We start from the raw sequence: 52,208 nt of genomic DNA, 5'->3' as shown, positions 1-52,208 counted from the left end.
CCTCTTTCACATCCCGCGCCACGACATCTCCTCCAGCCATCATCGCGAACTGCGTTCAGAGGCGATGAACCTCTGGGTAAAAATCGCTCGGGCATAAATAACAGTGGTGCGAGCATTCCTACGACTGCCTCGCGTCCATTAAGTTTACGATGCCATCCTGACCCTTGAGCAGTTTGCGCATCAGCCGCAGAGCTGCCCGCTTGTTTCTCCGGCTTTGCAGCAGGGCATCGAGCACATAGCCGTTGGCATCGACAGCGGGCCACAGCCAGTATTTCTTTCCCCTGATCGTCACCACCATTTCATCGAGCTGCCACTTGTCGGCAAAGTGGCCTCGCGAACGCCGCCGCAACTGATGAGCGAATTTGAGGCCAAACTTCGCAGCCCATTCCGAAACGGTCTGAAACGAGACCTCAATGCCGCGCTCGGCCAGCAGATCTTCGACGTCTCGAAAGCTGAGCGGAAAACGATAGTAGAGCCACACCGCATGGGCGATGATGTCGGCGGGGAAGCGGTGGCGTCTGAAGTGAGCAGGCAGGACTTCGGTCATTGCCAACAAATACCAACCCGTTCACGACAGACTCGTTAACCCGACGCTGCCCTCTTGCCGGTTCTCTCGCTTTGCAAGGTCACTGGATCGAAGCCTGTTGCCTCACTCCCCTCCCCTCGTAAACGGGCCATCAGCACCTCGATCCGCACCGCAGTCACATGGCCAAACCGGCTCCGTCGGTGGAATGAACCCGCCAAATAGTAACACGTTGAATTTATGGTAAATGAAACATTATATGAAAGCAAATGAACCGATAAGGTTCATTACATGGATTACGTTCAGAGCGAGCGACCTCGCCTCAATTCGCCATCACCCGTGGCGAAGCCCTACCTAGAGAGCAACGAAAATAGCACCGTCCCTCCGCATGCGGAAGACCCGTCACGCGGTTTGATGCATCGAACCAACTTGAACCGTTCGCGTCCTGTCAGACGACTTCCGACCGACTGACGTGCTTTCCGGCAGGATCCGGCGGGCAGAATTGTCGCTGTCGGTCACCTGATTGCGAGGACCCGGCGGCGCCATCGCCTCGGATGCTCATGCAGCTGCCACGCCGTTAGGACCCACTCACCGGCTTTCTCGAGTAGCAATGCGCCGACGAGATGGACCTGGCTCTGTCCTTGGGGCGATGTCAACGACCCTGGTGCGCCGCATGATTTCGCCATTGCGGCGCTCGATCGGGCGTGCCGCAGGCAGCATGCCCAGGCGCTCCTTCCGGAGGGTCGTCCGCGCCGCCCCCCCTCCTCCGCATCCTCCACGACGAAGGTAGGCGCTTCCGTCCGATCTCGTCTGCGTTGCGCCCCCTTGTTCGCCACCGCCGACGTAGCGGGAGCAAAGGCGGTGTTGGTGCAGAGATGAGGCACCTGCCCGTGCTCCGAGATGCGCCAGCCCGTTCCTCCTGAAGTGGGCCCGGTTCTCCGTCTGGTGGCTATGGCGCAAGTGTGAGGCAGGCCTTGAAGGCGGCATGGGTAACGCACACCTCGAACTTCTCACCGCCCCGAAGCACCGTTTTCCATGCGCGGAACTGTCCGCCTGCCAGCGGAGCTGGTGCTGGCGCTTGCGTGATGATGGCGACAAGGATGCGACGCGGCCGCCGAGCTGAACCTCCACATGATTGGGCATCGACGCAGTGATGCGGCCATTCGCCCTCACCGCGTTCTCGCGGACCGACTGCTCACGACCGTCATGCCGACATCGATCGATTTACACAGGTGGCTTCCGGAGACACAGCTCGCAGCGATCGCTTTGGCGCGATCGGATTCGGATAGCGTTGAAATGCCCTGGATGGCAGCGTATCGGATAACAGCCGGCAGGGCCTTCAACGCGAAGCAGGACAAACCGGGATGCCCGCCCTTGTTGAAACAGGAGCATGGACCTCACACGACACGCCTGCGCTATGATGCAATCGGCTATTGGCATATGGCGGCCTGGGCAGTGGAAACGAAATCCAGACGGCACCCGCATCGCACCCGAACTGCAAAAGTTGCCGGCCGGCAACTTTTAGACATCAGCATCAATCGAACATGCATGCTAAGGGCCAACGGCATCCGAAGCGATCGACCGCATCAACGGGCACCTCTAGATAACGCATCATGCCGGGTTCTGACAGACGCCAAACCTGCATCACACAGCTATTTCTGCCAATCTATAACTCATAAAATCGCAAGCCGCGCGCGCCAATGAAGCGACCTGAGCATAGCTTCTGTCCAAGCACCGCTCCGCGAACCAACATTCACGTAGAAATCGTGCAACACGGAGCGTCGCCAGGTCTCGGTCGGATCGTCATTCAGGTTTTCCAAATTGCTTGATCGCTGATTCATAGGAGACCGTTTTGAAGCACGGAGGTGTCATGGCCGTTAAGCGGTACGATCTGAGCGATGGCAGTGGGCGAAGATTGCGCTTTTGTTGCCGGGCAAGATCGGCGATGCGGGGCATACAGGCTCAGATAATCGCCTGTTTATCAATGGTTGCCTTTGGATTTTACGGTGCGACCTGCCGGCGCGCTATGGCAAGTGGAAGACCGTGCATAAGCGCTTCAGCCGCTGGCGCCGCGGGAGCAGGTGCTCGAAACGCTGACGGATGATCGAGACAATCAGTATCTGAAGAACGAAAGCAAGATCGTTCGCGCCCATCAGCAGGTGGCGTCCGGGGGCCAAGGATCAGGCGCTGGGGCGTTCACGACGCGGACTGACCACCAAGATCCGCTTACGGGCCGATGCGCTCGGCCGACCGCTGCGCTTCATCGTGACCGCCGGCCATGTTGGCGACATGACACAGGCACCGGCTTTTCTAGAGGGCCAGCGCGGGGCCGCCGTTCTGGCCGACAAAGCCTATGACAGCAATGCCTTGCGGGAAACGATCGTCGAGATGGGAGCCGAGGCGGCGACACCATCAAACCGCTCGCGCAAGCTCATCATCCCGCACGATGACGTCGCCTACACACATCGCAACCGTATCGAGCGATGCTTCAACCGAATGAAACATTTCAGACGCTTCGGCACGCCATACGATCGCAGAACCGCTCACTTCGAAGGCTTCGCCTATCTCGTCGCTGCAATGATCTGGCTACTATGAATGTCAATTCCTCCTGGGGCTGCCCCTCCAAGGGCACCCGCCGAACAACTTCTATGGATGATCTCTATCCGTCACGGCACCCGAGACACAGTTCAGGATAACAGCCATGGAGGTTGTGAGAGGGCGAGGGGAGGGGGGCTTGCCTCCGCGCTCAACGCCGCCAAGCGCGTCAGCCAACAGCCCTGAGCCGATCGCTCCGGCCTCGGCAAGGGGGCCGCGGGTACATATGGTGCAGAGTCCGGCCACCGCCGGAACCGGCTGCGACGTCGCCGGCATGACCGTCCTGACCCGGATGGAACAATAAGGTGTGTTATCGCATCGAAGTCATGCCGATTCTGCCCTCCCTGAGGCCGAGCTTACCGTCGACCTGACGCCATCCAGACGGCGCCAACCGGTACCGATGCAATGGTCAACGCGATTGAGACCGATACCGGCCGTCACAGGAAGAAGCCGCCCCCGATGTCTTCATGCGCGAGCCTTATCGGCGTCTGGCTAAGATCCTTGCTCGAACCCGCAAGAACGGCACTGACGGCGCGACGCGGGAAGGCATGCCAATCGGCGTTAACTTCGCGTGTCAGGCCTTCTCCAACAACCCGGTCACAGCGGTCCAGCATGACGGCCGCAGCCCCACTACGCGCCGAACTGGCCGATGGGATTACCGGCCGTTCTCATGCGCGTATCCACGCGCGGACGGCCGCTTTCATCAGTTTCATGGACGACGACCTCATGAGTCCCCCAGATACGCAGGCCACCCACGCGAGGTAGACGTTCCTGAAGAAAATCTGGCGATGCTGCCGGGTGCGCTAAAAACAGCCCGACGACGGGCCGATAAGGAAGCCCTTGTCGCTGATCCACGCCGGGACGGCGATTTCATGACGTCGAACCTCAGCGTCCTCGGAGGCCTCACGGCCAAGGGCCACGTGGTGACGACGACGAGGTTCGAATTCTACCGGGCAACCTCAAATGAAGGTGGGCAAACGGTCTTCGGCATCCCACCGGAGGGCGACGTTGTCTGCATTACCGTGTGTACCACTGTGACGGACAGCCAATCACGCACACATACATTTCCGTTCCCGGCCACAAGCTTCCTGGCATGGAAAAACTCGACATCGACAATAGTTCGATCTTCCAGACAATACGGGAACGATATGGACTGACTGTCCGGCACGCGGGGCGCTGGTTGACCGCGGCGCTGCCGGATGCGAACTCCATCATCCGTATGGGCGTCTCGGCCGACACGCCACTTATTACTATCGAATCAATTGCTTACGGTCATGATGGCAGCGCCTTGGATTACTGCCGCGCGTTCCATAATTGCGCCGACGCTGCATCCATCTGCAATGGACTCGTAGTCATAGACCGCTCGGTACAAGACATTGGCATATCTGGTAGTAACCAGATTCAGAAGTAGGGAAGGGCCCCTGTTTTCCACGGCGTGACGAGCAACAGGACAAAAATTAGCATATAAAATCAATAAGATAGCGCAGGAGCAGAGCAATACCACCACCCCCCGGTTCGTACCGTATGGAATGCAGGGGGAGGAGTGCATGCATTACCGTAGCCAGCTCTACGTCTCGGGCCACGTGGTCGCCGTCACCGGCGGTGCGAACGGCATCGGCCTTGAAACACCGAAGGCCTTTGCTTCCTGCGGCGCTGACATCGCGCTACTGGACATCGGCAAGACGGCGCTGGCAACGGCAGCCACCGAGGACACGATCAGCGAAATCGCGATGGGCGATGCGAAGCACGTCGATCGCGTCGTCACGGCGGCCAAGGCGGCATCCCGATCCTACTCGATGACGATGCCGGCGGAGCGCCGGCGTCTGCTCCAACGCTGTCTGGAGTTCTACAACGAGACACACGACGAGATCGGTGCCTTGATGACCGAGGAGAAGGGCACGACCGCGAGCTTCTCGCAGACCGCCCAGGCCCGGGTTGCCGCGTTCATTTCGAAACCATCATCGATGTGCCGGAAACCCATTCTTTCTAATACCTGAGAGGCGAAGTCCTCTTTCTCGCGCGAGGCTGTCGGCGTCTGCGGCCTGATCACGCTGTGGAACTGGCGGATGAACCAACTGGTGGTGAAGGTGGCGCCGGCACTTGCCGCAGGGTGCAAGCTGGTGGTCGAGCCGAGCGAATATTCGCCCCTCAGCTCCATCCGTGGCGGCGAACTGGTGCACGAAGCGGGTTCCTATCAGGTCGTCTACAAAAATCTCAACGGTGAAGGCAGGATGGTGTGGGAGGGGATGTCCCGCCATCCGGATATCGATATGATCTCGATCACGGGCTCGCCCCATGCGGGGGTTGCAGTCGCAAAGGCCGCTGCCGACACGGTCAAACGCGTGCACCAGGAACTGGGCGGCATATCGGCCAACATCATCCTGCCGGATGCCGACTTCGAGGAAGGCCGTCGGTCGTGGCGTCCACGGTTACAATAGGAATTTGCGGTTGGGCCTGCAAGGCGCCGACCCGGACACTGGTGCCGCATAACAGAATGGACGAAGCCGCCCGCACAGCGCGATGCGATTCGCGTGCGCGCCCGCCGATGCCGACCTTCGAGCACGGCCCGGTAGTCAACCGCCGGCAATACGAGCGGATCCAGGCACTCATCGAAAGCGGGATTTCGCAACGTACGCCCGACCGTCCACTCTCATGTGACGCGAGACATGATGATCGCGCGCGCGGAAATCTATCAGTCCCGTCATCTCGATTCTCGGCTACACAAACGAGGACGATGCAGCAATCATCGCCCACGAAACGATCTATGGCCTCGCCGTCGTCCATCCAGACGAAGGACAATGCTGCGGCACGCAGAATCGCGCGCCAACTGCGCGGCGGAATGGTCTATATCAACGAAGCAGACAGGGACGGGGCATCACCCTTCGGCGGCTCCAAGCAATCCGGCAACAGCTGCGAACACCGTGAATTCGGACTTGCGGGCTCCCTGGAAATCAAAGGCCACGGGAGGGCAGGAGCCCGTCTACCTGGCCGGCAGGCTCCCATCGCAAGCACGGATTTCGAAACAACGGTCTTGGCCAAACATCTCGGCATGGGCCTTGCCGCGGCGAAACGCCTGAAGATGCATCGCATGACAATGCCGTCTCTCCCCGCGAGCTTTTCGCAAGAAGGGCGGGGGCTGCCGCCAAACATCGGGCCGTCGCCGACGCGACATTCGTGATTTGCCTCTCGCAGCGACGGGCCTGCACGCTCATCTCCGCCAGGATCCGTCAGGCAATCTGCTACAGTCCCCGGCGACCGCTGGAAGTGAAGCTGCGCGCAAGACTGCGCAATCATCGCCAACGAGCGACATAGTCCTACCTCCTGTTCACCGCCAAGCGAGAAGCGGCTCCGGTGCGCGGAGTTGGGCGGCTGCCCAACATCATCCCTCGACTTTTTCTGATCCCGTGCGCAGCAGCGCCATCACCATCGGGCCGAGGGAGAACTCTCCTCGCTTGGCCTTTCCGGTCAGGTCGCGCAAATAACCGCCTGCGGAATTGATATGACCTGCGCGCTCGTAGATACAGGCCACTACCGTCGCCGCGGCCGCTTGTCCCATGATCTCGCACGCCTCCTCATAGGCCGAAGGACTTATGCCCAGCATCGAGCGAATGGTGATGGCGGCCAGCATGAAGTCCCGCCAATTGCCGATAACGCCATTCGGACCGAACGGTTTGCTTTCGGGGCAGGCGCGCAACACCATTTCAAGCGGCAGTGGATTGATAGGTCCCGCCTTCCGTACGGGCCGTTTCGATTTCCCGTCCTGCTCTTTTCCAGAGCTGGGTTCAAGTTCATTGCTGGATTCGGTATTTGAATTCTGTATGTGGCAACCGAATACGTCATCATTGCCATCGCTTTTTTTGAAAAATTCCTGTTTTTCCAAGCGGTTGATGACCTCTTCCCTCAACAGCGCCAGTTCGTCTGCAAGATTTTCCAAATTTTCAGCAGTCGGCCTCCGCGGAATCCGCCCGACAATTTCGACGTAGCAGTTCTCGATGGTGTCCCAGTTGCCCGGCGCTCCCTCGTCGATCGCAGCACTGATAAGCTTGCGGACATCCCGGCGGCAAACCGTCAATCGGTCCTTCAGCAGGCGGAAGCGGCGGTGCTCGGCAGCAACCTGCTGTGCCATCGCTGCGAGCTCTTCGGAACGGGCCAGCAGCGGGGCCAGGCTGAAGCCGAAAGCTTCCTCGACGGCGCCATCATCGTTCTTGCGGGCATAGCGCTTGCCGTTCGGGCTATCCTTCCGGACAATCAGCCCGGCGTCCACGAGCGCTGCGAGATTCTTTCGCAGGGTGGTGCCGGCGATGCCATTGGCTCGCGCCGTCAGCTGTGCATTCGACGGGAAGACGACCAGGCCCGCATCGCTGCTCAATTCCTGTGCCGGATAGAACGATATCAGGGCGTTGAGGACAGCCAGCGCACGGTCCTGAAGCCCGAGCAGGCTTCGGGCATCGGCGGCATCGCGCAACACGCGCCACTTGTCGACCGTCTTTCCTTCGGGGACTTCCATCGCCTGCTTTTGACGTTGCACCAGGGCAAGCGTCATCGATCGCCGCCCGAAGGGCGTCGTCACATATCCACTCTCCATTTTCCTACCTTTCAAAAGGCAAAGAAAAGGCTTCGCCGAAAACGACGTGGACTCTTGACTGTGATTCCGGGAAATGCGAATCTCTTAGCGACCAAACTGAGAGAAGCCTTTCGGAACACCGTTTCGGAGGGCTTTTTCTTTGCGCTGCTGCTCCCTTTTGGGTTCTATCGGTTACTGCTTCGTCTTCTTGAACGCGGCGTACAGATCCGGCAGCGAGGAAAGGATGAACTCGCCGAAATCGGGAGCCACCTTCTCGTCGAGAACCAGTGTGAAACTGCGTTCATCCTGCTTGTAGCGTGCCGGCTTGCTCCCGTCGTCCGCCAACCAGACATGGGCTTTCGCCACCTTAGGCTTCTTCGGCCCAATCAGATCAAACAGCCGAATGAACCGGTCGTCGGACGACAGACCGGAAAGCCTGCCGCCGTCCAGCTCGCTGCGCACCAGTTCAACCGCGCCTTTGCGCTCCAGCCTTGCTGCGAATTCGATCCAGCGATCACGTCCCGCCTTGGGGGCGGGACCGATTGCACGGATAAACTCGGCCGGAACGCTGACGGCCGAGGAGATCAGGCGGGAAAGCCCGGTCTTGTCGACGCCGAGCGCGGCCATAATGAGCTGCCGGCTGTATCCATTCACTTCCAGCTCGGCGGCATAGAGAGCACGCTCGATGAATGAGAGATCGTGACGGGCGCTGTTTTCCTGCCCCTGTGCCAGGACCAGCTCTTCGTCGCTTAACGGCTTGACGGCCGCCTTGACCAGCATGCCTGCCGCCTTGACGGCGCGCAGGCGCCTGCGGCCGTAGGCGATCTGGTATCGGCCATCGATGTCCGGGTGCGGGCGCACCAGGATCGGAACCTGCTGGCCGTGCTCCTTGATCTGCCTCGCAAACTCTTCGAAATGCTCTGGCGCCTCCTCGAGACGATCGGTCACCTTCGGCGTATCGATCAGGTCGGGATCAAGCTCAACCAGCGACTGCGACTTGAGCATTTCGATCGAGCGCGAAACCGCCCCGATCGCGCCGCGCGGCGCATAGTGCGGGGCAGGGGAGGCCTCGCGCGCCTTTTCGCCGTCGACGGACTCCCCGTCCGGCAGACGCACGCCGACAAGATCCGACAGCAGATGCTTTCTAGCCATTGGTGGCTCCTTTCACCAAAGCGATCGCGTGTTCCGTTACGCAATCACGCGCCAAGTTGCCGGCTGGCAACGCTGCGATCCGGGATATTGCCACGACGGTCATTTGCGTCCCCAGGCCGTTTCGATCAGTTGGGCAATCTCGCCGTTGACCGAGTCAAGCGCCTCCATGGCGCGATCGTAGGTGTTGCGATGGAACTGGTCCCGACTGACTTCGTAGAGCGTCTGCTTGGTGATCCCCGCATCGGATACGGCCGTGCTTTTCAGCATGGGATGGTTCAGGACGTGCTCGCCGAACATGGTTCGCATGAATGAAACCATCTGGTTCTGGGGACCGTCGCCCGGCTCGTAACGGGTGATGAGGTATCGCATCCAGTCGTAGTCCATGCTGCCGCCGGCATCCGCCACCACACTGAGCAGTTCGGACGTCATCAGCAGGAACTGACACATCGACATTACGTCGAGCATCTGCGGATGGACAGTGACGAGGACCGCCGTGGCGGCGCAGAGCGCCGAAATCGTCAGGAAGCCGAGCTGTGGAGGGCAATCGATCACGACGACATCGTAGTCGTCTGCAACGCCGGCGATCGCGTCGTCCATCCGCGTGAAGAAGATGTTCTTGCGGTCGTTCGACGCCAGAACGCGCGCCGTATCGTGCTCGAACTCCATCAGTTCGAGGTTGCCGGGCACCAGGTCGAGGTTGGTGAAATAGGTCTTCTTGATGATGTCGCGGAGGTCGCGCCGTTCGCTGTCGTAGCGAACGGCGCCGTAGAGCGTCTCGTTCTCCCCGACGTCGAATTCCGGCTGGTATCCGTGCAGCGCGGACATACTGGCCTGCGGATCCAGATCGATCGCAAGCACGCGATAGCCATTGAGCGCAAGATATTGCGCCAGGTGCGCGGCCGTCGTCGTCTTGCCGCTTCCGCCCTTGAAATTCACTGCGGCGATGACCTGCAGATGTTCATTGCCGCTCCGGCGCGGCAGGTAGCGGCGGTCGTTCTTGCCGTTCGCCTCGAGATATTCGCGAAGCGCCTGGATCGTTTCGACGGAATAGGAGCGGCGCCCGTTCGATCCGATATCCGGCTGCGGTCCCTTGCCCTCTATCGAAAGGTGACGGAGATAGCCGTCGTTCACACCGATCAGCTTGGCCGCCTCGATCGAGGAGAACGGGCGCAATGACTTACGGGCTTCCGGCGGATAGAGTTTCAGGCGATGTTCGTGCAGGCGCGCCGAAAGATCGCGCGCATGCGCGCCAATCAGCTTATGGATCGCCTTCTGAAGCTGGCGGGGATTCTCCACGACTTCCTCTCGTACACACGGAAATTTTCGTAAACACAGCATTTCGCCGTGAGGATCGTCAAACGATTCCACGTAGCTTGGCAAGTGATTTAAGGTTAACGGAGGCTTACCGTTCGCCCGCGATGGAGCGAAAAGCACTGGAAAAGTGATTTTTCTTTAACGTTTCCGGCTACTTAAGTCATCGCGGCCGCGTTCTGCCGGAATGAAGGCGCCAGAAATTTTATCGGTGCACAACCCGAAAGAGCATGCGTCTCGGCGCTACGATTCGCCTGAAACTGACGGCCGCACAAGCCTCCGAAGAGAATCACCGCGTCAGAGAATCACCGCGTCATTGAACCCTGCGCGATGACGGCAGTGGCGCCCCGTCAAAGATACGGTGAGGCTTGGCGCCTGCTGTTCTCAATACTGCAAGGCGGTGAGCACGATCCAGATCGGAATGCCCACCGAGACGAGCGTGGCAGCCAGGATCGATACGGTTTTCCATATGAAGGTCCGCTTGGCGCGCTGTCCGTCCCACTCGTAAGTCATACCGAGATCCTCCGCGCGTCAACGAAACATCGCACGAGAGGAGAGTCGAGTGCATTTGTGCAACAGCATCAGGATCAGTCCCCGACGCGCCTATCAATCCGACACCCTTTCAGATATGACCATTTTCGTTGGAACCATCGGCCGCAAGACTCGTTTGCGTTCCATGAAGAGACTTCAGGCGCGCACCGGTCTGCAGGCGATGATGGCGGTCGTCATCATTGCGGCCATCATCGTGACGCTCGTCAATATTGCCAGCATGCCAGTCACCCAGCCCGACGGCACGCTGGACGCACAGGAAAGCGTCGTCGATCCGTCCTGACGCCTTCAGGCTGTGGGCGATCACTCCCCACTCCGCACGGGGTGAAAGTGCATTTCAGGGCAGGAACCAGCACGTATTTTTTGATAGAAGTGGTCCCGCTGATCCACGCTTCTATTCAAACAGCTTCCGCGCGGAAACCTTGATCTGGCCCAGCGCCCGCTCGATCTCCACCGCAAGACTATCCGCCATCTGCACGAATTCCACGCGGCGGGCGGCGCGAATGATCTCCGGCAATTGGTCGATCGACAGGAGGGCGCGCTCGACACAGGCCAGGTCCTCGCACATCCCGCGAAAGCTCTCGTTGCGCTCGATCAGCGTGTGGATCTGGGCGGCGTGCGTGGGAAACCGTCGAAGCGCCGATGCCAGTCCCTGGTCCTTGTCCGTATCGGGTCCCGATCCTGCCACCCTCGCACTCCTCCGATCGCTCGAGCCGAGATGCATTCTTCGACGCAGCATATCGTGCAGTGGTCACCCCGGGGCGTAAGATACCTGAGAATACAGGTGTATGCGGCAAGCGGAGCAGGGATGAAGCCGTACGCGGCAGTCCATCGGGCCTGCACGCTCAGCACGGCGTGACCGATTAAACGCCGCTAGTTTTCGTGCTGTCATCGTAATCGGCGCGCGCAGGGCTGAAGCGCCACCCGCTTCCGGTTCCGTCCATAGAGCCTACGCGATACTACGGGCATCGATGCAAAATGCGCGTTAGGGTGAAGATGCGCGCCAGGTCCATTCATGCAGGTTTCGGTGCGCCTTGCGGTGGTTCGTGGGTGCAGCGGAGGGCTGGACGTGTTCCTTGATTATTTTGCTCTCGGTGTCCTGATCTTCGTCGTCCTTACGCTCTTCTACGGGATCATTGCGATCCACGATATTCCCCATCTGATCGCCAAGGCACGCAATCATCCACACCAGGACGCGATCCACATCGCCGGCTGGGTCAGCCTGTTCACGCTCCACGCGATCTGGCCATTCCTTTTCATCTGGGCGACCCTTTACCGCGAGGACCGAGGCTGGGGCATTCGACCTGACGGCAAGCTGCAGACCGAAGCCGAGGCGAATGCGGAAGTCGCCGTTCTCCAGGCGCGTGTCGAGGAGCTTGAGGAACAGCTCAAACTGCAGACGAGGGAGCCCGCCTGATGGATCTGCTGCTCATCCTGACATATGCCGCCATCTGCATCGCCGTCTTCAAGATCTTCCGAATTCCGGTGAACCAGTGGTCGGTGTCCACGGCGGTGCTGGGCGGCATCTTCCTGATCGCCGGCCTTTTGCTGCTGATGAGCTACAACCACCCCTATTCCAGCGACGGGCGCATCTATTTCACCTCCGCGCCAGTGATACCGGCGGTTGGCGGCATCGTGGTAGACGTGCCGGTGCAATCGAACGTGCAACTGAAGAAAGGCGATGTGCTCTTCCGCATTGATCCGCGGCCGTATCAATTCACCGTCGACGAAAAGACGGCTGCACTTGCCGAAGCCGAGCAGGCGGTGCGACAGTTGAAGGCGGCCATGGATGCGGCGAACTCCGCCGTCGAAGGTGCGCTGGCGGATCGGGACCGGGCGCAACTGAGTTTCGAGCGCTATCAGGAGATCTACGAGACGTCGAGGGAGCGGACGGGTGAATCGGCGGTCTCGGAACTGGAAGTCGAGAACAGGCGCGGGCTCTATCTGGCACAGGTAGCCGCCGTCGGCATGGCGCAAGCCCAGGCCATGCAGGCGCGCCTCGCCTACGAATCCCAGATCAACGGCGTGAATCCGGCTGTGGCGCGGCTCACGGCGGAGCTTCGCAATGCGGAATTCGAACTAGACCAGACGACGGTCCGGGCGCCCAGCGACGGTTATGTCACGCAGGTCTTCCTTCGTCCCGGCATGATGGCGAACCCGTTGCCGCTGCGCCCCGTGATGGTCTTCATAAACAGCGACGACCGCATGCTCGCTGCCGCATTCATCCAGAACTCCCTGCAGCGCGTCAATGTTGGCGACGAGGCCGAGGTCTCCTTCAAGGCCGTGCCGGGCAGGATCTTCAAGGCGAGGGTCGGCGCCATCATTGACGTCATGGCGCAGGGACAGTTGCAGCCGACCGGAGCGCTCATCGATCCGCAGGCGCCCGAACGCCTGAAGCCGGGCCAGACGCTCGCCAAGATCGACGTCCTCGAAGATACCAGCGCCTTTCAGTTGCCGGGGGGCGTCGTGGCAGAAGTAGCCGTCTACACCCATCACTGGCACCACGTTTCGATCCTGCGCAAGGTATTGCTGCGGATGAGTGCCTGGATGAACTACGTATTCCTGGAGCACTGAGATGAGCGGGAGGGGGCGCAACGTATCGAGCTGTGACGCCGCCGGGGTCAGGGCAGGATCCGATCGCGACCCACGACATCTCCAGGGGAAAAAGGTGGCCAGATGAGTGCGGGCTTTTCCCTGCCGCTCTTCAGGGGGCTTACGGGCTATCGTCTCGACTGGCTGCGCAACGACATTTCGGCCGGACTTTCGGTTGCAGCGGTCGGTCTCCCAAGCGCGATAGCCTATCCCGCGATTGCCGGCCTTCCTCCGCAGACCGGAATCTATGCAAGCATCGTGGCGCCGATCGCCTATGCGATCTTCGGCGTCTCGCGCAGGCTCGTCGTGGGGCCCGATGCCGGTACGATGACGGTCCTTGCAGCGGCGATGGCGGCGATCATCGCCGGAATGCCGGCAGACACGCCCGTTGACCGCGTGGCGCTGGCGTCGATGCTCGCCCTCGGCGTCGGCGTCGCCTGCCTCGTGGCGAGCTTTTTGCGGCTTGGGGTATTGGCGACGTTTCTGTCGCGACCGATCCTGGTCGGCTTCTTCGCAGGCATTTCGATCTCGATCCTCATCGGTCAGCTCGGTCGCCTGACGGGGGTCAAGATCGAGGCGAACGGACTGATCGCACCCCTGGTCGAGCTCGCCGGAAAGGGGCCCTTGATCCATTGGCCGACCGTCTGGCTCGCGGTTGGCATGTTCGCAGTCCTGCAGGCCGCGCGGGCGCTGAAGTCGCCTATACCCGGCCCCGTCATCGTGGTCCTTCTCGCGGTCGTCCTGTCGGCTCTGTTCGATCTCCGCTCGCGCGGCATCGCCGTCGTTGGCGACATTCCCAGCAGCCTCCCGTCATTCTCGTTGCCCCTCGTTACAGAGGTGCCGGCGGACCGCTTCATCCTGGGCTCCGCCGCCATCTTTCTGGTCAGCTTCGGATCCGGAATCGTCGCGGCCCGCAGCTTCGGCGCTCGAACCAGAGAGACGGTCGACGCCAACAAGGAACTGCTCGGCCTCGGCAGCGCACAGGCGGCGGCCGGCTTCTTCGGTGCATTCCCGATCAGCTTTTCCGATTCACGCACGGCGATCAATCTCTCGGTCGGTGGTCATTCGCAGCTCGTGGGCCTCGTATCCGCCGGCGCACTGATCGCGACCTTGCTGTTCCTCAACGACGCCCTACAGATTCTTCCGGTCGCAGCGCTCGCCGTCATCCTCGTCTCCGCCGCCCTCAGCCTGATCGATGTGCATGAACTGCGCCAGATCTGGCACATCTCCCGGATGGAGTTCGTCTTCGCGCTGATTACGATGTCGGGCGCCATCAGCTTCGGCGTCCTGAACGGCGTCATCATCGCAATCGCGGCAACGCTCTTCTACCTGCTGCGCAACATGATGTATCCGCGCGACGCGTTCCTCGGCCGCATCCCCACTCATGACGGCTTCTACAAGCTGCACCGCTTCCCCGAGGCGAAGGGCGTGCCGGGCTTTGTCGTGTGGATGCTGCAGGGGAGCCTGCTGTTCTTCAACACGGATTACGTCCGCGCGCGGCTCAACGAGGTCGCCGAGACGCTGCCGGCCGGTACGCGCTGGTTCGTGCTCGACGCCGGCGCGATTGTTCAGATGGACAGTACGGCTGCGGCAATGCTGGAGGACGTCCGCAACGACCTGGAAGGCCGCGGCGTCACCCTGTGTTTTGCCGAACTTCATGCAGATGCAAAAGCGCTGCTGGAGCGGGCCGGCCTGATCGGACGGGTCGGCGAATCCTTCGTTTTCGAAGACCTGGACGACGCCCTTCAATCTTTCCGCGTGATGGAGATCGAAAACAGGAGACGTCGCGACACGTAGGCAACGGGTTCACTTTGAGGAGACGGAGATGAACAAAAAGCGTGAAGAGACTGCATCTTCCCATTCGGGCGCGAAGTCTGGGGCAAAGGTGCAGGACTACGACAAGCAGATGGACAAGCTGCACATCGAACTCGCCCATCTGCAGGCCTGGGTGAAGAAGTCCGGCACGCGCATCGTGATAATCTTCGAAGGACGAGACGCCGCGGGGAAGGGAGGCGTCATCAAGCGTATCACCGAACGCGTCAGCCCGCGCGTCTTTCGCGTCGCCGCCCTTCCGGCGCCGAGCGACCGCGAGAAGACGCAGATGTACATGCAGCGCTACATCGCCCACTTGCCGGCCGGCGGAGAAATCGTGATCTTTGACCGCAGCTGGTATAACCGCGCCGGCGTGGACCGCGTGATGGGCTTCTGCAGCGAGAAGAAAGCGCGACGGTTTCTCGAGCTGGTGCCGCGCTTCGAGGCCGCGATCGTCGAGAGCGGTACCATTCTCCTCAAATACTTCATGACCGTCAGCGAGGATGAACAGGAGCGGCGGTTCCGGCGCCGCATCGACGATCCCGTGCGCCAGTGGAAACTGAGCCCCATGGATATCGAATCCTACCGGAAGTGGTGGGACTACTCGCGTGCCTATGACGAAATGCTTCGAGCCACGGACACTGACTACGCGCCATGGTGGATCGTGCCGTCCGACGACAAGAAACGGGCGCGCATCAACTGCATTTCCCATATGCTCAACTCGATCCCGTATGAGAAGGTAAAGTTCGACACTCCGGACCTCGGCAAGCGCCAGAAGCGCCCGGATGACTACGAACCTGACAAGGTTCCCTTGAAGATCGTACCCGATGTCGCCTGAGACGCAGGCGCAGGATCCTTGGATTATCCGCCTGCATCGTTAGGCGGGAGGAGTTCCCTTGCGGGCTGCAGGCGTCACCCTGATCCAGGCGACGAGCAGATCGTAGAAGACACTGAGTACGATAGGGCCGAGGAATAGCCCTATCAGGCCATAGGAAAGCGTCCCGCCGATGACGCCCATCAGGATGACGAGCATCGGGGTCGAAAGGCCGCGCGAGACTAGGATGGGCTTCATCACGTTGTCGAGCACCGCCACCGGCACCAGAAGCAAGGTGAGAGCGATCGCATAAGTGAAATCGTTCGTAATCCAGGCCCATATGATGATCGGTAGCAGTACCGGTGCCGGCCCCAGTTGCACGATGCACAGGATCATGATGGCGAAAGTCAGTCCGCCGGAGGCCGGGACCTCAAAGAGATAGAGGACGACACCGGCGAGAAAGGACTGTAGCAGGGCCACCCCGATCACGCCGGTTGCGACATTGCGAATGGTCGCGCCCGCCAGAGCCATGAACCCGATGCCACGGTCCCCGCCGACGCGTTCGGCAAGGCGGCGGAGAGTAGCAGCCAGTTGCTCGCCATGTCCAAACATGAAGCCGGCGACGACCACCGACGCCATGAACCCGATAAGGTCGAGCCCGACCCCGGCCGCCTTGCCAATGACGTAGCCTCCCGCCTGCAGCAGCGTCGGCTCAAATCGCTGGAGCATGCCAGCCAGATTGCTGGACGCCAGATTCCATCCCTCATAGAGTTTCTCCCCGACCAACGGCCAGGCGCGGACGCTCTCCGATGGCACGGGGATTTTCAGAGATCCGCTCTTGAGCTGCTCCAGCAACCAGTAGGTCGCATCGATGAAATTCAACGCTATGGCCGCCAGTGGCCCGACGATGATGCCGAGGCTGATGAAGGTGAGCATGATTGCGGCAAACCGCTTGCTTCCGCCGAGCGCGACGCGCAGGCCTCGGTAGCAGGGAAAGAGTGCGACCGTCAGGATCGCCGCCCAGATCACGATGACCAGGAACGGCGCGACGAGCGTAAACGACCAGTAGGCAAAGAGGGCCAACACGCCGAACCGCACGAAATCGGTGATGCGCGGTTCGATCGCCGAGGGGTGGTCGTTCCGGGCTTCCGGGGCGGGGTAGGGACCGTCGTTCATGGGCCTTCCCTATGGCAGCGGGATCACATGCTCTCACGACTGTACCGGCCTGAACGTTGTCTCCCTGCCGCGAAACCGACCCCGGGAGCAGTGCGCAAAACAACCGCCAATCCGAAGCCGCAGCGCGCAAGTCCGGAGCAAGATGACGCGTCAGGCGGCGGGCGGCTCCCAGTTCAAATAGAAGCCGATATCACCAGGCACGCCGCCGGGGAAGTTGATCACCATAGCCTTCAGCCGGTATCCCTGCGGTTGCGCCACTTCCTTGAAGCGATCATAGAGTTCCTTGGCCTTGCCTTGAAGGGTCTGCGGCCAATCAGGGTCTGCGCTGTTGATGGCGCGGCCGCTGTCGCTGCAGAAATCGGATGGAAACGTGTAGATTAGAGCCTCCATCTTACCATCCTTCACCGCGCGCGCCACCACGTTGCGGATCAGGGTCTGCTCCTGGGCTCCGACATGCTTGTTGAAGAAATCATCGGTGAACTTCGCCAGTTCCTCCCGCTTGCGTTCTCTCAGCTTGTCTTCTTTTTCCATCTCGGCAATTTGCGCTTCGAGCATCTGCCTGCGCAGCTCGTCGGCGCTGAGGACGGTATTGCTCGGATTCGGCTTGTCGGTCATTGGGGTTCTCCACAGCCAGACACCGGGAAAAGCTACGCCTCCGCCTGCATCGATCGCAGTATCATACGGGAGACTATGGGTAATATACCGATCCGCACCGGTGTCCGCCAGCTAGCCGGTCGCTAGCCGATCAGATTCTACGGCGCAACTGACCTGCATGCGTCGGGCGAGGACCGGCCGCCAGGGGAACGCACCTTCCATATCACGTCCGAGTGATGCGTGCAGTTCTCGATCGACAGCGCCGCGGGTGTGCGATAGACGCGGCTCGGTCCCACGTGCGGCGGACCCACGAAAAGCCTCCCAAGGCGACCGCGACAGCCGGCCATGACGGGTTACGAGGCCCATCCGGCCGGCTGTCATGGCAGGAGACGTGGCCGTGTCGATGCGGTCGACGGCGGGAAGAACGGCAGCGGTAGACATGCCCGGCAGGCCGATACAGGTCCCTGCCGGCCTCAGTCGGCGACGATCAGTTCGACTGAAGCCGCAGCGAGCGCGTTCACCATGGCCGCTGACGGCCGAACATTCGTGACCAGCGTATCGATTGCGGAAAGCGGCGCCACCTCGAAGACGGCGCGACGATCGAATTTGCTGTGATCTGCCAGCACCGTGATCCGATCGGCCCGCTCAATCATGGCCTTGGCGATTTCCGCTTCCTGCACGTCAAAATCCATGATCGACGTTGCATCGATGGCGCCGATCGTCAGAACGACATGACGGGCACGAAACTTGGCGATCTGCTCCAGCGCCAACGCACCGAGGCTTTCGCCCGCATCCGCACCATAGGCGCCACCGATGAGAAAAACCTTATGGCTGGCGTTGTCCGCGACCGTGGCGGCAATGCGCGGAGAATTGGTAATGACGACCAGCCCCTGAAGCTTGGCGAGCGCCTGCGCCATCGCAATCGTGGTGCTGCCCGTATCGATGAAAAGAGAATCGTCGCGTGCAAAAAGGCGGCTCGCTGCCTTGCCGATCCTGTTCTTCGCTTCGGCGTTTTCCGCCATTCGATGGGCGAACGGACCTTCTTTCTCGATCGTCGTCCCAGACCGGGTGACCGACCGGGCGCCACCATGAAACTTCCGTAGCTTACCCATTGCGTCGAGCCGCGACAGATCACGGCGGATGGTTTCACGCGATACGCCGAGCCGCTCGGCAAACTCTTCGACCGCCATCTCGCCTGAATGCTCAAGGAGGCGTCCAATTTCCTCGTAGCGCTGTGATGGTTGCAAAGTGTCCCCCACGTCGAAGCCCGCCCTCGGTCGTTTGCGCCGTCTAGCACCGCGTTTGCGGCGGGCTTATGGCAAGAAGCCGGCCGTCATTCAAGCGCCGTGTCGACCGGGAAAAGTTGCTGCGGCACCTTCCCGCACGCGATTCCCCAAGCACACTCGCTTGTATCCCACAACACCCGTTCGGTCAATTTTTCGAGCGGAATATGACTGAAACAACAGCGTCCATCACCTGAACTTAGCCGAATGGGCAATAAATATCAAAAATTGGACTTTTCTTCTCCGCCGAACCGGCTAGAGTGCAAGGGTGCAGTGGAAAAAAAGACACGCATAGCTGACCAAATGCAGCCGTTGGGGAACGCAATGATTCAGATCCGGTTATCGTCTTTCTCGCCTTAGCGCCGTTTGCGCGCCAGGGGCGAACGGAGGGTGGACGCACTCCTTCCCGGGCGCCGCTCGCGCCGTACCGAACTTAATCGCTGGAATGACCGATCGGTCCGCCGATGTTTCATCGGAAGGCCGAACTCGTGGCTTTGCGCCCGCTTGTACCTTCTTGGAAAAATAGGGGTGCCGCGAAGATCATCGCGGTCCCGCTGCCAGAAAACGACCGGCATAAGGAGCGAATGCGTGAATTCGAAAGACGCAGGATTGAGGGTGGGGGGCTGCCGATGCATGGCCTGATCGCCAGTTATGTGCGGATGACGGACAGGATTTCCGACTATGTCGGCTATCTGGCCGCTTCGCTGATCTTCGTAATGGGCGGCGCGTTGATTTTCGACGCCATCACCCGAAACCTGATCAAGATGCCTGTGCACTGGGCGGTTGAACTTACCCAGTTCATTCTGGCGGCCTACTATTTCATGGGTGGCCCGATCACGATCAAGAACAATGCGCACGTCCGGATGGACCTCTGGTACTCGACGCTTTCGACACGCACCAAGGCCCGCATCGATCTCGCAACGATCGGCTGCATGCTCTTCTACCTCGTCGTGCTGCTTATCGGCAGCATCTCCAGCCTGATCTATGCGATCGAGACGAATGAGAAGCGGTTCTCCATCTGGAACCCGTCGGTCATTCCGATCAAGTCGCTGCTGGTGGTCTGCCTTATCCTGATGCTGATGCAGTCTGTTGCCGAAGTTTTCAAGCATATCGAGACGCTGCGCGAAAAGGAGCTCGCATGAGCTATGAAATGATCGCGCTCTTGATGTTCGCGTCAATGATGTTGCTGCTGGCAACCGGGCAGCGCGTGTTTGCTGCCATCGGTTTCGTCGCCTCGGCGGCTGCCCTTCTGCTTTATGGGCCTGGTGCCATCGAACTGCCGTTCAACCAGGTCTTCAAGCTCTTCAACTGGTACGCCATGCTGACGCTGCCCATGTTCATCTACATGGGCTATATCCTGGCCGAGGCAGGCATCGCCGAAGATCTCTACAAGATGCTCCACGTGTGGTTCGGCCGGTTCACCGGAGGTCTCGCCGTCGGCACGATCTTTCTTATGGTCATCATCTCGGCCATGAACGGCCTTTCGGTCGCCGGCATGGCGATCGGCGCCACCATCGCACTGCCGGAAATGATCCGCCGTGGTTACGACAAGGTGCTGATCTCGGGCGTGGTACAGGGCGGCTCGTCGCTCGGCATTCTCATTCCACCGTCGGTCGTGCTCGTGCTCTACGGCATGATTGCCCGCCAGCCGGTCTCCAAGCTCTGGTTCGCAGGCGTCATCCCCGGTCTTCTGATGGCGACACTCTTCATCATTTACATCGTCATCCGCGCACGGCTGAACCCGAAGCTCGCCCCGACCGTGAGCGACGAGGAACTGAACATGCCCTTCCGCGAAAAGCTTGCCTTGGCGCGCGCGGGCATCATTCCCTTCGCCATCTTCTTCTTCATGACCGGTCTGTTTGTCTTCGGCTACACCAGCCTCGTCGAAAGCTCGGCCGTCGGCGCGACGGCTGCGACAATCGCCGCGATCGCAAAAGGGCGCTTCGACTGGAAACTCATTCGCAACACTTCAATGCAGACGCTCAGTGTCTCGTGCATGTTCATGTGGCTCATCCTGGCAGCGCTCGCATTCGGCGCCGTGTTCGATGGGCTCGGAGCAGTGAAAGCGGTTGAGAATCTCTTTATCCGCCAATGGGATCTCTCGCCGTGGACCGTCATCATCATGATGCAGCTCAGCTTCATAGTCATGGGCATGTTCCTTGACGATACGGCCATGCTGGTCATCGTCGCCCCGCTCTATATCCCGCTGGTGAAGGTGCTCGACCTCGGCTTCGACAACCAGCTCATCTGGTACGGCGTTCTCTACACCATCACCTGCCAGATCGCCTACATCACCCCGCCGTTTGGCTACAACCTCTTCCTGATGCGCTCGCTGGCGCCGAAGGAAATCACGCTGATCGACATCTACCGCTCGATCTGGCCGTTCGCAACCATCATGGCGCTAACCATCGCACTGGTGATGATCTTCCCCGAGCTCGCGCTCTGGCTTCCCGAACACATGAATGTCAAGGGTTGATCCATCCGGGATCAGCCGCCCGTTTCAACCTCAGAGGAGAACAAGAATGACAAAAGAAAAGGCCGATCAAAGCCCGTCCGAAAAAATTCTTTCGACGCGCCGTCATTTCCTGACGAAATCGGGGCTCGGTGCCGGGGCGGTCGTGGCAGGCTCGACGCTTGCAGCACCTTATGTCAACGCCCAGAGTGGGCCGATCAAGTGGCGTCTGCAGACCTATTCCGGAGCGCCGCTTGGCGCGCATGTGATCAAGCCGCAGATCGAGGCCTTCAACAAGGCGGCGAACGGCGAGATGGAAATCGAGCTCTACTACGCCGATCAGCTCGTTCCGACCTCGGACCTTTTCCGCGCCCTGCAGAGCGGCACGATCGATGCGGTGCAGTCGGACGAGGCGACCATGGCTTCGCCCGTCGATATCGCCGTCTTCGGCGGCTACTTCCCCTTCGCAACCCGCTACAGCCTCGATGTACCGGCACTCTTCAAATACTACGGGCTGAAGGAGATCTGGGAGGAGGCCTATTCGGAAGTCGAGAACGTCACCTGGCTATCCACCGGCGCCTGGGATCCGCTGCACATCTTCACCGTCGACAAGCCGATCCGCAGCCTTGCCGACATGAATGGCCTGCGTGTGTTCGGCGTGCCGACCGCCGGCCGCTTCCTGTCGCGTTACGGCCTCGTCCCGGTAACCATCCCCTGGGACAACGTCGAAGTCGCCTTGCAGACGGGAGAGCTGGACGGTGTTGCCTGGTGCGGCTTTACCGAAGCCTATGAAGTGGGCTGGGCGGACGTCTGCAAGTACGCGCTGACGAACTCCGTCACCGGCGCCTGGTTCGGCAGCTATTTCGCCAACACTGCAAGCTGGCAGAAGGTGCCGCCGCACCTCCAGGAACTCTTCCGTATCACCATCGACCAGTCGCACTACTACCGCGACATCTGGTACTGGGGGGGCGAAGCGAAGCTGCGCGTCGAGGGAGAGAAGATGGAACTGACGGCGCTGCCGCCGGAAGAATGGGACCAGGTCGTCAAGGACAGCGAAGGCTTCTGGGACGAAGTGGCGTCCTCCAGCCCCCGCTCCGGCAAGGTCGTGGAAGCGTTCAAGAAATACGCCGCCGTCATGCAGAAGGCGGGTTACCCGTACCGCTAAGACCGGCGCAGTTCGGCCCGCCCCAACCGGCGGGCCGTTCGCGGACCTGGCAGCCGGAACGGAACCGACAACTGTTTCCGATGGCGCACCGCCCCCGCACAGAAAAACAATCGACCTCGTACGACCACGAATACGCGTCTGATAAAGAGGCGTGGCCACCACCGTTCGGGAAAATCCAGATCCCTAATGCTTGTCCTGTCGCAGATAGATCCGGCCGAGAAACGCGGGCTCGCCGGAACGTCGGCCACTGATCGAACCGATGACGAGCACGAGCAGGGTCAGCAGATAGGGCAGGGTCATCATCAGATAGACCGGAATGTCGGCGCCAACCGCCTGCAACCGGGGAACCAGTGCGTCGGCGCTGCCAAAGACGAGCGCTCCAACGAGGGCACGGGCCGGATTCCAGCGCGCGAAGATGACGAGCGCGACGGCCACCCATCCGCGCGAGGCAACCATGCCTTCCACCCATACGTGGCTTGTCGCCACCGAAAGGTAGGCTCCGGCGAGACCGCAAAGCAGGCCGGAGGCGAGCACCGCACCAAGTTGCACGATCTGCACATCGACGCCGGCGACATCGGCCGCGGCCGGATTCTCGCCGACGGCGCGCAGCCGCAGGCCGCTGCGACTGCGCATGAGCCACCACCACAGAAGGCCGACCATGACCGGCAGCGCCAGGGTGATCGGATCCTGAACCGCGACAATTCTTGCCACCGCAGTATCGCGCTCCAGGGCGAAGATATCGCCGAGATTGGGGATGCCGACGAAGGTCTTCTGGACATAGGATCGTCCGACGACGCCGGTAACCCCGAGGCCGATTGCAACGACCGCAAGGCCCGAGAGCGTCTGATCAGCGCGCAAGACGACCGTCGCCATACCGAAAAGGAATGCGAGCGCCATGGCCGAGGCGGCCCCCGCGACAAGTGCCGCCCAGGGATTGCCGCCGGAGAGAACGGCGATCGCCGCGCTCATCGCGCCGACCGCCATCAGCCCTTCCGCGCCGAGATTGAGGATGCCAGCACGTTCGCAGATGATCAGCCCGAGGCTCGCAAGCACCAGCGGCGTTGCATAATTCGGAATGATGGCGATCCAACCGATCAGAAAATCCATGGGATGCGAACCTTCCTGTCAGCTTGGCCGGTTGAGGGAATAGGTGCTGAAGAACTGCGCCATCAGGATCGAAATCAGCACGGTACCCTGCACCAGCACGATCATTCCTTCGGAAACGCCGTAGAACACCTTCAGCACGTTGCCGGCGGTAAAGACGGCCCCGAGCGCCAGCGCCACGACGACCACCCAGAACGGCTTGGCCCGGGCCAGATAGGCAATGACGATGGCGCTGAACAGGTAACCATTGCCGACGGCCTGGTTCAGCCGGTGCTCCGTGCCCGAGACGATGACCATGCCCGCCAGCCCGGACAACGCACCAGACAAAAGCACAAGCCCCGCAAGAGTGCGGCGCACCGGCAGGCCGGTAGCCAGCGCCGCCTGCCGGTTGAGACCCACCGCGTCGGCGTAGAAGCCGGCGCGCGTGCGCTCGAGCAGGAACCAGACAGCAAGGGCGATAAGGGCAGCAACGAACAATCCGGCATGGAGCTGTCCCCAGCCGAGCGCCGAGAAGCGGCTTGCCGGCGGAAATGCGGCGGTGACCGGAAAGCTGTTGGCCGGATCGCGCCATATGCCGAACAGCAGATGCTGCACAAGCAGAAACGCGACGCTTCCAAGCAGCAGCGAAGATATCACTTCGTTGACGCCCCATCTTTGTTTCAAAACGAGTGAGATGGCGATCCATCCCGAACCCGCCAGCGCCGCGAGCACGAAGGCAAGCGGCAGGCGCATGCTCTCCGGACCGATTTCATGCAGCGCGACCCATGTCGCCGCCACCGCGCCGAGCCAGAGCTGCCCCTCGACGCCGATGTTCCAGAAGCGGACCCGCGTTGCCACCGCCGAAGCCAGCCCTACGAGGATCAGCGGCAGCGCCGCCGTCACCGTTTGCGACAGACCGTCCGAGGTGAGGAAGGCGGCGACCAGGAATTCGTCGACGAGGGCGCTCGCGGGCACGCCCGCCTGTACCAGCAGCATCGCCGAAACCGCAAGACCGAATGCGAGGCCGCCCGTATAGGACAGCGCGCTCAGTAGTAATCCCGGCTGCTGCCGGCGTACGAGAAATGCTGCATCAAGCATGGCCGGCCAGAAGCGCTCCGATCCACTCCGGGGTGACGTCGTCCGCCGCGCGACAGCCGACGATCGTTCCCCTGTTCATAACGGCGACCCTATGCGAAAGCGAAAGAACTTCCTGCAGGTCTTCGCTGATCAAAAGGCAGGCTGCGCCGTTTTCGACTGCCTGCCGGATTGCCGTCCGGACGAAATGCGTGGCCTTCATATCGAGGCCGCGGGACGGCGAGTGGGCCACCAGAACCTTCATGCCCGGGTCAAGCTCCCGCGACAGCAACACCTTCTGCGCATTGCCCCCGGAAAGAAGGGCTGCGGAACGCTCCGGCGTCGCTCCACGGATATCGAAGGCATCGATCATCGTTTCCGCCCTCTTGCGCATCCTGTCGCGGCGCAGGTAGAGCGGCCCGCCAAAGGCTCCCTCGGAAACGCTGGTCAGCGCCATGTTATCGGCAATCGAAAGCTCCCGGATCATGCCGGTAGCAAAGCGGTCGGACGGGATGACCCGCAGACCTGCATGGCGGCGCTCCTGCGGCGTAGCAGTCAGGATATCCCGCCCACCGAGAATGATCTGGCCCGAGGCAGGCCGCTGAAGACCGCCGAGGCAGGCGACCAGCTCTTCCTGGCCGTTGCCGCCGACACCTGCGATACCCAGCACTTCCGCTTCGCGCAGGTCCAGATCCAGGGCGTGCAATCCCTGGCCGTGCGCCCGCGCCGGAAGCGACAGTGCCTTGATGCTCAGACGCACGGCGCCGTGCCGCGAAGCCGGCCTGCCGCCCGTTGCCAGCGTCTCGCCGACAATGAGCCTCGCCACTTCCTCTTCGGAAATTCCCTCGACCTGCGCGCCCGAAAGCACGGTCTTTCCATGTCGCATGATCGTGATGCGGTCGCAGAACGCAGCCACTTCGCGAAACTTGTGCGTGATCAGCACCACCGCGTTGCCCTGCCGCGCGAGCCGCCGTACGAAATCGAGCAGCGCCCTGGCTTCTTCATCCGTCAGCACTGCGGTCGGCTCGTCGAGAACCAGGATGCGCGCGCCGAGCAGCAGCACCTTGACGATTTCCGCCCGCTGCCTGTCGGCGATCGAAAGGTCGGCGATGACCCGGTGCGGATCGACGGGCAGGCCGATCTCGGCAGATTTTGCCATAACCAGTGCCGCCGCCTCGCTGACCGAACGGACCCGGCTTTTCTTGCCGAGGCCCAGCAGCACGTTCTCCGCAACGGTGAAGCTCTCTACCAGACGGAAGTGCTGGTGCACCATGCCCAGTCCGCCAGCTGTCGCCTCTGTGGGGTTGCGGGGGGCGATGGCCGCCCCGTTGATCGCCTGGTGGCCGGAATCGGCGGCATAGACACCCGTCGCCACGTTCATCAGCGTGGACTTGCCGGCGCCATTCTCGCCCACGATCGCGTGCACCTCGCCCCATTCCAGCGTGAAGGCGGCATCCTCGAGCGCCGGCTTGCCGTCGAAGGCCTTGCCGACGCCTTGCATGTCGAGGGCAGGGGGCGTGCCGGGCAGACTGCCCGCCCGGCCTGCAATCGCTTTTTGCGCAGCCGTCATTGCTTGGCCGGCATGGTGCCGGTGATGCCTTCGACGAAGTAGTCCATGGACCACAGCGCGGCATCGTCCAGCTTGCCGCCGGCCTCGACGACGACAGTGCCGTCCTGTTTCTTGAGAGGTCCCTGGAAAGGATCCAGCGTGCCTGCGATGATCGCCTGCCTGGCCGTCTCGATCTTTGCCTTGGTCTCCTCGGTGACGCTGGGGCCGAGCGGCGCGAGATCAACCACGCCCTTGTCGAGCCCCTCGAACGCCCCGAATTCCTCGGGCTTCCAGTTGCCGTCGATGATCTCCTTGATCGTCGGGACCAGATACTGCTCCCAGCGGAAGACGACCGAAGTCTGGATTGTCTTCGGCGCGGCATGCGACATGTCGAGCTGGAAACCGATCGCGGGAACGCCGGCCTTCTCGGCTGCGTCAAGCGCCGAGGTTGCGCTCAGATTGGTCGCGAGAACATCGGCCTTCTGGTCGAGTATGGCCTGCGCGACCTGTCCCTCCTTGACGGGATCCCACCAGGAATTGGTGAAAACGGCAACCGTTTCGATGGTCGGATCAACCGAGCGCGCGCCGAGCGCGAAACTGTTGATGTCCCAGTTCACGACGCCCACGGGGAAGCCGGCGAGAATGCCGATCTTCTTGGTCTTGGTCGCCTGGCCGGCAGCCACGCCCGCGAGATACCAGCCCTGGTAGGTGCGGGCGTAGAAGCTCTCCATGTTCGGGCCGTTTTCCGTGCCCGAGGCACTGAGGAAGGCGACGTTCGGATAGGCCTTCGCGGCCTCCGCCATCGGTGCGCTATAGCCGTAGGTCGTGCCGACGATGATGTTGAAGCCGCGCTTGACGTAGAGGTCGATGGCCGCGCGCAGCTTGGTCGCTTCTTCCGGAATGTTTTCCGTTACGGCGACGGGAACCTGCAACTGTTCCTCAACGGCCTTGCGGCCAGCCTCGAGCGCCTCGTTCCAGCCTCCGTCCTGCGCCGAGCTTGCGTAGATGAAGGCGACCTTCGGGGGGCCTTCGAGCGTGAAGGCATGGGCGCCCGTCGCCGCCGAGGCCAGAAGCGCGGCGGTGATCGCCACGAGACACTTGCGTCTCCGTTGCATGTTTGTGCTGGCAGTCATGTCACTGTTCCCTTGCTGTCGGTTCGGCCCGTCCTTCGGCGCATCGGAGGCACGCGAATGCATGCGCGCCGACCGGGCGGTCGCTGGCGTTCCCTGTTTTTGCAAAAGCGAATGAGCTCTTGTGCAGTGCATAAAAGCCGATTACGGTCGTTCATGCAATAAAAATAGTCATGCCCAAATTATGGTCATTTTGTTCAAGATTATGGACGATCCGACGTGAATATCGATGCGCTGGCGTCCTTCGTGAAAATTGCCGAACTGCGGTCGCTATCAGCCGCAGCGAAGCTTTATGGGCTGCCGAAATCGACGCTGAGCCTGCGCCTCAAGCAGTTGGAAGCCGATCTGAACGTAGCGCTTTTCGAGCGATCCGGCCGAAATCTGCTGCTGACGGAAGCAGGACAGACGCTACTGAAGCACGCCCGTCAGATTCTGCAGAACTGCGACGCCGCCCGTGCCGCAGTCTCCGAAGTGAGCGAGGACGTGGCGGGAACCCTGCGCATCGGCGCAACCGGCGAATTCGGCACCGCCTTCTACGCGCAGATGCTGATCGCCTTCCGCAGGCTTTACCCGAACGTCGAGATCGAACTGACCTTCTTCTCGCCGAACGTGCTCTATGCCGCTGAAAGCTTCGACACCCTGGATGCGGTGATCTCGTGGGACGAGGGCGATGGGGAGGGCGAGGCGCTTTCGACTGCGACCTTCGCGTTGTTTGCCAGCAGCAGCTACGTCGAACGTTTCGGCCAGCCGCAGCAGCCGGCTGACCTCGCCGATCATCAGGGCATCGTCTACCGGACCCCGGCCGGGCTGCAGCACTGGCGCCTGCAAAAAGGCGCTGCGCAGGAAAGCGTCCTGCCGCGCAGCAGCCTGATCGCCAACGACTACTGGACGGTGAAGTACTTCGCCGTCGCCGGCGAGGGTATAGCCTATCTGCCGCGCTTCTTCACCGCAATCGAGTGCGAGCGCGGCCATCTGGTGCCATTGCTCGACGACTGGGCATCGGCGGAGCGCCGCGTCAGCATCCGCCTGACGCGGCCGCATGCACCCTCGCGCAAGATGAGCGCATTCATGGATGTCTGCCGCCGCTATTTTTCACCCGGCTTCGTCTTTCAGGGGCCGCGCTATTACGTCGAGGCGATTTTCGACCCAACGCAACCAAAAGAGGGAAAAAGAACATGAAAGTAGTGGAAACCGGCAACGGCGCACGCGTGATGAAGAACGGCGGGCTCGACCCGCAGCGCGTCAGCTTCGACAAGATTCCCGTTATCGACCTGGAGCCGATGTTCAGCGGCGACGCGGGTGCCAAGGAGAAGCTGGCCGCGGACCTGCGCAAGGCCTGTACGGAAGTGGGCTTCCTTTACATCAAGAACCACCACTTCCCCGCTGACGTCCTGGCCGCCACTTTCGCTGCCGCCGAAGCCTATTTCGCGCTTCCGGACGAGGTGAAGATGAAGAACCACGTCTCGAAGTCGAAGAACAATCGCGGCTATGCGGCCATGCTCGAGGAGAACACGGATCCGACGGCGCGCGGCGACCTGCACGAGTCGTATGACATCGCCCTAGACGTGCCGGCTGACGATCCGGACGTTCTCGCCGGCAAGGTGCTCTACGGCCCCAACCAGTGGCCGGAAGACGCGCCCGCCCTGCGCGCCGCACTGGAAAGCTATCATGCCGAAATGCTGACACTGAGCGGCCATCTGCTGCATGCCTTTGCGCTGGCGCTCGGGCTGGACGAGGCCTATTTCGACCAGATGGTCGACAAGCCGCTGGCAACCCTTCGCGTCCTGCACTATCCGCCGCAGTTCGGCGAGATTGACGATCGCCAGATCGGCATCGGCGCGCATTCCGACTACGAATGCTTCACCATCCTGGCCCAGCAGGATGGCATTTCGGCGCTGCAGGTGCTGAACGCGTCCGGCGAATGGATTGCCGCAGATCCGGTTCCCGGCTGCTTTGTCGTCAATGTCGGCGACCAGATGGCGCGCTGGACGAACGATCTGTTTGCCTCGACCGTGCACCGCGCCATCAATCGCTCGGGGCGCGAACGCTACTCGATCCCGTTCTTCTTCGGCCCGAACTACGACACGCTCGTGGAAGCGCTCCCGAGCTGCGTCGACGAGGACCATCCGGCCAAGTATCCGCCGGTGACGTCTGGCGATTACATAAACGGTCGCTTCGCCGCCACCTTCGCGCACTATGCCGAGGCGCAGAAAAAGGAAGCCGGCGCCTGATCAACATGCAGACGCGGGTGTTGGCAAGGTCAGCCTTGCCAACACTGTCGGCCACGGGAAGGGCTGCTTTAAATCTTTGCTTTTGCGCATGTCTTGGCGCAAAGCGGCTGAGCATTTTTGCGCGACACGCTCCAGGCCCGTTTCGGACGCCTCGGCAACCGTCACATCGCGCGACTGTCGTCAGATTTCGTCATCCTCGATCGCGCTGTAACTGCCAGCCATGCGCTGCAGTTGGGCAATACGGCAGGCAAGCTCGATTTCGCGTTGACTGATCGGCCATGCGGGATCGGAAAGGCGGCGCAGGGTGCATGCCGCCAGGCGTCCGGCCTCGAGCGCGGCGATGCCAGCGACGATCGCGGCAAAGACCGCGGCCGTTCGATGCCGTTCCGCCGTGCCGATCTGCGCGGCGTCGACAGCGCGGCCGCCATGCTCCAAAGTCGCTTCGGCCGCAGCGATCCGGACGGAGACCGCTCCGATGGCATGCACAGCGTGATCCACATCGCCAGCGCCCGCCCCACTGTCGACCCGTTGCCTGATATGAAGGAAATCCCGGCGCGCGCGACCCAGATGCCGCGCAGCTTCCAGCAGTATTTCGAGGGCCTGCGGTACATCGGCCTTCGAAGGATCGCGCGGCGGATGAAGCAGTACATCGCCCTCGGCAAGCACGTCTTTGAAAAGCACGCGTTCGGCGTGCGACGCCACCTCTTCGCCAGGCGCGCCGCCATTGGCCACGTACCGTATGCCGTCCGTGCGTGCAGGCAGAAGGAGACTGGTCGGCCTGCCAGTCGCATCCAGTGCCGGCATCAGCAGCCAGTCGGCGTGTGGCGCTCGGGGCGTACAGAGCGCCTCGCCGTTGATCCGAAAGTCAAGGCCCACCGGAGCGATCGGCAGCGTTCCCGCGCCTTCAGCTTCCATAGCCTCTACCCGAGCCACTCGCGCACCGCTGAACGCGGCTGCGAAAACAACGCTGCGCTGGCCATCCGTGCCATAGCTGCGCAGCCTTTCCAGAGCGATAAAATGTGCGCAGGCTATCAGGCCCACGGTCGTCGAGTATTCGGACAAGATAGCGCAGATTGCGGTCAAGACGGTATTGGAGACATCGATACCGCCGTGCTCTGTCGGTATCGAAACGCCGAAAAGGCCGGAGCGGGATAACGCGTCGAGGCTGTCGACAACGGTTTCCTCGCCGCCAGTTGCCGCCGGGGAGATCGTTTCGTCGCGGTGACGGGCAACAGATCCGGCGGCGGCTATCGCCTCGTCCTCCGAGCCGATCAGCGCGGCCGTCCGCACAAGCGCCGGGGAGATTTTACCCATATCGACAGCTCCTTCGGGAAGGCAACTTCGAACCTCAGCCGGTTTTATCGGGACAAAGGATCATATTCTATAGAGATTGCATAGATTTATTTTGCTAAATTCCGTCCGGATTGAGCAAACGAACTGCTCCGTTCGTCGCATGGAGCATGAAACGTCGTGGGGCGTTATCAATGCATGGCGATTTTGCCAGACCTCGTGAGGTACCGGCACATGGGTCACTGCGGAACGAACAGGCGGACAGATCGCGGTTGCGGTGAGGCGCGCGCATGACAACAGATACGGATGTGGCTGTCATCGGCTCCGGCTTCTCGGCAGCGGCGCTTGCGATAAACCTGGTCAACCGTCTGGCGCCGACGGCACGTGTGAGCCTTGTCGGACGCAAGGCGAAGTGGGGCAGGGGCATTGCCTATTCGACCCGCGCCGATTGTCACCTTCTGAATGTGACCGCAGCGCGCATGAGCCTTTTTGCCGACCAACCGGACCATTTCGTGCAATGGCTTTCGCAGAATGGCTACGCCCAGGCCGGCGACGAGTTCATTCCCCGGCAGGTTTACGGGCGCTATATCGGTTCTTGTCTTGACACGGCGCTGGAGCCATCAGGCAACCGCGCCGCGCTCCACATCGTCGATGCGGAGGTCGCTGATGCCGAAATCACGGCCGAGGGCGGCTTCCGCCTCATGCTGACAGACGGCGTTACCCTGTCAGCCGGCGCTGCAGCACTTTGCACCGGCGCGGGCTTTCGCCGGCTGCCGATCCCCGAAGACGCAATCGCGCCCGGCGCAAGGCAGTCGATCGTGGACGATCCGTGGCAGGACGAATGGTGGGAGCGGCTGCCCAAGGATGCAGACATCCTGCTCGTCGGAACCGGCTTAACAATGATCGACCAGTGCCTGTTGCTCAAGGCGCGCGGATTTGAAGGACGCCTGCTCGCGGTCTCGCGTCGTGGATTGCTGCCACAGCCGCATCTGACACCCCGCAAGCAACCCGGCGACCCCGTACTTTCGCCGGGAACCGGCGAAGTCAGCGGCATGCTTTCCCGCCTTCGGGCGAGCGCCCGCCAGGAGGGAGACTGGCGAAAGGTCACAGACGGTCTGCGCCCGGTGACGCAGGCGCTGTGGACGGGGTTGAGTGCCAGCCAGCGGCAGCGTTTTTTGCGTCACGCCGCACCCTACTGGAATGTCCACCGCCATCGCATGGCGCCCTCCGTCGCCGCAGAAATTGCGGAACTTCGCAATGCCGGCCGGCTTGTCGTCCATCGAGGCCGGCCGGCATCCGTGCGGGCTGTCGAGGGTCAGATCGAGGTCGAGATCCGCGGGCGGGCGAACACGACGCTTTGCGTCGATGCGTTGGTGAACTGCAGCGGGCTCGAGCGTTGCACGATCGATGCGTCGCCGCTTCTCGCCAACCTCTCGAAGCGGGGACTGGTGACGGCAGATCCGCTCGGTTTGGGAATATGGGTCGACGACGCCTCCGCCTGTCTGCCTGCGAGCGAGCCGAAACCACCGCTTTATGCGCTGGGCCTGCTGACCGCCGGCCGGCATTGGGAGATCACAGCCGTTCCCGATATCCGCGTCCAGGCCGCGGCGGTGGCAGCCGCGATCGCCGGGCGCATCGGCAGGGCAAGGCCGGCTGACGAGGGCGCTGTCCGCATCTGACCGGACGGTCGAGCCAATGGCCTTCGTTGCCCATGCCGCCTCGCCTTGGCGGCCTGCGCCGACGCGCGCAACATATTGCCGCTCGCCACCTCGGATGAATGGCTATCTGGCGCGGAAGCTGGTAAGGCACTTGCGACCAAAGGGCGACACCGCCAGAGTGCGCGCCAAGAATCAATCGGGGCAAAGGGAACGAATGCCGCAAGTTGCAATGAGGTCTCCGAAGCGGAGCGCTGACCTCCTCCTCAACGATGATCGGGAGCCTGCCCGCCGGCAGGTTTCGCCGCTAAGGGCAGGCAACCGCGCGCAACCGTTGCAAGGCGTTCTCAACGTCGTGGGTGACCTGCTGGTCGCGCCGAAGGTGCCGGTCATGGCGAGCTACCTGGCAGGCAAGATCTACCAGAAGCTCGGCCGTTGCGGCGATCTGGGCCAGCTTGCGCAAGATCGCCCCGAAATCATCGAGCATTGGCAGCGGGCGCTGGCCAATCTCGCAGACGGCCACAGCCGTCTGGCAGAACTCTCCGCCCACCTCTCCTCCCTTTCCGACACGCTGGTTTGGCGCAACGGCCGTACCGGTCCCTTTGCAAGCCTGCGCTTCGAAAAGTCCCATGCCCATACGGTCCTCGTCGGACCCGGCGGCATAGAGGAGCGCAGCGACGTGCGCATCGGCCTGACGCTCATGGCGCCCTACAGCCGCTTTCCGGACCACGTGCAGTTCCACTCCCGCGTCTTCCTGCTTCTGTCCGATGGGGAAGTGTGCCTTGACGACGACATCTGGTTCCGGGCAACCCGCGGCACGATCTTCTTCAACGAGGCCGGCCGAAAGTTCGCCATGCGCTGCACCGGCGAGCCTTTCCTTGCGCTGTGGGGCCAGATCGAGGACGCCTCGCTGTAGGCGTCAGCCACAAGCGTTCACTGTCGCTTACCATAGGGACAGGCCTCGGCCTGCGCCGTGCGACTTCATATCTGCGCAGGCGGCGACTTTCGGCGAGGCCCGTGACGGAGGCCGCCGGCCTTCAGACTATGGCGCAGGCGCGGGGCCAGTACTTTCGCGCACCACCAGCCGCACCGGAAGGATGGTCTCCGTCGGCAGTTGTTCGCTCTCGGCGCCGTTGAGCAGTTGCACGAGCAGCCTGGCGGCCGCCTGACCTGCGCCGTGCTGTTCTATGTGGATCGTCGTCAGCCTGGGGCGGATGAGGTTGAGAAACGGCATATCGTTGAAACCGCTGACAGAAACATCAGCCGGGCAATTCAGTCCCTCCTCGTGCAGCCGCTCGATCGCCCCCAGAGCGAGCCGGTCGTTGGCACAGAGAACCGCCGTAAACCTCAGCCCGGACGCCAGCAGTTGCTCGACGCAGCGCGCGCCTTCGGACTCGTCGAAATGGGTGGCGGTTGCGATTAGTCCCTCGTTGCAGGCAAGCTGCGTTTCCGCCATGGCATCCCGGAACGCCGCAAGGCGCAATTGCCCGGTCGACAGGTCCTGCGGACCGGCGATGTGCGCGATGGACCGGTGGCCCAGTTCCATCAGGTGACGGAGCATCTGGCAAATCCCCGACTGCTCGTCGTTGATGACAAAGGGGATGCCGCCGTCCTCGACGCGGCGATTGAGCGTCACGATCGGCATGCCGTCCTCTGCCGCGCGCGCGACCATCGGGTCGTCGCGCGTTGCGGCTGCATGGATGATGCCGTCGACGCCGCGATCGCGCAGGACGTTGACAAGCCGGCTCTCGCGCTCCTTCTCGCCATCCGTATTGACGATGATCGAAGCATATCCGAGCGGTTCGAGTACGCTTTCAATGCCGCGCAGGATCGGCGGAAAGATAACGTTGGTGATGTCGGGAATCATCACGCCGACCGTCATTGTGCGGTTCGTACGCAGGCCCGCGGCAATCCGGTTGGGGCGATAGCCGAGCCTCTCGGCCGCGGCCTGAATCTTCTCGGCAACCTCGGCCGTGATCGCCTTGCGCGTCACCGGATCGAGCGCGCGGGAAACCGTCGAGACGTGGACCCCGGTCTCCCTCGCGATATCCTTCAATGTGACGCGGCGCTTCATGCAGCAATCCACCCCTTTCTGAGGTTAAATATCCCCTTGCAAAAAATTCCGCAATCGTTTGCACAGCGTTCTTGACGGATATCAGGAAATTTGCAAAGCTCCACGCAATCGATTGCATGACAGCTGCGCGAGAGGTTTGCACGTCATTCCTGCGCGCGCCGGGAAGAGGAGCCCGGCAGCGAATAACGTCGCCATTGAATTGAGGCGTCGTCGACGCCGCTGTCACGAATATCGAGATTGCCGAACTATCCGATTTTCCTGGGGAGGAGCAAAAATGAGGATGAAGGCATTTCTGGCAGGAGCGGCGGGTGCCGCCTTCCTGGCCGGTGCGGCTTACGCTGAAACGATCAGGATCGGCGCATCGCTGCCGATCACGGGCGGACTTTCGGTCAGCGGGGAAAAGCACAAGCGCGGATATGAACTCTGCAACAAGCTGATCAATGAGAAGGGAGGCCTGCTCGGAAAGCAGGTAGAACTGATCGTCAGCGACAATCGCTCCGATCCCGCAACCGCGATCAACCAGTACGAACGCTTCATCAATGTCGACAAGGTGGATGCGGTCTACGGGACCTTCTCCAGCCGTCTGACCTTCCCGGTCGGCAACGTGCTGTCCAAGTACAACATGGTCCACCCGATTCCCTCCGGCGGGGCGTTGCGGATCTACACGCAGGGCCACAAGAACCTGTTCTATTTCCAGGTCAATGCGGCCGAATATACCGGCAAGGACGTGGTCGCCGTCATCAAGGAGCAGATCGCCGCCGACCAGGCGCCCAAGAGTGTAGCCGTCGTCCACGCCGACGACTTCTTCGCCAACGCGATTGCCGCGGGACTGCTCGGCCAGAAGGTGATCGATCCGGCAAACGACAAGGAAGTCGCCGATCTCTCGCCGGGATACCTCGCAGATGCCGGCATCAAGATCGTCATGGAGGAGAAGTGGCCTGAGGAAGGCTTCAACGACTGGCTCAACCTGGCCAACTCCATCAAGCGCTCCGGCGCGGAGATGATCATCGGGCTCACTGCATCCGCAGAAGAAGCGGTGCAATTGACCCGGGCTTTGAAGACGGTGGGGGCGGCGCCGAAACTGGTCTATCTCAGCCAGGGCGCGCAGACGGAGTTCATCGACGGCGTCGGCAAGGAATCGGCAGAAGGCGTGCTGATCCACACCACCTGGCACAAGGACGTGAATTTCGAGGGCACGCTCGCCGGAAAGCCGTTCAACAACGCCGATTTCGTCGCCGCGTTCGAAAAGGAGTACGGGCTGGAACCGGACGAGGACAGCGCAATCCCCTTCGCGGTCTGCCAGGGAATCGAGCAGGCGATTATCGGCGCCGGTTCGACCGACAACGCCAAGATGGGAGAATGGCTGAATGCCCGCACCAAGGACGACCCGGTGCGTACCGTGCTGGGTCGCTTCTCCTGGGACGATGTCGGCCTGCCCGAGGACAAGCGTCACATCATGACCCAGTGGCAGGGCGGCGAGATGAAGTTCGTCTATCCCACCGGCGAGTTCGAGGGCGTTGTGCAGCTTGCATACCCGAAGGCGGGCTTCTGAGCCCTGAAAGCGGCGGGCATGTGCTCCGGCCGGCCCGCCGCTCTTACACCTGTCATCTGGAGATGGAGGTCGAGCACGTGCTCGAAATCAGGAATCTTTGCAAGTATTTTGGCGGCATCAAGGCCGTTGACGGGGCTTCGTTCGAGGTCGAGCGCGGCTCTATCACTGCTCTGATCGGTCCGAACGGCGCAGGCAAGACCACGGCCTTCAATTGCATCAGCCGAACGCTCGTGCCGACGTCAGGAGAGGTCTGGCTGGATGGACAGCAGATCGACCACCTGAGGCCGCACAAGATTACGGCAAAGGGCCTCAGCCGCACCTTCCAGATCTCCCGCAATCTCGCCGACATGACGGTCATCGAGAACGTGATCGTCCAGTCCAGGGTCGAGGGTTTCTCGGGTCTCTTCCGCCCGGCGATCTCACCGCAGGAAAAGGACAAGGCCCTGGGCATCCTCGATTTTCTCGGCATAACCCGCATCGCCTACGAGGATGGACATAACCTGTCCTACGGGCAGAAGAAGCTGATGGACCTGGCCGCTCTCCTGATGTCGGATCCGAAGATCATTCTGCTGGACGAGCCGGCCGGCGGCGTCAACCCGTCACTGATGGAGGAAATAGTCGGCCACATCCGCGCGCTGAACGCCAAGGGGCTGACGGTGCTCATCGTCGAGCACAACATGGACCTGATCATGCGCCTGTCCCACAAGGTCGTCGTCATGGCGCAGGGCAGGGTGATCTGCCAGGGAACGCCTGACATCGTCCGCAAGGATCCCGCCGTTCTGGAAGCCTATCTCGGCGGCGTTCTTGATGCGGAGGCAGCGTGATGACGGCGCTTCTCGAAGTCACCAACATCACCGCCGGCTACGGCGACGGCCCGGCCATCCTCGATGGCGCGCATCTGACCGTCGTGCCCGGCAAGGTCCACTGCATCATCGGCCCGAACGGCGCCGGCAAGTCGACGCTGCTCAAGGCGATCTGCGGCATGCTGAAGATCCGCAAGGGCGAGGTCGTGCTGAAGGGCGAGCGGCTCAACGGGCTGCGCCCGGACCAGATCCTGCGCAAGGGCATCTGCTTCGTGCCACAGGAGCGTGCGCTGTTTCCGAAGATGACCGTGCGGGAAAATCTGCGGATGGGAGGCTTCACTCTCGGTGATGCCAGGGAACTGGACCGCCGCGTCGATGCCATTCTCGACCGCTTCCCGATCCTGCGCGAGCGCGCCAACCAGCATGCCGGCACCATGTCCGGCGGCCAGCAGCAGACGCTCGCCATGGCCCGAACCCTGATTATCAGGCCGGACATCGTCATGCTCGACGAGCCCTCGCTCGGTCTGGCGCCGAAGATCGTCCAGGAGATGTTTTCCATCATGAAGATGATGTCGGAAGAGGGCGTGACTGTGCTGCTGGTCGAGCAGAACGCGCTGATGGGCCTGAAGAACTCCGACATCGGCGTCGTGCTGGACCTCGGCCGCACGCTGATCGAGGGACCGGCGGCCGACGTGCTCGCCGACCCGCGCATCCAGGAACTCTATCTCGGTGGCAGGAAGGCCGCCTGAGGAGACGATGATGGCACAATTCATTCAGGTTCTGATCCTGGGCCTGGCACTCGGCGGCGTGATTGCGCTGATGGGATCGGGTCTTTCGCTGGTCTTCGGCGTGATGCGGATCGTCAATCTGGCGCATCCTTCCCTGATCATCGCCGGCGCCTACGTCGCCTACTGGGCCTTCAAGCTCTGGGGCATCGATCCGATCGTCATGCTGCCCATCGCCGCCCTTATCCTGGCCGGCATCGGCGTGCTGCTTTATCGCCTGATGTTCGAGCAAGAGGCCAAGAGCGCGCGCTACTCCGAAATGACGGTGCTTCTGACCTTCGCGCTCGCGATGATGGTGGAAGGCCTGCTTGGCGCCTTCTTCACCAACACCCAGCGCGTCACCTCGCCGGACTATGCGACAGACGCATTCTTCATCAGCGACATCTTCATTCCGAAGGGCCAGCTCTATGCCGGCATTGTCTCGCTCGTCATCATCGGCGGGCTGGCGCTGTTCCTGAAGTACTCGCGAATGGGCTATGCCATCCGCGCCACCACCCAGAACCGCGACGCGGCCGAACTGTTGGGCGTGAACGTCAACCTCGTCAGCGTCGTCGCCTTTGCGATCGGCATCGGCCTTGCTGGGGCAGCCGGCGCGCTGGTCAGCTTCGTCTTCAGCTTCTTCCCGGCCAAGCAGTGGGAATGGATCGCCATGCTGATGTCGGTCGTCGTGCTCGGCGGCATGGGCAGCATTCTCGGAACCGTCGTCGCCGCCTTCTCGCTCTCGGTCATCGCCGCCTTCGTCGGCACCTGGGTCGGCGCCACCTGGTCGACCATGACCTTCTTCCTCGCCCTGTTCGTCATCCTGCTGATCCGGCCCGAGGGCCTGTTCGGCGAAAAGCCGGAGATGGCATAATGGCTGCTACACTTCAGACCCCCGATACCGGTGCCGTGCTGGCGGCGCGCAAGGCGCACGACGAAAAGCTCGCCAAACGTGCCGATCAGACACGCGCCATCTGGTTTCCCGTCACCGTCCTCGCCGTCTTGCTGGCGCTGCCACTGCTGCAATTCACCGGCAACTACAACTACCTGCTCCATCTCGTTCTTTTCACCGCATCCTATGTGGTGATGGCGGCCGGCTGGAACATTCTCGGCGGCTTTGCAGGCTATGTTTCGCTCGGCCATGCGGTGTTCTTCGCCATCGGCGGTTACTTCTCCGGCGTACTACTGGCCCGCTTCGGCATTTCAACCCTGTTGACGGCACCGTTGGCGGGACTGCTTGCGGCAGTCTGCGGCTACCTCATCGGGCAGATCACGCTGAAAGTGCGAGGGCCGAGCTTCATTATCTCGTCGATCGCACTTTTGATGATCGCCCGTATTCTCTTCGACCACTGGACGTTCATCGGCGGCGCAAACGGTCTGGCGCTGCCGATCAACGACCTGCCGGTGCTCTGGGCGAAGCTGCCCTATTACTACGCCTTCATCTTCATGGCTGCCTTCACCGTCTGGGCCACCTACCGGATCAAGCATTCGAAACTCGGGCTCGGCCTTCGGGCGCTGTCCAAGGACGAGATCAAGGCGGAGAGTGCCGGCATCGACACGCGCTTCTACAAGGTGGTCGCCTTTGCTCTCTCGGCGTTCTTCGTCGGCATGGCGGGTGCAGTCTGGGGCGAGTACCTGACCTACCTGCGCCCGAACATCTTCCTGATCATCCTCGTCTCCGCCAACCTCGTTCTGATGTGTATTCTCGGTGGCAAAGGCACGATCGCCGGCCCTGTCGTCGGGGCAGTCCTGATCGTCGGCATCAACGAGTTGTTCGTTGCGACGATGGGCGCTTCGGAGCTGAACCTCTTCGGAACCGGGCTTGTGATGGCGGTGGCGCTGATGTTCTTCCCGCTTGGCGTCGTCGGCACGCTGGCCCGCAAGGGCAAGTTGCCCCGGATCCTCAATTGGGATTGAGGGAGGAGCGGGCATGGCCACCTTCAAGCTTTTCAACGCACCGCAGTCGACCTGCAGCCAGCGCGTGCGCTATGCCCTGCACGCCAAGGGGCTGGCGTTCGAGGAAGAAAAACTCGATCTCTTCCGTGGCGACCAGCTTCGGCCCGAGTATCTGGCGATCAATCCGAACGGCGTGGTTCCGGCGCTCGTGCATGACGGCAATCCGGTGATCGATTCCGCCGTTATCCTCGAATACCTGGAGGACATTCTGCCCGGCGAGGCGCCGATGCGCCCCGCCGACCCGCTGCAGGTCGCGCGGATGCGGGCCATGATGCGCTTCATCGACGAAGTGCCGACGCCCGCGGTTCGCGTACCGTCCTACAATCTCGCCTTCCTTCCGCATTTCCAGGCGATGAGCGAAACGGAGTTCCAGGCGCTCTGTGACAGCAAGCCATTGCGCCGCGAATTTTTGATGAAGATGGGCCGGACCGGCTTTCCGCAGACCGAGATGGACGAGGCGCTCGGCCGATTGCAGCGCGGCATCGACCGGATGGCGAGCTGGCTCTCGGAAAGCGGCGGACCCTGGGTGATGGGCGAAGCCCACACGCTCGTCGACGTTGCGATCATGCCGGTGGTCGTGCGCATGGCCGACATCAACCTCGGCCACATGTGGCATTCGTATCCGGCGATCGCCCGCTGGCTAGAGCGCACCCGGGCGACGGATGCCTTCCGCAAGACCTACTACGAAGGCTCGCTGCTGACGGAGAAGTATCCGCACCTGAAACAGGCGCTGGCACGGGCCGGTAACGACGAACACTCAAGACCCGCTGTCGCGGTGGGAGCATGACCATGAACCATATCAGCGTCGAACAGAAGCTCATCTCCAGGGTGGAAGACGTCACCCCGACCGTGCTGCGGGCGATGGCGGCAACGACTGATCCGCGGCTGAAGCAACTGATGACGTCGCTCGTCACGCACCTGCACCAGTTCGTCATCGAGACGCGCCCGACGGAGGCGGAGTTCGAATACGGTCTGCGCTGGATCGCCGAGCTCGGCCATCGGACCAACGAGTTCCACAACGAGGTAGTGCTTGCGGCGGATGCGATCGGCATTTCCACCTTGATCGACCTGATCAACAATGACGGCATGCAGGGCGAGACGATGTCGGCGCTGCTCGGGCCCTTCTACCGTGGCGCGGCGCCGCAATGCCAATTAGGCGACTGCATCGCGCGCTCCGAAACACCCGGCGCCGGCCTTTACTTCAGCGGCCGCGTGGTCGGCGTCGATGGCGCGCCGATCGAAGGCGCTACCCTGGATGTCTGGCAGGCCTCGCCCGTCGGTCTCTACGAGAACCAGGACGAGAGCCAGGACGACTTCAACCTGCGCGGCAAGTTCAGGACAGACGCCGAAGGCCGATTCCATTTCGTCTCGGTCAAGCCCGCCGGCTATCCGGTCCCAACAGACGGCCCGGTCGGCGACCTGCTGCAGGCCCAGCATCGCACCCCGATGCGTCCCGCCCATATTCATTTCATCGTCTCCGCGCCGGCCCACAAGACGCTCATCACGCAGATCTTCGCCGACACGCACGATGCGCTGGTCAACGACGTGGTCTTCGGGGCGAAGCGGCAGATCGTCGGGGAGTTCGTCCGGCACGACGAGCCGCACCCCGGTTACCCCGGCGCAGCGACGCCTTTCTACACCTGTCACTACGAGTTCAAGCTGGTCCAAGGGACGCCGTGCTTTCCGGTGCCGCCGATCAGCGGAAAGAAGGGGTAAGCCGTGGCCGAGCAGCCGATCAGACCGATTGCAGGCAAGGTTGCCGTCGTCGTCGGCGGGTCCGGCGGCATCGGCCGACAGACCTGCATGGAGATTGCACAGGCCGGCGCGCGCGTCGTCGTCGGATATCGCCACGGCCGAGACCGGGCCGAGGAGATCGTGGCAGCGCTTTCGGGCGACGGCCATTTCGCGCTGCCCATCCAGATCGAGGACACGGCGAGCATCGACGCCTTCCGCGACGCGGTGCAGACGCGCGCCAATGGGACCGATATCCTCGTCAACACGGCCGGCATCACCAAGCCGGTGGCCCACGCTGACCTCGACGCGCTGACGGACGAACTGATCGATGCGATCTTTGTCAATAATTTCCGCGGCGTCTTCGCCACCATCCGCGCCTTTGCGCCGATGTTGAAAGCAAGCGGCGATGGGCTCGTCGTGAACGTCTCCTCGATCGCCGCCTTCACCGGCATCGGCTCCAACGTCGCCTATTGCGGCGCCAAGGCAGCACTCGACATCATGGCCAATTCGCTGGGCCGGGCGCTGGCGCCGGAGATCCGGGTGCTGTCGGTCTCGCCCGGTGCGGTCGACACGCAGTTCGTGCCCGGCCGCGGCAAGGAGTTCAACGACAAGGTCGCCGCAACGACCCCGCTCAGGCGGATCACCAGCCCAACCGATGTCGCCCGCGCCATTCTGGCCTGCGCCACTCACCTGAAGTTCTCGACCGGCGAACGCATCGTCGTCGACGGAGGAAGGCATCTTTGAATGCAGCCGAATGTCATCATAACCTGTGCCGTCACCGGCAATCTCACCACCCGGGAGCACCATCCGGACCTGCCGGTCACCCCGGAAGAAATCGCCAATGCCTGCCTGGAGGCCGCCGACGCGGGTGCGGCGATCGCCCATATCCACGTACGCGATCCCGAGACCGGAAAGCCTTCGATGGAGCTGAAATACTATCGCGAGGTGATGGAGCGCATCCGCGCGAAGAACGACGCGCTGATCCTGAACATCACGACCGGGCCGGGCGGCCGCTACCATCCGAGCGAAGAGAACCCGGCGGTGGCCGGGCCACGCACAACCCTGATGCGTCCCGAAAAGCGTGTCGAGCATATTCTCGAACTCAAGCCGGATATCGCAACGCTCGACCTGAACACCATGACCTTCGGCAACGAGGTCGTCATCAACACGCCCGGCAACGTCAAGATCATGGCGGACATGATCTACGATGCCGGCTCGAAGCCGGAACTGGAGGTGTTCGACACCGGCCATATCCAGCTCGCCCACGATATGCTCAAGGCTGGAACGCTGAAGGCGCCGACGCTCTACAACATCGTCACCGGCGTGAAATACGGCTTCCCCGCCACCCCTGAAGTGATGGCGCTCGCCGCCCGCCTGTTGCCGCAACCTTCCGTCTGGACCGGTTTCGGCGTTGGCCGCATGTCCTTTCCGATGGCGGTGCAGTCCTACCTGCTCGGCGGCCATGTACGCGTGGGGCTGGAAGACAATTCGTACCTGTCCAAGGGCGTGCTCGCCAAGGGGAATGGCGAACTGGTCGAGCGGGCGCGCGACCTGATCGAAAAGCTGGGTGCGACGATCGCCGACCCGTCGCAGGCACGCGCGATACTCGGGCTGCCGGCCTAGATCCATACTCAGAATTCCAGGGAGAAATGACATGAACATCCAGGTGGACACGAAAGCGGGCAAGGCGCTGCGCGTATCGCAAAAATCCCCCGATCTGGACAACCTCCTGATCGACGTCGTCGATATTGCCGTGCCGCGGCATGGCCCGGGCCAGGTGCTCGTGGAGATCGTCGCCGCCGGCGTCAACCCGAGCGACGTCAAGGCATCGCTCGGGCATATGCCGCACGCCGTCTGGCCGCGCACGCCCGGACGCGACTTCGGCGGAATCGTCCGCGAGGGACCGTCCCACATGATCGGCATGGAAATCTGGGGCGGCGGCGGCGAACTGGGGATCAGCCAGGATGGCAGCCACGGCAAGTGGATGGTGCTGGACCAGAAGGCGGTGCGCGCCAAGCCGAAGAACTTCACGATGGAGGAGGCCGGGTCGATCGGCGTTCCATTCATCACCGCCTACGAAGGCCTGCGCGAGGCCGGCGGCGTACAGCCGACCGATGTGGTCCTGGTCTGCGGCGGCAACGGCAAGGTCGGGCAGGCCGCCATCCAGCTTGCGACCCTTGCAGGTGCCACCGTGTTCGCCGTCGAGTACAACGAGCAACCGCTGATGGCGCACAGAAGCGGGCCGGTGGAGATGCTCAACAGCGCTACCCAGGACGTGGCCGCCATCGTCAGGGAGATGACCGGCGGGCACGGCGCGGACATCGTCTTCAATACGGTCGGCAGCCCCTATTTCGAGATCGCCAACAACGCCATGGCCAAGCAGGCGCGCCAGATCTTCATTTCCACCTTCGACCGCGCCGTGCCGTTCGACATCTTCAACTTCTTCCGCGGCCGGCACAAATACATCGGCATCGACACGCTGGCCCTGTCCTCGGTGGATGGCGCTCGCATCTTCGACAAGCTGAGGCCGAAGTTCGAGGAGGGCAAGCTGAAGCCGTTCCCGATCAATCAGGCCACTTGCTACGGCCTTGCCGATGCAGCCACGGCCTATGCCTCGGTCCTGCGCGGCACGCCGGACCGCGTGCTGCTGAAGCCTTGAGGACGGCGGGATGCAGGTGACGCGCTACGCGGATGCCAGACCCTACGAAGCCCCGGAGCACTACGACATGCGCTGCCTGCGCCTGCAGGGAAAGGAAGCCACGCAAACGGATAGGATCTGGATCGGACTGTCGCATCTCCTCCCGGGCGGCCGGACCTCCCTGAAGGATGCGGCGGTGGAGAAGATCTACATCGTGGTCGGCGGCGAGGTGACGATCGAGACGCCGACGGAAAGCGTCACACTCGGTTTCCTCGATAGCTGCCGACTGGCACCGGGTGAGGCGCGTGCGCTCGTGAACCGGACGAACGCACCCGCCTCGATCCTGCTGGCGATGCCGACATAGGCGGACGCGCCGCGGCCGGCCGGCCCCCGGGGCGATCTGTACTCACCGTCGGACCGCTATTTCCCCAGGCCTGCCGCCGGCAACTTGCTGCTGTCGGTTGCCCAGAAATGACTGGAATGGACGCAGCAGGAGATGAAACGTGGACCAGGTCGAAAACAGGCTGCTTAGCGTCGTGGAGCACTGGCTGCCCCGCATCGAGGTTGCCGGCATTCCCTCCGCCACCGCTCGTGCCGTCATCGAGCAAGCAGGCATTTGGGCCAACTGGCTGCCTGCCTGGTGTGCGGAGGGCGACCGGCATGCACAGATCGCGGCCGCCGCACTGGCGGACGGGCATGAGCTCACCGCGGGCGAGGCCTATGCGCGCGCCAGCCTCTTCTACCACTTCGGTCAGTTCATGGCCTTCGACGACCTCGCCGCCAAAGCTGCTGCCGCTGCGCGAAAGGTGGAACTCTACCGCCGCGCCCTGCCGCTCCTCGATCCTCCGGGCGAGATCATCGACATTCCGTTCGAGGACGGTTACCTGCGCGCGGCGCTCCGTATGCCGGCGGGAACAGCCCCACGCCCGCTTGCCGTCATCCTGCCCGGCTCGGACTCGACCAAGGAAGAATTCCCCGCCTTCGAGCGCCATTTTCACGCACGCGGCATCGCCACGCTTTCGCTCGACGGACCGGGGCAAGGCGAGGGACGTTCGCACGGGCCACTGCGGCCGGACGTGGCGCCGGCGATCCATGCGGCACTCGATGCCGTCAGCGGGCGGAGCGAGCTTTCCGGGCAGGTTGGTCTCGTCGGCATGGCCTTCGGCGGGTTCCTGGCGCTTCGCGCCTCGGCGCACCTCGCCCACATCCAGGGCGTCGTCTCGATCAACGGCTTCTTCGACCTCGGCGGGTTCTGGCCGGAGCTGCCGCAGGTCTATCGCGACAACATGCACTTTTCGCTGGGAAGCAAAGACGTGCCTCAGCGCGCGACGGCCTTCACGCTCAAGGGCGTTGACGCTCCCGGAGCAACGGCGCTCATTGTCCACGGTGGCCGCGACAGGATATTTCCACCTGCCGAAGCCGAGGCCTGCGCGCGCTTCTGCCGTAATGGTGCCGATTTGCACGTGTTGCCGGGCGGCAACCACGTCTGCAACAACATCCCCTGGCTCTACCGGCCGATGGTCGCAGACTGGCTGGCGGACAGTTTCAAGCGTTCCGCTGGACCGCAGCCCCGATGACCGATGGAAGCCACGCCACGGACGGTCAGCCCCGATGCCGGATCAACGACAGTGACGTTGCGCTGGAGGCGGACGAGCCACTGCTCTTTACGCTGCGCAACCGTCTCGGCCTCACGGCCGTCCGTTTCGGCTGCGGCCTTGAACAGTGCGGCGCCTGCATGGTGTTGATCGACGGCGAGGCGCGTCACAGCTGCGCCCTGCCGGCGTCCGCGCTGGACGGGCGGACCGTCGTCACGCCCGAAGCGATTGCTGGCGATCCGATCGGAGCCGCGCTGTTGAGCGCGTTCGAACTGGAGCAGGCAGGGCAGTGCGGCTACTGCCTCGCCGGGATCATGATGAGCGCGTTCGCCCTCCTCACCCGTGAGATCAACCCCTCGCGCGCCCGCATCATAGAGGTGCTGGATGGCCATCTCTGCCGTTGCGGTGCGCATATCCCGATCCTGCGCGCCGTGGAGCGCGCCGCGGGGATGCTCGGGAAGCCTGGGGCATGAGTGGGCCGTCGTTGCCCAGAAGCCTGCAGGATACGCCGCAGCTCGGCCGCTGGATATCGTTCGCAGCGCCGGGAAAGGTACAGGTTCGCACCGGCAAGGTCGAACTGGGTCAGGGAATTTTGGTCGCGCTGGCGCAGATTGTCGCTGAGGAACTGGAAGTCGCGCTTGAGCGCGTCGAGGTTTTGCCGGCTGACACTCTGCTTTCCCCCAATGAGGGCTTCACCGCAGGCAGCCAGTCGATCGAGGTCAGCGGCGCAGCTCTGCGACTGGTTGCAGCCCAGAGCCGGCGGGCATTGCTTCGAGTTGCCGCGACCCGCAGCGGGCACCGGCCGGAAGAGATTTCCTGCCACGACGGCCTGCTGCGCGTGGACGGGACCGATATCGGGCTGGATTTCTGGACGCTCGCGCCCGAGGTCGACTGGACCGAGACGATCGATATCCGGACGACCGTACGCCCTTCGCGGGATTATCGCATCGCCGGAACCAGTGCGCGGCGCGGCGACGTCCTGCAGCGGCTTACAGCCGGCGGATTTATTCACGACATGGCCTTCGATGGCATGCGGCACGCCCGGATCGTCCGCCAGCCATTTCGACTGGCGCGGCTGGCCTCGATCGACCGCGAACGCTTCGCCCGACGCCACCCCAAGGTTGCCATCCTTCAGAAGGTCGACTTTCTGGCATTTGTGGGAGCAGACGAATATTGCGTCCATGCCGCCCATGACGAAGCCGAGGCCTTCGTCGAATGGACGCCGGATCCCGGGCGAAAGTCTGCTGCGAATGCGCCGGCCGCGGTACGCACGGAGGTCAGGAAAGTACAGACCGGTCACCCCGCGACAAATTCCGCCATCCGCGCGCGCTATTCTCGCGGCTACATCGCGCACGGCTCGATCGGTCCCAGCTGCGCGCTTGCGCATTTCGTCGACGATCGGCTGACGGTGTGGTCCCATTCCCAGGGTGTTTTCGCCCTGCGCGACCAGATCGCAGCCTGCCTGGGTCTTCACCCTTCAAACGTCCGCGTCATCCATGTGCCCGGTGCCGGATGCTACGGCCACAACGGGGCCGACGATGCGGCCCTCGATGCTGCGATCGTCGCCTGCGAATTGAAGGGAACGCCCGTTCGCGTGCAGTGGTCGCGCGTCGATGAACTCAGCCGTGGGCCGCTTGGAGCTGCGATGGCGACCGAAATCGAAGCAGCACTTGGCAGCGATGGAAGCGTCTCGGCGTGGAAGCTGTCGGTCGTCAGCGCACCACAGGCACAGCGGCCGGGAACCGGTGGCTATGCCAATCTGAGTTCGGCGGAGGCGCTGGATCCGGCCACCGCTCCTCGTCAGGTGGAAGACTTGCCGGAACTGGCGGGCGGCGGCGCATCGCGCAACGCGACGGCGCTCTATGATTTTCCCGACCATGAAGTCAGCGTCTCGCTCGATACCCGCAGTCCGATCCGCACCTCGTCGCTCCGATCGCTCGGCGCGCATCTGAATGTTTTTGCCATCGAATGCGCGATGGACGAACTGGCCGTGATCGCCGGTCTGGACCCAATCGCCTTCCGCCTCCGCCACCTGAAGGACAATCGCTGCCGCGCTGTCTTGAACGAGGTTGCCGCGATGAGCGGGTGGCGGCCGGGCGATGCAGGCGGGGAGGGACATGGGCGTGGCGTCGGCGTGGCCCGCTACAAGAACAAGGGCGCATGGCTCGCCGCCGTCGCCGAGGTCACCGTAGACGAGGCCGTGCGGATCGAGAGATTGTGGCTCTGCGTCGATGCCGGACGCCTCATAAATCCGCAAGGCGCCCGCGCCCAGATCGAGGGCGGCGCCCTCCAGTCCGCGAGCTGGACACTGCTCGAATCCGTGCCCGTCGCGGAAGGCCGCGTCCTGCCGCTCAATTGGTCGAACTATCCGATCTTGCGCTTTTCCGATGTCCCGGAGATCGAAACGCGGTTCATCATCGATGAGAACGAGGCGCCGCTCGGCGCGGGCGAGGCCGCGCAGGGGCCTGTTTCCGCGGCGATCGGCAACGCCGTCTCGCACGCCCTGGGCATGCGTGTGCGCGACCTGCCGCTCACACGCGAAAGATTGACGCAGCTTCTGCTGAGCGACCAGGCCTGACGGCGGCCCGTCCCTTCACCCCGCCGCGTCCTCCACGTTGAGGAGCATGGTCGCCTTGCGGCGGCGGGCAATGAAGGAGCGGATGCTGGCGAGTCAGCGGCGACGATCCATCATCGTCGTGAATCGTTCGGCTCGGATCGATTCAGAACTCTCATTGGACAGCATGCGTATCGAAAGCGATTCTGCGCGCATGCCACACACCTGCCGCGCAATGCTCTACCGACGCGATCCTCAGAAGAACATGGCCCGCTTCTACGCCATGTCGATCGAGCCGAACCTCTTCGGCGGCTATGCGCTGTCGCGCAGATGGGGACGGATCGGCTGTCGCGGACGGGAGTGTCTCGAGCTGTTCGATGACGAGCATGAAGCGATCGTCTCGTTTCTCGCCACGCTTCGCCGAAAACGGGCAAAGGGCTATCTTTCGCGCGATGCCCGCGTGAACTCCTTCCGCTCCTGTGGTCGCCATGCCGACTGATCGACACGCAGGCACGCTAAACCCCCAGTCGGCATCAGTCGGAACTGCCTCAGATCTGCCAAGATCATGGCTCCATTCATCCGGAAAAGCTGCTCACCGGAGCTGCGTTGCGCTTGACGGCCGATTTGCGAGCCATACCTTGCGTTGCAGCACGAACCGTTTGCAGGGATGCGAGATGTGAAGGAATGACAAGCGAAAGCCCGTCTGCAAATGAACCTTCCGGCGGCAGCGCCCGTCAATTTCTCCTCACCTACCGGGTCTATATCACCGCTGCCAGCGTGATCCTGGTCTTCGGCCTCATGGCCTTGGCAATCTATCACCTGAGCGCAGAAGTGCGCTACGCGGATGTGATCGCCGCTCTGGAGGGCACCCCTTGGAGCGCGCTGGCGCTGGCGGTGTTTTTCACGGCGCTGAGCTTCGCGAGTCTCATCTTCTACGATGTCAATGCGCTCGAATACATCGGCCGTAAGGCCTCGTTTGCATCCGTGGCCGTCAGCGCGTTCATGGCCTATGCGGTCGGCAACACCGTCGGCTTCGGGCCGCTAAGCGGCGGCGCCATCCGCTTCCGTGCCTATTCGCGGCTGTGGCTGACACCCGGTGAAATCGCCCGCGTCATCGCCTTCGTGACGCTGTCGTTCGGTCTCGGGCTGCTGCTCGTCAGCGCGCTTTCCACGCTTGCCGTCGCACCGCAGGTTTCCCACACGATAGGCGTCGGCCCGTTCTGGCTGCGCGCGGGCGCCCTCGCTGTGATCGCTCTGATGGCGGCAGTATTCTTCATCGGCCGCAACGGCCGAACGCTGCAATTCAATGGCTTCACCCTGCGTCTGCCCGACAGCCGCACCGCGTCCCGGCAGTTCCTGGTGACTGCCTTCGACATCGCGGCCTCGGCTTCAGTTCTCTACGTCCTCCTCCCGCAGACGCATGTCAGCTGGCCGGTTTTCCTCGCCATCTACGCGACCGCCGTCGCGATCGGCGTGCTGAGCCATGTTCCGGCGGGTCTCGGCGTCTTCGAGGCCATCATGATGGCGGGCCTCTCCAACGCCATCAGCCTCGACCAGCTTCTCGGCAGCCTCGTGCTTTACCGGCTGGTCTATTATGTTCTGCCGCTTTTGCTTGCGGTCGTCGTCATGCTTGTGACCGAAACGCGCCAGCTTGCAGCCCGGCCCGGCGTTGCCGAAGTCGGTCAGATCGCCGCAAGGCTTTCGCCTGCGCTGATTTCCACCTTTGCGCTGCTGCTGGGCGCCATGTTGATTTTCTCCAGCGTCGTGCCGACGCCGGATGCGGATCTCGATTTCCTCGAAGGGCTTCTGCCGTTGCCGCTGGTCGAGGCGGCACACTTCCTGTCCAGCCTGCTAGGCCTCGGCCTGCTGGTGACGTCGCGCGGTCTCGCTCAGCGCCTCGATGGTGCGTGGTGGGTGGCGCTCTTGTGTGCTTGCGCCGCCTTCGTTATGGCGTTCCTCAAGGCGATCGCAGTCTTCGAGGCGGGCCTGCTTGGGCTCTTCATCGTCGCTCTTGTGTTCAACGTGAGAAGCTTCGACCGGCATGCCTCGCTCTTTCGCCAGGCGCTCGGGCCATCATGGCTGGCGGCGATCGCCGTCATCATCGTCGCCGCCTTCGTCATTCTGCTCTTCATCTATCGCGATACGGAATATACCCACCAGCTCTGGTGGCAGTTCGAATTCTCCGAGGAGGCGCCACGCGGTCTTCGCGCGCTGCTCGGCCTGTCGATCGGGGCTTCCGCGGTGGCCATCTTCAGCCTGCTGCGGCCAGTCGCCCGGCGTCCGCAGCCTTCGGAGATGGTCGACATCGTCCGCGCCATCGACGTCGTCCGGCAGCAGGATGTCGCCGATGCCAATCTCGTGCGGATGGGCGACAAGCATGTGATGTTCTCGCACTCGGGCAGCGCCTTCATCATGTATGGAATCCACGGCCGCTCATGGATCGCCCTTGGCGATCCGATCGGCGCGAAGGAAGACTTCGCCGAACTGGTCTGGCAGTTCGTGGAAGCCGCCCGCGCGGGCGGCGGACGCGCGGCGTTCTACCAGATTTCTCCCTCCGTGCTGTCCTATTGCGCCGATGCGGGCCTGCGCGCCTTCAAGCTCGGAGAAATCGCAACCGTCGACCTGGTGCATTTCGAGCTGAAGGGCAGCAAGCTCGCAGGCCTTCGCCAGTCATACAACCGCGGCGCGCGCGACGGGCTCGTCTTTTCGCTCGTGGACACATTCGAAGTCCCGACCGTCATCGACGAACTGCAGGCTGTGTCCGATGCCTGGCTCGCCCATCACAACACGCGCGAGAAGCGTTTCTCACTCGGGGCCTTCGATCGAAGCTACGTCATGTCGCAACCGGTTGCGGTGGTGCGCAAGGACGGCGACATCGTCGCTTTCGCAACATTGATGCTGACCGACACCATGGCCGAGGCGACGGTGGACCTGATGCGCTTTGCCGCGCAAGCGCCCAACGGCACGATGGATTTCCTCTTCGTATCGATTCTGGAGCACCTGAGGGACGCCGGATACCGAAGCTTCAATCTCGGAATGGCGCCGCTCTCCGGCATGGCGCGCCGCGATGCCGCGCCGGTCTGGGACCGCGTGGGCGGCGCCCTGTTCGAACATGGTGAGCGCTACTACAATTTCAAAGGATTGCGCGCCTTCAAGTCCAAGTTCCATCCACGCTGGGAGCCGCGTTATCTGGCAGTGTCGAACGGCACAGGCGCCGCGCTGGCCTTGATGGATGCGACGTTCCTCATCAGCGGCGGCGTTAAGGGAGTGCTCGGGAAATGAAATCCATGTTTCGGTCCGTTGTTGCCGCCTTGGCGTTCGCCGCGCTCTCGCTGCCCGTAGTAGCGCAGCAGAACAGCTTCGACACGGGCACGATCCCTGGCGACCACATTCTGATCCCCGACGGCGAACTGCGCGCCATCGTCTTTCTGATTTCGGATGCTGGCGGCTGGGGCGGCGATGAGCAAGCCGAGGCCGAAGCGCTGACGGCCAAGGGGGCGGCAGTCGTCGGCATCGACTTCCCCCAGTATCTGAAGGCGTTGCGCGCCGACGACGGCAGCTGCGTCTACATGATCTCGGACGTCGAAGCGCTGGCCCATCAGGTTCAGCGCTCAGCCGCAGCCACAAGCTACAAGCCGCCGATCGTTGCCGGTATCGGGGAGGGTGGGGCACTGGCGCTGGCAATGATCTCGCAGAGTCCGGCCGCCACCCTCGGCGAGGCGATTGCAGTCGATCCGCTGGCTGGCATCCCATTGGAAAAGCAGCTGTGCACGCCGGCCTCGAAGGAGACGATTGATGGCCGCACCGTCTACGGCTTCGTCGATGGCGAGCTCCCGGCGCCCGTTTCGATCCGTTTTTCCGGTACAGCGCCCGCTGCCGGGCGCAATCACGCCACCGCGCTAGCAACCGGCCATCCCGATATCGACATTGGCGATTCCGGAAAG

Annotated in this window: 45 protein-coding genes and 4 pseudogenes (1 of these 49 cut by a window edge); 34 read left to right on the top strand and 15 right to left on the bottom strand. The window is 62.4% G+C overall.

Annotation, left to right across the window (positions count from 1 at the left end):
- Positions 1 to 97 (top strand): annotated as a pseudogene (locus CRO48_RS33635) (IS6 family transposase); the annotation flags it as partial.
- Positions 98 to 157: 60 nt separating this feature from the next.
- Here CRO48_RS33635 and CRO48_RS24605 read toward each other — a convergent pair.
- A pseudogene (locus tag CRO48_RS24605) lies at positions 158 to 547 on the bottom strand (IS6 family transposase); the annotation flags it as partial.
- A 1,846-nt stretch (positions 548 to 2,393) separates the two neighbouring features.
- On the opposite strand from CRO48_RS24605, the pseudogene CRO48_RS24600 reads away from it, so the two are divergent.
- The 4 genes and pseudogenes from CRO48_RS24600 to CRO48_RS33535 all read left to right on the top strand — a co-directional run bounded on the left by CRO48_RS24600 (position 2,394) and on the right by CRO48_RS33535 (position 6,296).
- Positions 2,394 to 3,118 (top strand): annotated as a pseudogene (locus CRO48_RS24600) (IS5 family transposase).
- 1,024 nt (positions 3,119 to 4,142) lie between these two features.
- Positions 4,143 to 4,529, top strand: coding sequence for a UTRA domain-containing protein (locus CRO48_RS24595; RefSeq protein WP_176526875.1), 387 nt, complete (start codon positions 4,143 to 4,145; stop codon positions 4,527 to 4,529).
- Positions 4,530 to 4,647: 118 nt separating this feature from the next.
- Positions 4,648 to 5,556 (top strand): annotated as a pseudogene (locus tag CRO48_RS33010) (aldehyde dehydrogenase family protein).
- Between the two features lie 56 nt (positions 5,557 to 5,612).
- Positions 5,613 to 6,296 carry an aldehyde dehydrogenase family protein gene (locus tag CRO48_RS33535; RefSeq protein ID WP_097142404.1) on the top strand — a complete coding sequence of 228 codons (684 nt, stop codon included), beginning with the start codon at positions 5,613 to 5,615 and terminating at the stop codon, positions 6,294 to 6,296.
- Between the two features lie 201 nt (positions 6,297 to 6,497).
- Here CRO48_RS33535 and repC read toward each other — a convergent pair whose 3' ends face one another.
- The 4 genes from repC to CRO48_RS33295 all read right to left on the bottom strand — a co-directional run bounded on the left by repC (position 6,498) and on the right by CRO48_RS33295 (position 10,658).
- Entirely contained in the window at positions 6,498 to 7,703 is a 1,206-nt protein-coding gene (repC, locus tag CRO48_RS24575; protein WP_097142403.1) for a plasmid replication protein RepC, read from the bottom strand.
- 171 nt (positions 7,704 to 7,874) lie between these two features.
- Positions 7,875 to 8,834, bottom strand: coding sequence for a plasmid partitioning protein RepB (gene repB / locus CRO48_RS24570; protein ID WP_097142402.1), 960 nt, complete (start codon positions 8,832 to 8,834; stop codon positions 7,875 to 7,877).
- A 99-nt stretch (positions 8,835 to 8,933) separates the two neighbouring features.
- Positions 8,934 to 10,130: a plasmid partitioning protein RepA gene (gene repA, locus CRO48_RS24565; RefSeq protein WP_097142401.1), complete on the bottom strand. Its 1,197-nt coding sequence runs from the start codon at positions 10,128 to 10,130 to the stop codon at positions 8,934 to 8,936.
- Between the two features lie 399 nt (positions 10,131 to 10,529).
- Entirely contained in the window at positions 10,530 to 10,658 is a 129-nt protein-coding gene (locus tag CRO48_RS33295) for a hypothetical protein (RefSeq protein WP_280952695.1), read from the bottom strand.
- A gap of 55 nt (positions 10,659 to 10,713) precedes the next feature.
- Here CRO48_RS33295 and CRO48_RS24560 point away from each other — a divergent pair, with 55 nt between their 5' ends.
- Positions 10,714 to 10,977, top strand: a complete 264-nt coding sequence (locus CRO48_RS24560; protein WP_097142400.1) for a hypothetical protein — start codon at positions 10,714 to 10,716, stop codon at positions 10,975 to 10,977.
- A gap of 111 nt (positions 10,978 to 11,088) precedes the next feature.
- Here CRO48_RS24560 and CRO48_RS24555 read toward each other — a convergent pair whose 3' ends face one another.
- Complete coding sequence (locus CRO48_RS24555; protein WP_245423652.1) at positions 11,089 to 11,382, bottom strand: hypothetical protein; 294 nt, start codon at positions 11,380 to 11,382, stop codon at positions 11,089 to 11,091.
- A gap of 381 nt (positions 11,383 to 11,763) precedes the next feature.
- Between CRO48_RS24555 and CRO48_RS24550 the strand changes: the two genes are divergently transcribed.
- The 4 genes from CRO48_RS24550 (at position 11,764) to ppk2 (ending at position 15,936) form a co-directional block, all read left to right on the top strand.
- On the top strand, positions 11,764 to 12,111 hold the full coding sequence (locus CRO48_RS24550; RefSeq protein WP_097142415.1) for a DUF3302 domain-containing protein: 348 nt from the start codon (positions 11,764 to 11,766) through the stop codon (positions 12,109 to 12,111).
- A complete protein-coding gene (locus CRO48_RS24545) occupies positions 12,111 to 13,268 on the top strand; it encodes an HlyD family secretion protein (protein WP_097142399.1) in 1,158 nt (385 codons plus the stop codon). Before CRO48_RS24550 ends, CRO48_RS24545 begins: the two co-directional genes overlap by 1 nt.
- 102 nt (positions 13,269 to 13,370) lie before the next feature.
- Positions 13,371 to 15,083, top strand: coding sequence for a SulP family inorganic anion transporter (locus CRO48_RS24540; RefSeq protein WP_097142398.1), 1,713 nt, complete (start codon positions 13,371 to 13,373; stop codon positions 15,081 to 15,083).
- A gap of 28 nt (positions 15,084 to 15,111) precedes the next feature.
- On the top strand, positions 15,112 to 15,936 hold the full coding sequence (gene ppk2, locus CRO48_RS24535; protein ID WP_097142397.1) for a polyphosphate kinase 2: 825 nt from the start codon (positions 15,112 to 15,114) through the stop codon (positions 15,934 to 15,936).
- Positions 15,937 to 15,975: 39 nt separating this feature from the next.
- On the opposite strand, the gene CRO48_RS24530 is transcribed toward ppk2, so the two are convergent.
- From CRO48_RS24530 to CRO48_RS24520, 3 genes are all read right to left on the bottom strand, one after another.
- Positions 15,976 to 17,088 (bottom strand): AI-2E family transporter, encoded by a 1,113-nt coding sequence (locus tag CRO48_RS24530; protein WP_097142396.1) that lies wholly within the window; start codon positions 17,086 to 17,088, stop codon positions 15,976 to 15,978.
- A 150-nt stretch (positions 17,089 to 17,238) separates the two neighbouring features.
- Positions 17,239 to 17,703 carry a hypothetical protein gene (locus CRO48_RS24525; RefSeq protein ID WP_097142395.1) on the bottom strand — a complete coding sequence of 155 codons (465 nt, stop codon included), beginning with the start codon at positions 17,701 to 17,703 and terminating at the stop codon, positions 17,239 to 17,241.
- Between the two features lie 452 nt (positions 17,704 to 18,155).
- Positions 18,156 to 18,929: a DeoR/GlpR family DNA-binding transcription regulator gene (locus CRO48_RS24520; RefSeq protein WP_097142394.1), complete on the bottom strand. Its 774-nt coding sequence runs from the start codon at positions 18,927 to 18,929 to the stop codon at positions 18,156 to 18,158.
- A 620-nt stretch (positions 18,930 to 19,549) separates the two neighbouring features.
- On the opposite strand from CRO48_RS24520, the gene CRO48_RS24515 reads away from it, so the two are divergent.
- The 3 genes from CRO48_RS24515 to dctP are packed head-to-tail and all read left to right on the top strand — an operon-like array spanning position 19,550 to position 22,582.
- The gene (locus CRO48_RS24515; RefSeq protein WP_245423651.1) at positions 19,550 to 20,107 is read left to right on the top strand and encodes a TRAP transporter small permease subunit; all 558 of its coding nucleotides are present in this window, start codon (positions 19,550 to 19,552) and stop codon (positions 20,105 to 20,107) included.
- Complete coding sequence (locus CRO48_RS24510; RefSeq protein ID WP_097142392.1) at positions 20,104 to 21,441, top strand: TRAP transporter large permease; 1,338 nt, start codon at positions 20,104 to 20,106, stop codon at positions 21,439 to 21,441. The genes CRO48_RS24515 and CRO48_RS24510 overlap by 4 nt, the downstream gene beginning before the upstream one ends.
- Positions 21,442 to 21,487: 46 nt before the next feature.
- On the top strand, positions 21,488 to 22,582 hold the full coding sequence (dctP, locus tag CRO48_RS24505; RefSeq protein ID WP_097142391.1) for a TRAP transporter substrate-binding protein DctP: 1,095 nt from the start codon (positions 21,488 to 21,490) through the stop codon (positions 22,580 to 22,582).
- A 183-nt stretch (positions 22,583 to 22,765) separates the two neighbouring features.
- On the opposite strand, the gene CRO48_RS24500 is transcribed toward dctP, so the two are convergent.
- From CRO48_RS24500 to CRO48_RS24485, 4 genes are read right to left on the bottom strand one after another with little or no spacing between them, the layout of a single operon-like run.
- Entirely contained in the window at positions 22,766 to 23,689 is a 924-nt protein-coding gene (locus tag CRO48_RS24500) for an ABC transporter permease (RefSeq protein WP_097142390.1), read from the bottom strand.
- An 18-nt stretch (positions 23,690 to 23,707) separates the two neighbouring features.
- Positions 23,708 to 24,763, bottom strand: coding sequence for an ABC transporter permease (locus tag CRO48_RS24495; RefSeq protein WP_097142389.1), 1,056 nt, complete (start codon positions 24,761 to 24,763; stop codon positions 23,708 to 23,710).
- On the bottom strand, positions 24,756 to 26,309 hold the full coding sequence (locus tag CRO48_RS24490; protein ID WP_097142388.1) for an ABC transporter ATP-binding protein: 1,554 nt from the start codon (positions 26,307 to 26,309) through the stop codon (positions 24,756 to 24,758). The genes CRO48_RS24495 and CRO48_RS24490 overlap by 8 nt, the downstream gene beginning before the upstream one ends.
- Positions 26,306 to 27,421 (bottom strand): BMP family ABC transporter substrate-binding protein, encoded by a 1,116-nt coding sequence (locus CRO48_RS24485; RefSeq protein ID WP_176526874.1) that lies wholly within the window; start codon positions 27,419 to 27,421, stop codon positions 26,306 to 26,308. The genes CRO48_RS24490 and CRO48_RS24485 overlap by 4 nt, the downstream gene beginning before the upstream one ends.
- Positions 27,422 to 27,637: 216 nt before the next feature.
- On the opposite strand from CRO48_RS24485, the gene CRO48_RS24480 reads away from it, so the two are divergent.
- Positions 27,638 to 28,597 (top strand): LysR family transcriptional regulator, encoded by a 960-nt coding sequence (locus CRO48_RS24480; protein ID WP_097142387.1) that lies wholly within the window; start codon positions 27,638 to 27,640, stop codon positions 28,595 to 28,597.
- Positions 28,594 to 29,649 (top strand): isopenicillin N synthase family dioxygenase, encoded by a 1,056-nt coding sequence (locus tag CRO48_RS24475; RefSeq protein WP_245423650.1) that lies wholly within the window; start codon positions 28,594 to 28,596, stop codon positions 29,647 to 29,649. The genes CRO48_RS24480 and CRO48_RS24475 overlap by 4 nt, the downstream gene beginning before the upstream one ends.
- Positions 29,650 to 29,829: 180 nt before the next feature.
- Here the strand turns inward: CRO48_RS24475 and CRO48_RS24470 are convergent, their stop codons facing one another.
- Positions 29,830 to 30,963: an acyl-CoA dehydrogenase family protein gene (locus tag CRO48_RS24470; protein ID WP_097142386.1), complete on the bottom strand. Its 1,134-nt coding sequence runs from the start codon at positions 30,961 to 30,963 to the stop codon at positions 29,830 to 29,832.
- Between the two features lie 266 nt (positions 30,964 to 31,229).
- Here CRO48_RS24470 and CRO48_RS24465 point away from each other — a divergent pair, with 266 nt between their 5' ends.
- The gene (locus CRO48_RS24465) at positions 31,230 to 32,618 is read left to right on the top strand and encodes an FAD/NAD(P)-binding protein (RefSeq protein ID WP_097142385.1); all 1,389 of its coding nucleotides are present in this window, start codon (positions 31,230 to 31,232) and stop codon (positions 32,616 to 32,618) included.
- Positions 32,619 to 32,949: 331 nt separating this feature from the next.
- Complete coding sequence (locus tag CRO48_RS32380; protein WP_176526873.1) at positions 32,950 to 33,510, top strand: dimethylsulfonioproprionate lyase family protein; 561 nt, start codon at positions 32,950 to 32,952, stop codon at positions 33,508 to 33,510.
- Between the two features lie 126 nt (positions 33,511 to 33,636).
- Here the strand turns inward: CRO48_RS32380 and CRO48_RS24455 are convergent, their stop codons facing one another.
- On the bottom strand, positions 33,637 to 34,668 hold the full coding sequence (locus CRO48_RS24455) for a LacI family DNA-binding transcriptional regulator (protein ID WP_097142383.1): 1,032 nt from the start codon (positions 34,666 to 34,668) through the stop codon (positions 33,637 to 33,639).
- A gap of 274 nt (positions 34,669 to 34,942) precedes the next feature.
- Between CRO48_RS24455 and CRO48_RS24450 the strand changes: the two genes are divergently transcribed.
- The 17 genes from CRO48_RS24450 to CRO48_RS24370 form a co-directional block, all read left to right on the top strand.
- Positions 34,943 to 36,220, top strand: coding sequence for an amino acid ABC transporter substrate-binding protein (locus CRO48_RS24450; protein ID WP_097142382.1), 1,278 nt, complete (start codon positions 34,943 to 34,945; stop codon positions 36,218 to 36,220).
- Between the two features lie 77 nt (positions 36,221 to 36,297).
- Complete coding sequence (locus CRO48_RS24445; RefSeq protein WP_097142413.1) at positions 36,298 to 37,044, top strand: ABC transporter ATP-binding protein; 747 nt, start codon at positions 36,298 to 36,300, stop codon at positions 37,042 to 37,044.
- Positions 37,044 to 37,772, top strand: coding sequence for an ABC transporter ATP-binding protein (locus CRO48_RS24440; RefSeq protein WP_097142381.1), 729 nt, complete (start codon positions 37,044 to 37,046; stop codon positions 37,770 to 37,772). The genes CRO48_RS24445 and CRO48_RS24440 overlap by 1 nt, the downstream gene beginning before the upstream one ends.
- A 10-nt stretch (positions 37,773 to 37,782) precedes the next feature.
- Positions 37,783 to 38,661, top strand: a complete 879-nt coding sequence (locus CRO48_RS24435; RefSeq protein ID WP_097142412.1) for a branched-chain amino acid ABC transporter permease — start codon at positions 37,783 to 37,785, stop codon at positions 38,659 to 38,661.
- Positions 38,661 to 39,704: a branched-chain amino acid ABC transporter permease gene (locus CRO48_RS24430; RefSeq protein ID WP_097142380.1), complete on the top strand. Its 1,044-nt coding sequence runs from the start codon at positions 38,661 to 38,663 to the stop codon at positions 39,702 to 39,704. The genes CRO48_RS24435 and CRO48_RS24430 overlap by 1 nt, the downstream gene beginning before the upstream one ends.
- A gap of 13 nt (positions 39,705 to 39,717) precedes the next feature.
- On the top strand, positions 39,718 to 40,530 hold the full coding sequence (locus tag CRO48_RS24425) for a glutathione S-transferase family protein (RefSeq protein ID WP_097142379.1): 813 nt from the start codon (positions 39,718 to 39,720) through the stop codon (positions 40,528 to 40,530).
- A 2-nt stretch (positions 40,531 to 40,532) separates the two neighbouring features.
- Positions 40,533 to 41,459, top strand: coding sequence for a dioxygenase family protein (locus tag CRO48_RS24420; RefSeq protein WP_210202023.1), 927 nt, complete (start codon positions 40,533 to 40,535; stop codon positions 41,457 to 41,459).
- 3 nt (positions 41,460 to 41,462) lie between these two features.
- The gene (locus tag CRO48_RS24415) at positions 41,463 to 42,221 is read left to right on the top strand and encodes an SDR family NAD(P)-dependent oxidoreductase (RefSeq protein WP_097142377.1); all 759 of its coding nucleotides are present in this window, start codon (positions 41,463 to 41,465) and stop codon (positions 42,219 to 42,221) included.
- Positions 42,222 to 43,100: a BKACE family enzyme gene (locus tag CRO48_RS24410; protein WP_097142376.1), complete on the top strand. Its 879-nt coding sequence runs from the start codon at positions 42,222 to 42,224 to the stop codon at positions 43,098 to 43,100.
- 31 nt (positions 43,101 to 43,131) lie between these two features.
- Complete coding sequence (locus tag CRO48_RS24405) at positions 43,132 to 44,136, top strand: quinone oxidoreductase family protein (protein ID WP_097142375.1); 1,005 nt, start codon at positions 43,132 to 43,134, stop codon at positions 44,134 to 44,136.
- A 10-nt stretch (positions 44,137 to 44,146) separates the two neighbouring features.
- Positions 44,147 to 44,479, top strand: a complete 333-nt coding sequence (locus CRO48_RS24400) for a cupin domain-containing protein (RefSeq protein ID WP_097142374.1) — start codon at positions 44,147 to 44,149, stop codon at positions 44,477 to 44,479.
- 139 nt (positions 44,480 to 44,618) lie between these two features.
- The gene (locus tag CRO48_RS24395) at positions 44,619 to 45,692 is read left to right on the top strand and encodes an alpha/beta hydrolase family protein (RefSeq protein WP_097142373.1); all 1,074 of its coding nucleotides are present in this window, start codon (positions 44,619 to 44,621) and stop codon (positions 45,690 to 45,692) included.
- Positions 45,689 to 46,183, top strand: a complete 495-nt coding sequence (locus CRO48_RS24390; protein ID WP_097142372.1) for a (2Fe-2S)-binding protein — start codon at positions 45,689 to 45,691, stop codon at positions 46,181 to 46,183. Before CRO48_RS24395 ends, CRO48_RS24390 begins: the two co-directional genes overlap by 4 nt.
- The gene (locus tag CRO48_RS24385; RefSeq protein ID WP_097142371.1) at positions 46,180 to 48,288 is read left to right on the top strand and encodes a xanthine dehydrogenase family protein molybdopterin-binding subunit; all 2,109 of its coding nucleotides are present in this window, start codon (positions 46,180 to 46,182) and stop codon (positions 48,286 to 48,288) included. The genes CRO48_RS24390 and CRO48_RS24385 overlap by 4 nt, the downstream gene beginning before the upstream one ends.
- 190 nt (positions 48,289 to 48,478) lie before the next feature.
- Positions 48,479 to 48,763 carry a WGR domain-containing protein gene (locus CRO48_RS24380; RefSeq protein WP_097142411.1) on the top strand — a complete coding sequence of 95 codons (285 nt, stop codon included), beginning with the start codon at positions 48,479 to 48,481 and terminating at the stop codon, positions 48,761 to 48,763.
- 185 nt (positions 48,764 to 48,948) lie between these two features.
- Positions 48,949 to 51,546 carry a bifunctional lysylphosphatidylglycerol flippase/synthetase MprF gene (mprF, locus tag CRO48_RS24375; RefSeq protein ID WP_097142370.1) on the top strand — a complete coding sequence of 866 codons (2,598 nt, stop codon included), beginning with the start codon at positions 48,949 to 48,951 and terminating at the stop codon, positions 51,544 to 51,546.
- Positions 51,547 to 51,551: 5 nt separating this feature from the next.
- A protein-coding gene (locus CRO48_RS24370) for a virulence factor family protein (RefSeq protein ID WP_097142369.1) crosses the window boundary here: on the top strand, positions 51,552 to 52,208 show its start. The gene runs 702 nt beyond the window's last position; only the first 657 of its 1,359 coding nucleotides appear in the window; it begins with the start codon at positions 51,552 to 51,554; the stop codon falls past the right edge of the window.

This window comes from Rhizobium subbaraonis (assembly GCF_900220975.1).
Classification (GTDB): Bacteria; Pseudomonadota; Alphaproteobacteria; order Rhizobiales; family Rhizobiaceae; genus Mycoplana; species Mycoplana subbaraonis.
This window is presented reverse-complemented; position numbering and strand designations above follow the sequence as displayed.

Coding starts and splice junctions, on each gene's coding strand:
- CRO48_RS33535 (WP_097142404.1), top strand. CDS start 5,613: ATGGACGAAGCCGCCCGCACAGCGCGATGCGATTCGCGTGCGCGCCCG.
- repC (WP_097142403.1), bottom strand. CDS start 7,703: ATGGAGAGTGGATATGTGACGACGCCCTTCGGGCGGCGATCGATGACG.
- repB (WP_097142402.1), bottom strand. CDS start 8,834: ATGGCTAGAAAGCATCTGCTGTCGGATCTTGTCGGCGTGCGTCTGCCG.
- CRO48_RS33295 (WP_280952695.1), bottom strand. CDS start 10,658: ATGACTTACGAGTGGGACGGACAGCGCGCCAAGCGGACCTTCATATGG.
- CRO48_RS24545 (WP_097142399.1), top strand. CDS start 12,111: ATGGATCTGCTGCTCATCCTGACATATGCCGCCATCTGCATCGCCGTC.
- CRO48_RS24540 (WP_097142398.1), top strand. CDS start 13,371: ATGAGTGCGGGCTTTTCCCTGCCGCTCTTCAGGGGGCTTACGGGCTAT.
- ppk2 (WP_097142397.1), top strand. CDS start 15,112: ATGAACAAAAAGCGTGAAGAGACTGCATCTTCCCATTCGGGCGCGAAG.
- CRO48_RS24530 (WP_097142396.1), bottom strand. CDS start 17,088: ATGAACGACGGTCCCTACCCCGCCCCGGAAGCCCGGAACGACCACCCC.
- CRO48_RS24525 (WP_097142395.1), bottom strand. CDS start 17,703: ATGACCGACAAGCCGAATCCGAGCAATACCGTCCTCAGCGCCGACGAG.
- CRO48_RS24515 (WP_245423651.1), top strand. CDS start 19,550: ATGCGTGAATTCGAAAGACGCAGGATTGAGGGTGGGGGGCTGCCGATG.
- CRO48_RS24510 (WP_097142392.1), top strand. CDS start 20,104: ATGAGCTATGAAATGATCGCGCTCTTGATGTTCGCGTCAATGATGTTG.
- dctP (WP_097142391.1), top strand. CDS start 21,488: ATGACAAAAGAAAAGGCCGATCAAAGCCCGTCCGAAAAAATTCTTTCG.
- CRO48_RS24500 (WP_097142390.1), bottom strand. CDS start 23,689: ATGGATTTTCTGATCGGTTGGATCGCCATCATTCCGAATTATGCAACG.
- CRO48_RS24495 (WP_097142389.1), bottom strand. CDS start 24,763: ATGCTTGATGCAGCATTTCTCGTACGCCGGCAGCAGCCGGGATTACTA.
- CRO48_RS24490 (WP_097142388.1), bottom strand. CDS start 26,309: ATGACGGCTGCGCAAAAAGCGATTGCAGGCCGGGCGGGCAGTCTGCCC.
- CRO48_RS24485 (WP_176526874.1), bottom strand. CDS start 27,421: ATGACTGCCAGCACAAACATGCAACGGAGACGCAAGTGTCTCGTGGCG.
- CRO48_RS24475 (WP_245423650.1), top strand. CDS start 28,594: ATGAAAGTAGTGGAAACCGGCAACGGCGCACGCGTGATGAAGAACGGC.
- CRO48_RS24470 (WP_097142386.1), bottom strand. CDS start 30,963: ATGGGTAAAATCTCCCCGGCGCTTGTGCGGACGGCCGCGCTGATCGGC.
- CRO48_RS24465 (WP_097142385.1), top strand. CDS start 31,230: ATGACAACAGATACGGATGTGGCTGTCATCGGCTCCGGCTTCTCGGCA.
- CRO48_RS24455 (WP_097142383.1), bottom strand. CDS start 34,668: ATGAAGCGCCGCGTCACATTGAAGGATATCGCGAGGGAGACCGGGGTC.
- CRO48_RS24450 (WP_097142382.1), top strand. CDS start 34,943: ATGAGGATGAAGGCATTTCTGGCAGGAGCGGCGGGTGCCGCCTTCCTG.
- CRO48_RS24440 (WP_097142381.1), top strand. CDS start 37,044: ATGACGGCGCTTCTCGAAGTCACCAACATCACCGCCGGCTACGGCGAC.
- CRO48_RS24435 (WP_097142412.1), top strand. CDS start 37,783: ATGGCACAATTCATTCAGGTTCTGATCCTGGGCCTGGCACTCGGCGGC.
- CRO48_RS24430 (WP_097142380.1), top strand. CDS start 38,661: ATGGCTGCTACACTTCAGACCCCCGATACCGGTGCCGTGCTGGCGGCG.
- CRO48_RS24425 (WP_097142379.1), top strand. CDS start 39,718: ATGGCCACCTTCAAGCTTTTCAACGCACCGCAGTCGACCTGCAGCCAG.
- CRO48_RS24420 (WP_210202023.1), top strand. CDS start 40,533: ATGAACCATATCAGCGTCGAACAGAAGCTCATCTCCAGGGTGGAAGAC.
- CRO48_RS24410 (WP_097142376.1), top strand. CDS start 42,222: ATGCAGCCGAATGTCATCATAACCTGTGCCGTCACCGGCAATCTCACC.
- CRO48_RS24405 (WP_097142375.1), top strand. CDS start 43,132: ATGAACATCCAGGTGGACACGAAAGCGGGCAAGGCGCTGCGCGTATCG.
- CRO48_RS24400 (WP_097142374.1), top strand. CDS start 44,147: ATGCAGGTGACGCGCTACGCGGATGCCAGACCCTACGAAGCCCCGGAG.
- CRO48_RS24390 (WP_097142372.1), top strand. CDS start 45,689: ATGACCGATGGAAGCCACGCCACGGACGGTCAGCCCCGATGCCGGATC.
- CRO48_RS24385 (WP_097142371.1), top strand. CDS start 46,180: ATGAGTGGGCCGTCGTTGCCCAGAAGCCTGCAGGATACGCCGCAGCTC.
- CRO48_RS24380 (WP_097142411.1), top strand. CDS start 48,479: ATGCCACACACCTGCCGCGCAATGCTCTACCGACGCGATCCTCAGAAG.
- mprF (WP_097142370.1), top strand. CDS start 48,949: ATGACAAGCGAAAGCCCGTCTGCAAATGAACCTTCCGGCGGCAGCGCC.